The sequence below is a fragment of the Haloarchaeobius iranensis genome, assembly GCF_900103505.1.
In the GTDB taxonomy this organism is placed as follows: domain Archaea; phylum Halobacteriota; class Halobacteria; order Halobacteriales; family Natrialbaceae; genus Haloarchaeobius; species Haloarchaeobius iranensis.
Genome location: NZ_FNIA01000006.1, coordinates 55,214 through 111,003, shown reverse-complemented (window position 1 = coordinate 111,003; position 55,790 = coordinate 55,214). Strand labels below are relative to the sequence as shown.

At 68.5% G+C, this 55,790-nt stretch carries 54 protein-coding genes and 1 pseudogene (2 of these 55 running past the window's edge); 27 read left to right on the top strand and 28 right to left on the bottom strand.

The window, feature by feature from the left end; all coding sequences use genetic code 11:
- Both BLT27_RS06895 and BLT27_RS06890 read left to right on the top strand, forming a co-directional pair.
- Window positions 1-250, top strand: the end of a protein-coding gene (locus BLT27_RS06895; RefSeq protein WP_089732313.1) for a thiolase family protein. It extends 941 nt beyond the left edge of the window; 250 of the gene's 1,191 nt are visible here — the last part of the coding sequence; the start codon falls outside the window, past its left edge; it ends in the stop codon at window positions 248-250.
- A gap of 361 nt (window positions 251-611) precedes the next feature.
- Entirely contained in the window at window positions 612-1,382 is a 771-nt protein-coding gene (locus tag BLT27_RS06890) for an ABC transporter ATP-binding protein (RefSeq protein WP_089732312.1), read from the top strand.
- Window positions 1,383-1,407: 25 nt separating this feature from the next.
- Here the strand turns inward: BLT27_RS06890 and BLT27_RS06885 are convergent, their stop codons facing one another.
- From BLT27_RS06885 to BLT27_RS06860, 6 genes are all read right to left on the bottom strand, one after another.
- Window positions 1,408-1,938: a 2'-5' RNA ligase family protein gene (locus BLT27_RS06885; protein ID WP_089732311.1), complete on the bottom strand. Its 531-nt coding sequence runs from the start codon at window positions 1,936-1,938 to the stop codon at window positions 1,408-1,410.
- Window positions 1,939-2,036: 98 nt separating this feature from the next.
- Window positions 2,037-2,840, bottom strand: coding sequence for an N-acyl homoserine lactonase family protein (locus BLT27_RS06880; RefSeq protein ID WP_089732310.1), 804 nt, complete (start codon window positions 2,838-2,840; stop codon window positions 2,037-2,039).
- A gap of 58 nt (window positions 2,841-2,898) precedes the next feature.
- Window positions 2,899-4,842, bottom strand: a complete 1,944-nt coding sequence (locus tag BLT27_RS06875) for a cation:proton antiporter domain-containing protein (protein WP_089732309.1) — start codon at window positions 4,840-4,842, stop codon at window positions 2,899-2,901.
- A 122-nt stretch (window positions 4,843-4,964) separates the two neighbouring features.
- Window positions 4,965-6,947, bottom strand: a complete 1,983-nt coding sequence (locus tag BLT27_RS06870; protein ID WP_089732308.1) for an AMP-dependent synthetase/ligase — start codon at window positions 6,945-6,947, stop codon at window positions 4,965-4,967.
- Between the two features lie 137 nt (window positions 6,948-7,084).
- Window positions 7,085-9,034 (bottom strand): AMP-dependent synthetase/ligase, encoded by a 1,950-nt coding sequence (locus BLT27_RS06865; protein ID WP_089732307.1) that lies wholly within the window; start codon window positions 9,032-9,034, stop codon window positions 7,085-7,087.
- A 74-nt stretch (window positions 9,035-9,108) separates the two neighbouring features.
- Window positions 9,109-10,020, bottom strand: a complete 912-nt coding sequence (locus tag BLT27_RS06860) for an MBL fold metallo-hydrolase (RefSeq protein ID WP_089732306.1) — start codon at window positions 10,018-10,020, stop codon at window positions 9,109-9,111.
- 149 nt (window positions 10,021-10,169) lie between these two features.
- On the opposite strand from BLT27_RS06860, the gene BLT27_RS06855 reads away from it, so the two are divergent.
- The 4 genes from BLT27_RS06855 to BLT27_RS06840 all read left to right on the top strand — a co-directional run bounded on the left by BLT27_RS06855 (window position 10,170) and on the right by BLT27_RS06840 (window position 16,362).
- Window positions 10,170-11,621: an aldehyde dehydrogenase family protein gene (locus tag BLT27_RS06855; protein ID WP_089732305.1), complete on the top strand. Its 1,452-nt coding sequence runs from the start codon at window positions 10,170-10,172 to the stop codon at window positions 11,619-11,621.
- Window positions 11,622-11,991: 370 nt separating this feature from the next.
- Complete coding sequence (locus BLT27_RS06850) at window positions 11,992-13,299, top strand: O-acetylhomoserine aminocarboxypropyltransferase/cysteine synthase family protein (RefSeq protein WP_089732304.1); 1,308 nt, start codon at window positions 11,992-11,994, stop codon at window positions 13,297-13,299.
- Window positions 13,296-14,546 (top strand): homoserine O-acetyltransferase MetX, encoded by a 1,251-nt coding sequence (gene metX, locus BLT27_RS06845; RefSeq protein WP_089732303.1) that lies wholly within the window; start codon window positions 13,296-13,298, stop codon window positions 14,544-14,546. The genes BLT27_RS06850 and metX overlap by 4 nt, the downstream gene beginning before the upstream one ends.
- A 514-nt stretch (window positions 14,547-15,060) precedes the next feature.
- A complete protein-coding gene (locus BLT27_RS06840) occupies window positions 15,061-16,362 on the top strand; it encodes an O-acetylhomoserine aminocarboxypropyltransferase/cysteine synthase family protein (protein WP_089732302.1) in 1,302 nt (433 codons plus the stop codon).
- A 19-nt stretch (window positions 16,363-16,381) separates the two neighbouring features.
- Here BLT27_RS06840 and BLT27_RS06835 read toward each other — a convergent pair whose 3' ends face one another.
- Window positions 16,382-16,861, bottom strand: a complete 480-nt coding sequence (locus tag BLT27_RS06835) for a hypothetical protein (protein WP_089732301.1) — start codon at window positions 16,859-16,861, stop codon at window positions 16,382-16,384.
- 87 nt (window positions 16,862-16,948) lie between these two features.
- A complete protein-coding gene (serB, locus tag BLT27_RS06830; protein WP_089732300.1) occupies window positions 16,949-17,584 on the bottom strand; it encodes a phosphoserine phosphatase SerB in 636 nt (211 codons plus the stop codon).
- Between the two features lie 132 nt (window positions 17,585-17,716).
- Here serB and BLT27_RS06825 point away from each other — a divergent pair, with 132 nt between their 5' ends.
- Complete coding sequence (locus tag BLT27_RS06825; RefSeq protein ID WP_089732299.1) at window positions 17,717-18,106, top strand: DUF7522 family protein; 390 nt, start codon at window positions 17,717-17,719, stop codon at window positions 18,104-18,106.
- On the opposite strand, the gene BLT27_RS06820 is transcribed toward BLT27_RS06825, so the two are convergent.
- Together BLT27_RS06820 and BLT27_RS06815 are read right to left on the bottom strand one after the other, a co-directional pair.
- On the bottom strand, window positions 18,107-18,526 hold the full coding sequence (locus tag BLT27_RS06820; protein ID WP_449267428.1) for a DUF7504 family protein: 420 nt from the start codon (window positions 18,524-18,526) through the stop codon (window positions 18,107-18,109).
- Window positions 18,505-18,729 carry a hypothetical protein gene (locus tag BLT27_RS06815; protein ID WP_089732297.1) on the bottom strand — a complete coding sequence of 75 codons (225 nt, stop codon included), beginning with the start codon at window positions 18,727-18,729 and terminating at the stop codon, window positions 18,505-18,507. Before BLT27_RS06815 ends, BLT27_RS06820 begins: the two co-directional genes overlap by 22 nt.
- Before the next feature lie 174 nt (window positions 18,730-18,903).
- On the opposite strand from BLT27_RS06815, the gene BLT27_RS06810 reads away from it, so the two are divergent.
- A complete protein-coding gene (locus BLT27_RS06810; protein ID WP_089732296.1) occupies window positions 18,904-19,989 on the top strand; it encodes a DUF373 family protein in 1,086 nt (361 codons plus the stop codon).
- 29 nt (window positions 19,990-20,018) lie between these two features.
- On the opposite strand, the gene BLT27_RS06805 is transcribed toward BLT27_RS06810, so the two are convergent.
- The 6 genes from BLT27_RS06805 to BLT27_RS06780 form a co-directional block, all read right to left on the bottom strand.
- On the bottom strand, window positions 20,019-20,861 hold the full coding sequence (locus BLT27_RS06805; RefSeq protein ID WP_089732295.1) for a polyprenyl synthetase family protein: 843 nt from the start codon (window positions 20,859-20,861) through the stop codon (window positions 20,019-20,021).
- A 74-nt stretch (window positions 20,862-20,935) separates the two neighbouring features.
- Window positions 20,936-23,248: a methyl-accepting chemotaxis protein gene (locus BLT27_RS06800; RefSeq protein WP_089732294.1), complete on the bottom strand. Its 2,313-nt coding sequence runs from the start codon at window positions 23,246-23,248 to the stop codon at window positions 20,936-20,938.
- Window positions 23,245-24,396, bottom strand: a complete 1,152-nt coding sequence (locus tag BLT27_RS06795) for a BMP family lipoprotein (RefSeq protein WP_089732293.1) — start codon at window positions 24,394-24,396, stop codon at window positions 23,245-23,247. The genes BLT27_RS06800 and BLT27_RS06795 overlap by 4 nt, the downstream gene beginning before the upstream one ends.
- 256 nt (window positions 24,397-24,652) lie before the next feature.
- The gene (locus BLT27_RS06790) at window positions 24,653-25,609 is read right to left on the bottom strand and encodes an electron transfer flavoprotein subunit alpha/FixB family protein (protein ID WP_089732292.1); all 957 of its coding nucleotides are present in this window, start codon (window positions 25,607-25,609) and stop codon (window positions 24,653-24,655) included.
- Window positions 25,606-26,403, bottom strand: coding sequence for an electron transfer flavoprotein subunit beta/FixA family protein (locus BLT27_RS06785; RefSeq protein ID WP_089732291.1), 798 nt, complete (start codon window positions 26,401-26,403; stop codon window positions 25,606-25,608). The genes BLT27_RS06790 and BLT27_RS06785 overlap by 4 nt, the downstream gene beginning before the upstream one ends.
- Window positions 26,404-26,487: 84 nt before the next feature.
- Window positions 26,488-27,771: a helix-turn-helix transcriptional regulator gene (locus BLT27_RS06780; RefSeq protein WP_089732290.1), complete on the bottom strand. Its 1,284-nt coding sequence runs from the start codon at window positions 27,769-27,771 to the stop codon at window positions 26,488-26,490.
- Between the two features lie 165 nt (window positions 27,772-27,936).
- Here BLT27_RS06780 and BLT27_RS06775 point away from each other — a divergent pair, with 165 nt between their 5' ends.
- Both BLT27_RS06775 and BLT27_RS20150 read left to right on the top strand, forming a co-directional pair.
- A complete protein-coding gene (locus tag BLT27_RS06775) occupies window positions 27,937-29,175 on the top strand; it encodes a DUF7096 domain-containing protein (protein WP_089732289.1) in 1,239 nt (412 codons plus the stop codon).
- 32 nt (window positions 29,176-29,207) lie between these two features.
- Window positions 29,208-29,894, top strand: coding sequence for a type IV pilin domain-containing protein (locus tag BLT27_RS20150; protein WP_245707648.1), 687 nt, complete (start codon window positions 29,208-29,210; stop codon window positions 29,892-29,894).
- Here the strand turns inward: BLT27_RS20150 and BLT27_RS06765 are convergent.
- Window positions 29,852-30,472, bottom strand: a pseudogene (locus tag BLT27_RS06765) (methyltransferase domain-containing protein); the annotation flags it as partial. The gene BLT27_RS20150 and the pseudogene BLT27_RS06765 sit on opposite strands and share 43 nt — an antisense overlap.
- A 122-nt stretch (window positions 30,473-30,594) precedes the next feature.
- Between BLT27_RS06765 and ahaH the strand changes: the two are divergent.
- The 8 genes from ahaH to BLT27_RS06725 all read left to right on the top strand — a co-directional run bounded on the left by ahaH (window position 30,595) and on the right by BLT27_RS06725 (window position 38,745).
- Entirely contained in the window at window positions 30,595-30,927 is a 333-nt protein-coding gene (ahaH, locus tag BLT27_RS06760) for an ATP synthase archaeal subunit H (RefSeq protein ID WP_089732286.1), read from the top strand.
- On the top strand, window positions 30,914-33,103 hold the full coding sequence (locus BLT27_RS06755) for a V-type ATP synthase subunit I (RefSeq protein ID WP_089732285.1): 2,190 nt from the start codon (window positions 30,914-30,916) through the stop codon (window positions 33,101-33,103). Before ahaH ends, BLT27_RS06755 begins: the two co-directional genes overlap by 14 nt.
- Window positions 33,104-33,347: 244 nt before the next feature.
- Complete coding sequence (locus BLT27_RS06750; RefSeq protein WP_245707653.1) at window positions 33,348-33,578, top strand: F0F1 ATP synthase subunit C; 231 nt, start codon at window positions 33,348-33,350, stop codon at window positions 33,576-33,578.
- 19 nt (window positions 33,579-33,597) lie between these two features.
- Entirely contained in the window at window positions 33,598-34,182 is a 585-nt protein-coding gene (locus BLT27_RS06745) for a V-type ATP synthase subunit E (protein ID WP_089732283.1), read from the top strand.
- Window positions 34,179-35,240 carry a V-type ATP synthase subunit C gene (locus BLT27_RS06740; RefSeq protein WP_089732282.1) on the top strand — a complete coding sequence of 354 codons (1,062 nt, stop codon included), beginning with the start codon at window positions 34,179-34,181 and terminating at the stop codon, window positions 35,238-35,240. The genes BLT27_RS06745 and BLT27_RS06740 overlap by 4 nt, the downstream gene beginning before the upstream one ends.
- Window positions 35,237-35,560, top strand: a complete 324-nt coding sequence (locus BLT27_RS06735) for a V-type ATP synthase subunit F (RefSeq protein ID WP_089732281.1) — start codon at window positions 35,237-35,239, stop codon at window positions 35,558-35,560. Before BLT27_RS06740 ends, BLT27_RS06735 begins: the two co-directional genes overlap by 4 nt.
- 3 nt (window positions 35,561-35,563) lie before the next feature.
- Window positions 35,564-37,333 (top strand): ATP synthase subunit A, encoded by a 1,770-nt coding sequence (locus tag BLT27_RS06730; RefSeq protein ID WP_089732280.1) that lies wholly within the window; start codon window positions 35,564-35,566, stop codon window positions 37,331-37,333.
- Window positions 37,334-37,335: 2 nt separating this feature from the next.
- The gene (locus tag BLT27_RS06725) at window positions 37,336-38,745 is read left to right on the top strand and encodes an ATP synthase subunit B (RefSeq protein WP_089732279.1); all 1,410 of its coding nucleotides are present in this window, start codon (window positions 37,336-37,338) and stop codon (window positions 38,743-38,745) included.
- A 53-nt stretch (window positions 38,746-38,798) separates the two neighbouring features.
- On the opposite strand, the gene BLT27_RS20385 is transcribed toward BLT27_RS06725, so the two are convergent.
- A complete protein-coding gene (locus BLT27_RS20385; RefSeq protein WP_281241452.1) occupies window positions 38,799-38,924 on the bottom strand; it encodes a DUF8143 family protein in 126 nt (41 codons plus the stop codon).
- A 105-nt stretch (window positions 38,925-39,029) separates the two neighbouring features.
- Window positions 39,030-39,479 (bottom strand): RDD family protein, encoded by a 450-nt coding sequence (locus BLT27_RS06720; RefSeq protein ID WP_089732278.1) that lies wholly within the window; start codon window positions 39,477-39,479, stop codon window positions 39,030-39,032.
- Window positions 39,480-39,631: 152 nt separating this feature from the next.
- Here BLT27_RS06720 and BLT27_RS06715 point away from each other — a divergent pair, with 152 nt between their 5' ends.
- Together BLT27_RS06715 and BLT27_RS06710 are read left to right on the top strand one after the other, a co-directional pair.
- Window positions 39,632-40,315, top strand: a complete 684-nt coding sequence (locus BLT27_RS06715) for a V-type ATP synthase subunit D (RefSeq protein WP_089732277.1) — start codon at window positions 39,632-39,634, stop codon at window positions 40,313-40,315.
- A gap of 42 nt (window positions 40,316-40,357) precedes the next feature.
- Window positions 40,358-40,750, top strand: a complete 393-nt coding sequence (locus BLT27_RS06710) for a DUF6276 family protein (protein ID WP_089732276.1) — start codon at window positions 40,358-40,360, stop codon at window positions 40,748-40,750.
- Between the two features lie 124 nt (window positions 40,751-40,874).
- On the opposite strand, the gene BLT27_RS06705 is transcribed toward BLT27_RS06710, so the two are convergent.
- The 3 genes from BLT27_RS06705 to prf1 all read right to left on the bottom strand — a co-directional run bounded on the left by BLT27_RS06705 (window position 40,875) and on the right by prf1 (window position 43,601).
- Window positions 40,875-41,639, bottom strand: a complete 765-nt coding sequence (locus BLT27_RS06705) for a helix-turn-helix transcriptional regulator (protein ID WP_089732275.1) — start codon at window positions 41,637-41,639, stop codon at window positions 40,875-40,877.
- A gap of 45 nt (window positions 41,640-41,684) precedes the next feature.
- On the bottom strand, window positions 41,685-42,293 hold the full coding sequence (locus BLT27_RS06700) for a hypothetical protein (protein WP_089732274.1): 609 nt from the start codon (window positions 42,291-42,293) through the stop codon (window positions 41,685-41,687).
- 66 nt (window positions 42,294-42,359) lie between these two features.
- Window positions 42,360-43,601 carry a peptide chain release factor aRF-1 gene (gene prf1, locus BLT27_RS06695; protein ID WP_089732273.1) on the bottom strand — a complete coding sequence of 414 codons (1,242 nt, stop codon included), beginning with the start codon at window positions 43,599-43,601 and terminating at the stop codon, window positions 42,360-42,362.
- A gap of 260 nt (window positions 43,602-43,861) precedes the next feature.
- Here prf1 and minD point away from each other — a divergent pair, with 260 nt between their 5' ends.
- Together minD and BLT27_RS20380 are read left to right on the top strand one after the other, a co-directional pair.
- Window positions 43,862-44,800: a cell division ATPase MinD gene (gene minD / locus BLT27_RS06690; RefSeq protein WP_089732272.1), complete on the top strand. Its 939-nt coding sequence runs from the start codon at window positions 43,862-43,864 to the stop codon at window positions 44,798-44,800.
- 53 nt (window positions 44,801-44,853) lie between these two features.
- Window positions 44,854-44,985 (top strand): hypothetical protein, encoded by a 132-nt coding sequence (locus tag BLT27_RS20380; RefSeq protein ID WP_281241451.1) that lies wholly within the window; start codon window positions 44,854-44,856, stop codon window positions 44,983-44,985.
- 1 nt (window position 44,986) lies between these two features.
- Here BLT27_RS20380 and argS read toward each other — a convergent pair whose 3' ends face one another.
- Complete coding sequence (gene argS / locus BLT27_RS06685) at window positions 44,987-46,741, bottom strand: arginine--tRNA ligase (RefSeq protein ID WP_089732271.1); 1,755 nt, start codon at window positions 46,739-46,741, stop codon at window positions 44,987-44,989.
- Between the two features lie 47 nt (window positions 46,742-46,788).
- Window positions 46,789-47,013 (bottom strand): hypothetical protein, encoded by a 225-nt coding sequence (locus BLT27_RS06680; RefSeq protein ID WP_089732270.1) that lies wholly within the window; start codon window positions 47,011-47,013, stop codon window positions 46,789-46,791.
- A 109-nt stretch (window positions 47,014-47,122) separates the two neighbouring features.
- Between BLT27_RS06680 and twy1 the strand changes: the two genes are divergently transcribed.
- Window positions 47,123-48,100 (top strand): 4-demethylwyosine synthase TYW1, encoded by a 978-nt coding sequence (twy1, locus tag BLT27_RS06675; RefSeq protein ID WP_089732269.1) that lies wholly within the window; start codon window positions 47,123-47,125, stop codon window positions 48,098-48,100.
- Here the strand turns inward: twy1 and BLT27_RS06670 are convergent.
- Window positions 48,094-48,417 (bottom strand): ATP-binding protein, encoded by a 324-nt coding sequence (locus tag BLT27_RS06670; protein WP_175526406.1) that lies wholly within the window; start codon window positions 48,415-48,417, stop codon window positions 48,094-48,096. The two genes, twy1 and BLT27_RS06670, sit on opposite strands and share 7 nt — an antisense overlap.
- Before the next feature lie 28 nt (window positions 48,418-48,445).
- Window positions 48,446-51,028: a PAS domain S-box protein gene (locus BLT27_RS06665; protein ID WP_089732267.1), complete on the bottom strand. Its 2,583-nt coding sequence runs from the start codon at window positions 51,026-51,028 to the stop codon at window positions 48,446-48,448.
- Between the two features lie 202 nt (window positions 51,029-51,230).
- On the opposite strand from BLT27_RS06665, the gene BLT27_RS06660 reads away from it, so the two are divergent.
- The 4 genes from BLT27_RS06660 to BLT27_RS06645 are packed head-to-tail and all read left to right on the top strand — an operon-like array spanning window position 51,231 to window position 54,378.
- A complete protein-coding gene (locus tag BLT27_RS06660; protein WP_089732266.1) occupies window positions 51,231-51,935 on the top strand; it encodes a DUF120 domain-containing protein in 705 nt (234 codons plus the stop codon).
- Window positions 51,919-52,635 carry a 3,4-dihydroxy-2-butanone-4-phosphate synthase gene (gene ribB / locus BLT27_RS06655; protein ID WP_390255063.1) on the top strand — a complete coding sequence of 239 codons (717 nt, stop codon included), beginning with the start codon at window positions 51,919-51,921 and terminating at the stop codon, window positions 52,633-52,635. The genes BLT27_RS06660 and ribB overlap by 17 nt, the downstream gene beginning before the upstream one ends.
- 53 nt (window positions 52,636-52,688) lie before the next feature.
- Window positions 52,689-53,978: a hypothetical protein gene (locus BLT27_RS06650; RefSeq protein WP_089732264.1), complete on the top strand. Its 1,290-nt coding sequence runs from the start codon at window positions 52,689-52,691 to the stop codon at window positions 53,976-53,978.
- A 40-nt stretch (window positions 53,979-54,018) separates the two neighbouring features.
- Window positions 54,019-54,378 carry an HVO_A0114 family putative DNA-binding protein gene (locus tag BLT27_RS06645; RefSeq protein ID WP_089732263.1) on the top strand — a complete coding sequence of 120 codons (360 nt, stop codon included), beginning with the start codon at window positions 54,019-54,021 and terminating at the stop codon, window positions 54,376-54,378.
- 32 nt (window positions 54,379-54,410) lie between these two features.
- On the opposite strand, the gene BLT27_RS06640 is transcribed toward BLT27_RS06645, so the two are convergent.
- Together BLT27_RS06640 and BLT27_RS06635 are read right to left on the bottom strand one after the other, a co-directional pair.
- The gene (locus BLT27_RS06640) at window positions 54,411-55,433 is read right to left on the bottom strand and encodes an ABC transporter ATP-binding protein (protein ID WP_089732262.1); all 1,023 of its coding nucleotides are present in this window, start codon (window positions 55,431-55,433) and stop codon (window positions 54,411-54,413) included.
- Window positions 55,426-55,790, bottom strand: partial view of an ABC transporter permease gene (locus tag BLT27_RS06635; RefSeq protein ID WP_089732261.1) — the 3' portion only. The gene runs 1,522 nt beyond the window's last position; the window shows 365 of its 1,887 coding nt (coding positions 1,523-1,887); its start codon lies off the right edge, out of view; it ends in the stop codon at window positions 55,426-55,428. The genes BLT27_RS06640 and BLT27_RS06635 overlap by 8 nt, the downstream gene beginning before the upstream one ends.

Genomic DNA, 55,790 nt, shown 5'->3' with positions numbered 1-55,790 from the left:
CGTCGAACTGAACGAGGCGTTCGCCTCCCAGACGGTGTACGCCCGTGAAGAGCTCGGCATCGACGAGGACAGCTTCAACGTCAACGGCGGCGCAATCGCCATCGGCCACCCGCTCGGCGCGTCCGGTGCCCGCCTGCCCGTGACGCTCATCCACGAGCTCCGCAAGCGCGGCGGCGGCCTCGGCCTGGCGACGCTCTGCGTCGGCTTCGGCCAGGGCGCGGCCATCGAGTTCGAGGTCGAGGGCGAATAACCGACTGACTCTGCGGTCTTTAGTCTTTTCGAGGTGAGGAGTGGCGACGCTTCCCGACCAGCTGGGTGGCGCGCGGCTGGCGAGCGTGCCGAACGCAGTGAGGCCGCGAGACATCCGCGCGAGGGATGAGAAGCGCAGGGAGCCTGCGACCGAGCATCGCAAGAGGCTGGCGAGACGCTCGGGGCTTTCTGGCTTGTATCGGGTCCAGTGAGTCTCACACGAGTTTTCTGGCTGTTTACGGCGACCGGCCCAGTATCGCGTCCACGACCGTCGACAGACAGGCTCCCACAGAAGACTCGACTTTTCACGCCCGGAAACAGCCGCGGAGCCTTCATACCGCCGGCACCCGAAGACGCCGACAATGACCGACGCGGCCATCGTCACGGACGGCCTCACGAAGGAGTACGACGGAGAACGGGCGGTCGGCGACCTCGACCTGCGCATCGAGAGCGGCGAGGTGTTCGGCTTCCTCGGCCCGAACGGCGCGGGGAAGACGACGACGATGCGGATGCTGACGACGCTGACCCGGCCGACCTCGGGAACCGCACACGTCGCGGGCCACTCCATCACGGACCGCGAGACGGTCACGCCGCACATCGGCTACCTGCCGGAGGAGCCGCCCCTGTACGAGGAGCTCACGGGACGCGAGCAGCTGGAGTACGTCGCCGGCCTGCGGGACATCCCGGACGACGAGGCCGAAGAGCGCATCGAGTCGCTGCTCGCCCGGTTCGACCTGCTCGACGACGCCGACAAGCGCGTCGACGCCTACTCGAAGGGGATGCGCCAGAAGACGGGCGTCATCCAGGCGGTGCTGCACGAGCCCGACGTGGCGTTCCTCGACGAACCCACGTCGGGGCTGGACCCGCGTGCGGCGCGCACGATGCGGGACACCATCGCGGACCTCGCGGACCAGGAGATGACGGTGTTCCTCTCGACGCATATCCTGCCGGTCGTCGACGAGCTCGCGGACCGCATCGGCGTGCTCCACGACGGCCGGCTCGTCGCGCAGGGGGAACCCGAGGAGCTCAAACGGCGCGCCGAGACGGGCGAGGCGGCCAGCCTGGAGGACGCCTTCCTCGCGGTGACGACGGAGGAGGCGGCGGCCGCGACGCCGGATTCGCCGGCGGAGTAGACGCAGTGGCCGGCCGCACGCGGCCTCACAGCTCCACGCGCGAGCAGATTCGCGTCTCGGTGCCGTTGGACTCCAGGTGCGCGAGGTCGCGGATCTCCATCTCCCAGTCGAACTCGCGGTCCGAGAGGAACGTCACCATCTCGCCCGCGAGCTCGGCGTCGAGGCTGTGGTAGGCCAGCGTCACGTGCGGGAACCACCGCTCGGGGTGGTAGTAGTCGTCGGCGCGGTCGGCGAAGTCGGTGAGCCGCGACCAGAGGCTGTCGTGGAGGTCGGCCAGCTCCGGCGAGCGCGCGACGGGCAGGTAGACGACGGGTGCGGCGGTAAAGACGCCCAGCCCGCCGGTCCGGACGGTGAACGGCTCGACCTCCGGGCGGACGGAGTGGAGCCGCGACTCCACGGTCGAGGCGTCGTAGGTGTCGGCGACGTGGTAGGAGACGTGCGGCGGCGGCAGCTCGGAGGCCGGGTCGATGCCGAACTCCGCCTCCAGGTCGTCCCAGATGTCGAGCACTCGCTGGTGGTGTTCGTCGGGCAACGTCGAGATGACTGCCGAATGCATCGTGGGTCACGCAGCCGCCGACGAGTCACTCGCCCGCCGCGTCGGACATGCGTCAGACGCTTCGGGTGTCCCCGAAATAACGCTGTCGGCGAACCTACCTATTCGAGCGCCGCGGGCGGCTCGGGCAGCGAGCCGATGTCGTCGGGGTCGTGGTGGACGTACACGTCGGCGTCCGTCCGGGCGGCCCGCCGCTTGATGGCCTGGATGGACTCGACCGAGTCCTCGAGCGAGTGCGCGAACGACGCCGCGAGCTCGCCCTCGTACCCCTCGCGGTGGTTCGCCGCGTCGACGGCGAGGATGACGGTCCCTGCGTCGGGCAGTTCGACCTGTACCGACTGGTGGCCGGGCGAGTGCCCGGGCGTCGGGAACGCCACGACGCTCCCGTCGCCGAACACGTCGTACTCGCCGTGGACGGCGGTCACGTCGTAGTCCATCCGGCGCAGGTGGTGGAAGTCGCCGGTGACGTAGAACAGCCGCTGGACCCCGTCCGGGTAGAACGCGTAGCGGAGCTCCTGCTTCTGGACGACGAACTCGGCGTCGGGGAACAGGTCGATGTTCCCCGCGTGGTCGGTGTGCAGGTGGCTCATGACGACGATGTCGATGTCCTCGGGTGCGTAGCCGATGCCGTCGAGCAGGTTCACGAGGTGCTGGTCCTCGCTCTGTTCCAGCGTCTCCAGTAGCGGGGCCATGTGCGCCGCGCCGGCCGGACCGTACGACGCCGGGTCGGCGACCAGGTCCGGGCTGACGCCGGTGTCGACCAGCACCGTCCCCTCCGGGTGCTCGACGAGGTAGGCGGGGCAGGTGCCGCGGTACGGCTCGCCCGGGTTCTGCATCTGCACCGCTGCGGAGAAGTCGAACGTCCAGTGGGCCGTGTTCAGCGTGTAGAGTGCCGTCGCTGACATGTGAACGTCTTGGGAGTGGACCTGCATAAAAGGGCGCTCGGTCCCGGGTGGGACGCCGTCAGTCCTCGGGATGGCAGAACGACATCGCCTCGCGGACGCTGTCGCGCTCGCCCAGCAGCGTGAGGTTGTCACCCTCCTGCAACGTGAAGTCCGCACCGGGGACCTCGACCTCGCCATCGCGGGAGACGAGGGCGATGAGACAGCCCGGCGGCAGCTCCGGTCCGATCTCGGACAGCGTCCGTCCGATGAGCTCGTCCGAGGTGACCGTTATCTCCTGGATATCACCCTCTTCACCGAAGTGGGTGATCCAGTCCGAGAGCGCGGGCCGTTCTATCTCGTTGTCGATGGCCCACGCGGTCGCCATCGCCGAGGAGATGGTCCGGACACCGAGATCCTCGAACGCCTCGACGTTGTCCGAGTTGTTCGCCCGTGCGAGGACGGTATCGACGGAGAACTTGCTGTTCGCGAGCTGTGCCACGAGGAGGTTCGCGTCGTCGTCACCGGTGGCGGCGACCACGATCTTCGCGTTGTCGGCACCGGCGGCACGCAACACGTCCGTGTCGGTGCCGTCACCCTTGTGGACGGTGAAGCCCGCCTCGCGGGCGACCTCCACTATCTCCGGGTTCTGTTCGATGATGACGACGTTCTCTCCTCGGTCGTCGAGGCGGTCGGCCAGCGAGCGGCCAACCTGTCCGCCTCCGATGATGAGTACACGCATTGGTATGACGTCGAGTAGCTCCGCTATCTGTCTGGCGAGTCCGGCCTCGAAGACGACGGTGACGAGGATGACGAGGAACACCGCCCCGACGAGGATGTCCGCGCCGGCCTCGTTGAACGGCACCGTGTTCGGGTTCTGGAGTTCGAGTGCGAACAACGTCGCGACGGACGCCGGAATGATGCCGCGTGGTCCGACGAAGCTGATGAACCAGCGCTCGGAGGTCGTGAACTGCCCGCCGGTCGTACTGGCGAACACCAGCAGCGGCCGGAGCACCAGCGCGACGACGAGTACCACGGCGATGCCCTGCCAGCCGAGCCCGAACAGCTTCTCGAACTCCAGCAGCGCCGCCAGCGCGATGAAGACGAACGAGAGGACGATGAGCGTCACGTCGCCCTTGAAATCCTCGATCTGCTCCTCGTACGGCAGGTCGGCGTTGCCGAGGACGATGCCGGCCGTGGCGACGGCGGCGACGCCGGCCTCGGAGAAGATCTCGTTGGCCACCGCGAACGCGACGACCGCGCCCGCAAGCGTCAGCAGCCGGGCGTTCTGCGGCGCGTTGTCCGGCGAGAGGTCGAGGTGACGAAGCACGTACCAGACGATTCCGGCGACCATGAGCCCGATGAGCAGCCCGGTGCCGAGGCGCTCGGCGAACCGCTGGACGTAGATCTCGAGACTCGACTGCTCGACCGAGAGCACCTCGAAGATGACGACCGCGAGGATGGCCGCGGTCACGTCGTTGACGATGCCTTCGGTCTCGAGTGCCGCCTCGACGCGGTCGCGCACCGCGACCACCTCGAGGATCGGCGTGATGACCGTCGGCCCGGTCGCGATCAGGAGCGCACCGACGAGTCCGGCGATGGCCCACTGGGTGCCGAGCAGGTACCGGACGGCGACGGTGGTCCCGACGAACGAGATGGCTGCGCCGAGCGTGACGAGCTTGACGTTCGCGGAGGGGGCCTCCCTGAGCTTGGATATCTTCAGGTGGAACGCCCCTTCGAAGACGATGACGGCGACCGAGAGGCCGACGATTGTCGACAGCGCGCCGCCGAACGTGTCCTCGGTGACGATGGGGTCGATGAACGTGACCCAGTTGCCGATGCCCTCGGGCCCGACGAGGATGCCGGCGATGATGAGGAACAGCACGCTCGGCGTGCGGAACCGGTCGCCGAGGATCTGCGAGCCGACGCCGAGGGCGACGATGAGCGCGACGATGAGCGCGAGGTGGCCACCGCTCTCGCCCGCGAGCACTACCCCTCCGAACACGTCGGTCACGGGGACACCCATGTACCCGGGTTGTTGGCCCCTTGGTGTATAAACAACCCGTTTGCGGCCAGAGGATTTCTGGACGACGTCCAATCGCGGCGTGAGCCGGGAACGAGGGTCGCTGTCGGCGTTCGAGCCCCGGATCAGTCGTCGGCTTCGGCTGCCTCGGCGCGCTCGTCGTCGCCGTAGATCTCCTCGACGAGCCGGTCGTAGCGGTCCTTGATGTTCCGGCGCTTCTTCTTCATCGTCGGCGTCAGCAGGTCGTTTTCCTCGGTGAACTCCTCCTCGACCAGCCGGAACTGCTTGATCTGTTCGTGCTTCTCGAAGCGCTCGTTGACCGAGGCGACCTCCGCCTCGATGGTCTCGTGCGCCCAATCGTCGTCACAGGCCGCGTAGTCGTCGTCGGGCAGGTCGACGCCCTCCGCCGCCGCTCTCTCGTGGAGGGCCTCGAAGTTCGGGACGACGAGCGCGGAGATGAACTTCTCCCCGTCGCCCATCACCATCACCTGCTCGACGAGATGGTTGGAGGCGAAGGCGTCCTCGATGGGTGCTGGCGCGACGTTCTTCCCGGTCGAGAGCACGAGGATCTGCTTCGAGCGCTCGCGGAACACGAGGTAGTCGTCCGGCCGCTTGTGGACGATGTCGCCGGTCTTGAAGAACCCGTCCTCGGTGAACGTGGCGTCGGTCTCCTCGGGCTTGTTCCAGTAGCCGTCGGTCACGTTCGGACCCTTGATGAGCAGCTCGCCGAGCTTGCCCATCGTGTCCGCGGTCTCGCCCTCGGGGACGACCGAGGTGTCGATGCGCGCGTCGATATCGTGGAACGCCGGGCCGATGGTGCCGATCTTGACGTCCTCCGGCGGGTTCGTCGACACGACGGGCGCGGCCTCGGTCAGCCCGTAGCCCTCGTAGATGGGCAGCCCCATCCCGTGATAGAGGGTGCAGAGCTCGTCGGAGAGCGTGCCGCCACCGCTGATGAGGAAGTCGAGGTCCCCGCCGAGTGCCTGGCGGACGTCGCTGAATACCAGCTTGTCGGCCAGCCAGTACCGCGTCTTCAGCAGCGCGCCCGGGCGGTCGGAGCGGTAGTACTCGCGGCTGACGCCGGTCGCCCAGTTGAAGATACGCTCCTTGAAGCCGCTCTCGGACGCCTGCTCGCGGATGGCGTCGTATATCTTCTCGTACACCCGCGGGACGCTCGTGGCCGTGGTCGGCTCGACGGCCTGGAAGTCATCCTTCAGCGTGTCGACGCTCTCGGCGTAGCCCACACAGCCGCCGGCGGCGAAGATGAGGAAGTGGCCAGCGAGCCGTTCGAACACGTGTGCCAGCGGCAGGTACGACACCGTCTGCGTGGTCTCGTCGACCGTCGGGAACCCGCTCTGCTTGTCCGGACGTGGCCCGTACCGCCGGTACGTCTGGTTGACGTTCGACCGGAAGTTGCGGTGGGTCAGTCGCACCCCCTTCGGCTGGCCAGTCGTCCCGGACGTGTAGACGAGGCTCGCGAGGTCGTCGACGTCGGTCTCGTCCAGCCACGACTCGAAGGTGTCGGGGTCGAACCGCTTCCTGCCCTGCTCGTACACCTCGCCGAGCGTGTAGACGCCCTCCTCGTCGTCGTACTCGGGCGGGAGGTCGTCGATACAGACGATGAAGCGTATCGAGAGCGAGTCGGACACCTCGAGCACCCGGTCGAGCAGCTCCTGGTTCTCGACGACGACGCCCGTCGCGCCGGGGTCGTCGAGCAGGTAGCGGACCTGTGCCGGGGAGGACGACTCGTACACGGTGGTGACGACCGCGCCGGCCGAGAGCAGGCCGAAGTCGCACTGTGCCCACTCCATCCGCGTGTCCGAGAACAGGCCCACCCGGTCGCCCGTGTCGACGCCCAGGGCCCGGAAGCCCGTCGCGAGGCTCTGGACGACCTCCCGCATCTCGGCGTAGCTGAGCGTCGCGTAGCCGTCGGTCGGTGCCTCGTCAACGCCACCCACCGAGGCGAGGCTGCGGTCGTAGACACCCCCCTTGTACTTCTGGGCCGGTCGGTCCGGGTGTCGGTCCGCGCTGTCGTGGAACATCCGTGCCAGGCTGTTCATGCCTGTCACGTCGTCGGAGAACTGTTGTTCTGCCTCCCGCCAATCCATGACTGGACACTAACACGGACGGTGCATGATAAAAGGTTATGGCAGTTTCGCCCGTTGCCGGCAGTTCAAGCGCCGCCGTCACCCTGTTCGCCGATGGTCGAGGGGGTTGTCGTCGCCCCGCGACGCGCTCGCCGGCGTCACTCCGCGTAGATGTCGTCGATGAGCTCGTCGTGGACGTCGATGATGTTCCGGCGCTTCTTCTTCATCGTCGGCGTCAGCAGGTCGTTCTCCTCGGTGAACTCCTCGGTGACCAGCCGGAACTGCTTGATCTGTTCGTGCGTCTCGAACTGCGGGTTGATGCGGTCGACCTCCTCCCGGACGCGGTTCTGGACGTACTCGTGGTCGACGGCCGCCTCGTCGTCGTCGGGGAGGTCGGTGCCGTCCTCGGCAGCTTCGTCGCGGAGCCGCTCGAGGTTCGGCACCATGAGCGCGCCGACGAACTTCTCGCCGTCGCCGACGACCATGCACTGCTCGACGACCGGCGAGGCGGCGAAGGCGTCCTCGATGGGTGCGGGCGCGACGTTCTTCCCGGTCGAGAGCACGAGGATCTGCTTCGAGCGCTCGCGGAACTCGATGTAGCCGTCGGGTCGGCGGTGGACCACGTCGCCGGTGCGGAACCACTGCTTGCCGTCAATCTCGGTGAACGCCTGTGTCGTCTCCCCGGGCTTCTCCCAGTAGCCCTCGGTGACGTTCGGGCCGTGGACGAGCAGCTCGCCGACCTGCCCGGGGTCGTCGGCGAACGTCGCCTGCTCGACGACCTCCTCGTCGATGTAGACATCCACGTCGACCACCGGCGGGCCGATGGTACCGATCTTCGGCTCCTCCGGCGGGTTGACCGCGACGACGGGTGCGGTCTCCGTGAGGCCGTAGCCCTCCATGATGGGCAGCCCCATCGCGTGGTACAGCGCACAGAGCTCCGCCGAGAGCGAGCCGCCGCCGCTGATGAGGAAGTCGACGTTCCCGCCCAGCGCCTCGCGAACCTTCTGGAACACCAGCTTGTCCGCGAGTTTGGCCTTCGCCCGGAGCGCGACCCCCGGGTCCTCGGTCTCGTGGTACTCCACGCCGACGTCGGTCGCCCAATCGAAGATGCGCGAGCGCAGGCCGGAGGTCTCGGCCTGCTCGCGGATGGCGTCGTAGATCTTCTCGTACACCCGGGGGACGCTCGTTGCCGCGTTGGGCTGCACCGCCGCGAAGTCCTCCTGCAGCGTGTCGGGGCTCTCGGCGTAGCCGACGCAGGCGCCGGAGGCGAACATCTCGAAGTGCCCGGCGAGCCGCTCGAACACGTGCGCCAGCGGCAGGTACGACACCGTCCGGGTGTTGTCGTCGATGACCGGGAGGTCACCTTTGTCCGGTCGCGGGCCGTACCGCTTCCTGATCTGGTTCACGTTCGCGCGGAAGTTCCCGTGGGTGAGCTGGACACCCTTCGGCTGGCCCGTCGTTCCGGAGGTGTAGATGAGGCTCGCGAGGTCGTCCAGCCCGCGCGAGTCCACCCAGGACTCGTACTCGTCGCGGTCGAACCGCTCCGCGCCCCGGTCGTGAACATCGGCGAGCGTGAGGATGTCGTCGCGCTCGTTGTGGCCGTCGAGGCGGTCCATCGAGACGATGAACTCGAGGTCGAGGTCCTCCTCCACTTCGAGGACGTGCGACAGCGCGTCCGCGTTCTCGACGACGACACCCGACGCGTTCGGGTCGTCGAGCAGGTAGCGCACCTGCCGGGACGACGAGCCCGAGTACACCGTCGTCACGACCGCGCCGGCCGAGAGCAGGCCGAAGTCGCACTGGGCCCACTCCATCCGCGTGTTCGAGAAGATACCGACGCGGTCGCCCGCGCCGACGCCGAGGTCCCGGAACCCGGCGGCGAGGTGCCGGACGATGGTCCGCATGTCGTCGTAGCTGATGGCGCGAAACTCGCCCTCCGGCGCCGCCGGGACGACGGAGTCCGTCAGCGAACGGTCGTACACCCCGCCCTTGAACATCTGTGCCGGCCGGCCCGCGTGTCGCTCGGCGCTGTCCTCGAACATCCGGGCGAGGTTCGTCTCACCTGTCACCTCGTCGGTGTACTCTCGCTCCGCCTCCTGCCAGTTCATACCACACCCCTGTACTGCAGAGGGGATAAAAACACCTGAACTTTCGGTCAGTTTCTCCCCGACGGCAACACCGGCTACTCCTCCCGGCTGTCGAGGTACCGGAGCACACCCCGGACGTTCATCCCCGTCTCGCCTCGGGCCTTGCGTTCGCCCCAGAGCTCGGCCATCTCCGTCGTCTCCGCGAAGTGCTCGACGACGGCCTCGTCGTCGGCCAGCTCGTCGCGCTTCTCCGCCACGGCCGCGACCCAGGACTCCAGCCGGGCCTCGTACTCGGTGAGCCGGTCGTCCGTCTCGGCGGGCCCGAAGTGCGGGTACAGCAGCGTCGACGGCTCGAACGACCGGATGGTCTCCACGTCGGCGAGCGCCCGCTCCAGGTCGAACTGCGGCGGCGGCGTCGTCTCGCGCACCACGTCGAGGCTCGGCACGTAGATGCCCGCCGCGTCCGCCGTGAACACCGCGTCGTTCGCGGGGTCGTGGAACACGTGCTGGTGGGGTGCGTGTCCGGGGGCGTGCGCTGCCTGCAGTTCCCTGTCCCCGAGGTCGATGGCGTCGCCGTCGGCCAGCGTCTCGATGCGGTCCTCCGGCACCGGCTCCGGCTCGGTGTACCACTCTATCTGGTCGCCGACCGCGGCCTTCGTCCCCTCCCAGAGCCGCGACGGGTCGGCGAGGTGGCGCGCGCCCTGCTCGTGCACCCAGACCGTCGCGTTCTCGCACGTGTCGGCGAGGAAGCCCGCCCCGCCCGCGTGGTCGAGGTGGACGTGCGTGACCACCAGGTGTTCGACCGCATCGGCTGCGATGTCGAGCTCGTCCAGCGCGTCGAGGATGCGGTCGTGGTGGGTGCCGATACCGGTGTCGACGAGCGCCACCTCGTCGGCGTCGAGGACGTAGACCGCGCCGTACTCGGCGGTGCCGTACATCCCGGTGTCGACGTAGTACAGGTCGGAGCACTGGCCCGTCGTGACTTCGTTCACGTCGCCTGCTGTCATACGTGGAGGCGCGTGCCCCCGGGTGAAAAGCCTGTCTCGTGGGTGCCCCGCGCCGGGCCGATTCCGGGGTCCGCCTGGCGCGCCGGGAGACCCGGCGCGCCTTGCCACGCTCCGGTACTACTAATCCGCCTGACGCCGAACCACCGTCTATGGCATACGATGGCCCAACACAGCTGTACATCGACGGCGAATGGACGGACGCGGCGTCCGGCGAGAGTATCGAGACCTACGACCCGGCGACCGAGGAGCTGTACGCCGAGGTGGCCGCGGCGGGCGCCGAGGACGTCGACCGCGCGGTCGAGGCGGCCGAGGCGGCGTCGGCCCACGACAGCGAGTGGAGTCGCATGGGGCCGGGCGAGCGCGGCCAGCACCTGCACGCGATGGCCGACGCCATCGAGGCGATGGACGAGGAGATCGGTCTCGTCGAATCTCACGACAACGGCAAGACGCCGTTCGAGGCCTCCATCGACGTCGGCATGGTCGTCGACACGTTCCGCTACTACGCCGGCTGGACCGACAAGATACAGGGCGACACCATCCCCGTGGACGGCCCGCGCCTGAACTACACCCGCCGGGAGCCGCTCGGCGTCACCGCCCACATCAGCCCGTGGAACTACCCGTTCCAGCTCGCCGGCCGCTCGCTCGCGCCCGCGCTGGCCGCCGGCAACACGGCCATCCTGAAGCCCTCGAGCGAGACGCCGCTGTCGGCACTGTACTACGCGAAGGCCGCCGAGGAGGCCGGCCTGCCCGACGGCGTGTTCAACGTCCTGCCCGGCCGCGGGAGCACGGCGGGTGACGCGCTCGCCAGCCACGAGGGCGTCGAGCACGTCGCGTTCACCGGCTCGACCGCCATCGGCAAGCACGTCATGGAGACCGCGAGCGAGCACGTCACCGGCGTCACGCTCGAACTCGGCGGCAAGGGCCCGCACGTCGTCTTCCCGGACGCCGACCTCGACGCCACGTCGAAGGGCGTCCGCAACGGTATCTTCATGAACTGCGGCCAGATGTGCTGGGCCGGCTCGCGCCTGGTCGTCCACGAGGACGTCCACGACGAGCTGGTCGAGATGGTCTGCGAGATGGCCGAGGGGACGCCGCTCGGCTCCGGCATCGACGACGACGGCCGGATGGGTCCGCAGGTCTCCGCCAGCCAGCAGGACGAGGTCCTCTCGTACATCGAGCAGGGCGTCGAGGAGGGCGCGACCGTCGCCGCCGGCGGTGGCGTCCCCGACGACAAGGACGTCGGTCACTTCGTCGAGCCGACCGTGCTGACCGACGTGACCAACGACATGACCGTCGCCCGCGAGGAGATCTTCGGGCCGGTGCTCTCGGTCATCGAGTTCAGCGACGAGGAGGAGGGCATCGAGATCGCCAACGACTCGCCGTACGGCCTGATGTCGGGCATCTGGACGAACGACATCAAGCGCGCACACCGCGTCGCCGAGCGCCTGGAGTACGGCATGGTCTCCATCAACGAGTACCCGGTCACCTTCCCGCAGACGCCGTTCGGCGGCTACAAGGAGTCCGGCTACGGCCGCGAGCAGGGCGAGGAAGCCATCGAGGAGTACACGCAGGTCAAGAACGTCAACGTCAACCTGTACTGAGTCGCCCGGATTGGACCGGGACTACTGAAGCGCCCCGCCGATTCTCAGTCGCTTGGAATCGGCCGCCCCCTCTTTTCGCTCCGCACCTCAAGCCACGACCGGGCCGAGCCATCTGCGCCTATCTGCATGTTCGTTGGACCGGACTGACTCGGCCCCTGCACCCACCCGGGTCGGACTCCCGACCGACCCGGACTGCCTGCTGAATCCACCACCATTCGACTCTCTTTCCCGTGCCTCTTCGACGACGGACGCCCCGGCAGCCGCTGGCGTCTCGGACACCTGGTGTGGGCCACGTCGGCACACCGCCGGTCCCATCGAATATTGCCGTAACTGAGAGTTATACGGGCTTGCAGCAATATGCACCACATACATGAACGACGACGCCAGCTTCGACACCCGCGCCCTCCACGCGGGCGGGGAGCCGGACCCAGCGACAGGGGCCCGCGCGCCCCCCATCTACCAGACCACCTCGTACACGTTCCCGAACGCCGACGACGCCGCCGCCCGGTACGCGCTCGACCGCGACGACCACGTCTACTCCCGCATCTCCAACCCGACGGTCGACCGCCTCCAGGAACGGCTCGCAGCGCTCCACGACGCGGCAGGCGCGACCGCCACCGCCAGCGGGATGGCGGCCCTGGACGCCCTCACGCTCGTCCTCGCCGAGGCGGGGGACAACGTCGTCTGCTCGACCGACACCTACGGCGGCACGACCTCGTACCTCTCGAACATCGCCCCGCGACGCGGCATCGAGACCACGTTCGTCGAGACGCTCGATTACGACGCCTACGCCGACGCAATCGACGGGGACACCGCGTACGTCCACGTCGAGACGGTCGGCAACCCCTCGCTGGTGACGCCGGACTTCGAGCGCGTCGCCGAACTCGCACACGCCCACGACGTGCCCCTCGTCGTCGACAACACGTTCGCCACCTCGCACCTCTGTCGGCCCCTCGAACACGGGGCCGACGTGGTCTGGGAGTCGACGACGAAGTGGCTCCACGGCTCGGGCACCACCGTCGGCGGGGTCGTCGTCGACGGCGGGACGTTCGACTGGGCGGCCGGCGGCTACGACGAGCTCGCGGGCGAGAGTCCGGGCTACGACGGCGTCGACTTCTCCGAGCGGTTCGACGCGCCGCTGGCGAAGGCCGTCCAGTACCGGTCGCTCCGCGCGCTCGGCAACCAGCAGTCGCCGTTCGACGCCTGGCAGACCCTGCAGGGCATCGAGACCCTCCCGCTCCGGATGGACCGGCACTGCGAGAACGCCATCATCCTCGCGGAGTACCTCGACGACCACGCGGACGTGGCCTGGGTCTCCCACCCGGGCCTCGACTCGCACCCGACTCACGGGAACGCCAGCCGGTACCTCGCCGACTACGGCGGGATGCTCACGTTCGGGCTGGAGAACGGCTACGCCGGCGGCAAGCGCTTCTGCGAGGCCGTCGATGTCACGTCGTTCCTCGCGAACGTCGGCGACGCGAAGTCGCTCGTCATCCACCCGGCGAGCACGACCCACGCCCAGCTCACCGAGGCGGAGCAGCGCGACGCCGGCGTCACGCCGGACCTGCTCCGGTTCTCCGTCGGCATCGAGGACCCGACGGACCTGCTGGCCGACGTCGAGCAGGCCATCGCGGCGGCGACCGGCTCCCAGCAGGCAGCCGGGGAGGAGTCCCGATGAACGAGCGCGGCGTCGCCGACCTCGGCGAGTTCACGTTCGAGTGCGGCGAGTCCATCGAGCACCTCGAGATCGCCTACGAGACCTACGGCGAGTACGAGCCCGCCGACGGCGACCGCCACGCGGGCAACGCGGTGCTCGTCTGCCACGCGCTCACCGGCAGCCAGCACGTCGCCCGGCGGCCGGAGCGCGGGGACGGCGGGAACGACGACGGCAGCAGCGACACCGCCGGGCAGGCCCGCGCCTGGTGGGGTGACGTGGTCGGGCCCGGGAAGGCGATCGACACCGGCGAGCAGTTCGTCGTCTGCGCGAACGTCCCGGGCTCCTGTTACGGCTCCTCCGGGCCGCCGACCGAGGGGCCAGACGGCGAGCCCTGGGGGACCGACTTCCCGCCGGTCACCGTCGCCGACTGGACCCGCGCACAGCGCCGCCTCCTCGACCACCTCGGCGTCGGTCGCCTCCGGGCGGTCGTCGGCGGGAGCGTCGGCGGCATGAACGCCCTCGACTGGGCGGTGCAGTACCCCGACGACGTGGACCACGTCGCGGTCGTCGCCGCCGCGCCGCGGCTCGACGCGCAGTGCCTCGGCCTCGACACGGTCGCGCGCCGCGCCATCACCACCGACCCGAACTGGAACGGCGGCGACTACTACGGCGACGACCGCCCGGACCCCGACGACGGCCTCGCGCAGGCCCGCCGCATCGGCCACATCATGTACCTCTCGAAGGCCTCCATGGACGGCAAGTTCGGCCGCCGCTCGGCCGGCCGCGGCCACGGGCGCGAGTCGCCCGACCCCGCCGCCTCGTTCTTCCCGTACCGCGACGTCGAGTCCTACCTCGACTACAACGCCGAACGGTTCGTCGAGCGCTTCGACGCCAACGCGTACCTCTACCTCCTCCGCGCGATGGACGAGTACGACGCCGCCGCCGGCTACGAGTCCGACGCGGCCGCCCTCGGCGCGTTCGACGGCGAGCTGCTCTGCCTCTCCTTTACCGGCGACTGGCACTTCACCGTCGGCCAGTCCGAGGAACTCGCAGAGGCCGCCCGCGAGGCCGACGTGCCCGTCGCCCACCACGTCGTCGACTCCGACCACGGCCACGACGCCTTCCTCGTCGAACCCGAGCGCGTCGGGCCGCCGCTGGCCGATTTCGTCGCCGACGGCGTCGCCGGCCAGGCCGTCACCGACACCGCCGAATCGAGCGACGACGGCGACGAGTTCGCGCCCGTGCACACGAGCCTGTTCGGTGACTGAGGGTCGGTATCTTCACAGCCGCTGGCGCGCGCTGGCGAGCGTGCCGAAGGCCGCTCGCCATGTACGTGCGAGGGACGAGAAGCGCAACGAAGTGAGCATCGCAGGAGGCTGGGGAGGTATGAGGTGCGGTGCTGTGCGGTCGGGTGGGACTGAAAGGGGCGGCAGTCTCGACGAAGGCAGGCGACGTTCCCGCGAGGGAGCCTGCGACCGAGTGGGAAGCAGCGAGACGACGGAGGAGTCTCGCCAGCCAAGCACCGCACGCACGAGGAGCGCAGCGAGCCTCCCGAGTCGAGACTGCCGGGGCTTTCTGGCTGTTTGCGGTGGAGTCCGTTCCCACGACGGTCGGGGCTTTCTGGCTGTTGTCGTCACCAACGAGTCCCCCGGCTGACCGAACGTTCTGACGGTTCGCAGTTACTACAGGGAATCTCGCGGCTCCCCAAACGACCGTCACTCATAGCGTCAAATCCGGCCGCTACCACCGCGTTACTACCCCCACCGGCCCTACTTGACAGGCATGACAGACGAGGATTCCGACGAGCGGCAGTTCGCGACGCACTCGCTGCACGCTGGACAGGAGCCGGACCCGGCGACTGGCGCACGTGCACCGCCGCTGTACCAGACGACCTCTTACGTGTTCGACGACGCGGAGGATGCCGCCGCCCAGTTCGCCCTGGAGAAGCCGGGGCACATCTACTCGCGGCTGATGAACCCGACCGTCTCCACGCTCCAGGAGCGCATCGCCGCGCTCGAGGGCGGCGTCGGCGCGGTCGCCACCGCGTCGGGGATGGGCGCGCTGAACCTCGCGACCTTCCTGCTGGCCGACGCGGGCGACAACGTCGTCACCGCGTCGTCGCTGTACGGCGGGACGTACACGTACTTCACGCACACCGCGCCGCGCAACGGCGTCGAAGCCAGGTTCGTGGACACGCTGGACTACGACGCCTACGCCGAGGCCATCGACGACGACACGGCGTACGTCCACTTCGAGACCATCGGGAACCCGGCGCTCGTGACGCCGGACATCGAGCGCCTCGCCGATATCGCGCACGACCACGGCGTCCCGTTGTTCGTGGACAACACGTTCGCGACGCCGTACCTCTGCCGCCCGCTGGAGCACGGCGCGGACCTCGTCTGGGAGTCGACGACGAAGTGGCTCCACGGCTCCGGCACCACCGTCGGCGGGGTGCTCGTCGACGGCGGCTCGTTCCCGTGGGAGGAGTACGCCGAGGACTACCCGGAGATCGCCCAGGACAACCCGGCGTACCACGGCGTCAACTTCGCCGAGCGCTTCGGCGAGGCCGCGTTCACCTACGCCGCCATCGCCCGCGGGCTGCGTGACCTCGGCAACCAGCAGTCGCCGTTCGACGCCTGGCAGACTATCCAGGGGCTGGAGTCGCTGCCCATGCGGATGGACCGCCACTGCGAGAACGCCCAGGTCGTCGCCGAGCACCTCGCCGCCCACCCCGAAGTGTCGTGGGTGAACTACCCCGGACTGGAGGACCACGAGACCCACGACGCCGCCAGCGAGTACCTCGACGGCGGCTACGGCGGCATGATCACGTTCGGGCTGGCACAGGGCTACGACGCCGCGCGGACGACCGTCGAGTCGACCGAACTCGCGAGCCTGCTCGCGAACGTCGGCGACGCGAAGACGCTCGTCATCCATCCGGCGAGCACCACGCACCAGCAGCTCACCGAGGAGGAACAGCTCGCGGCGGGCGTCACGCCCGACATGGTCCGCCTCTCCGTCGGCGTCGAGGACGTCGGCGACATCGTCGCGGACCTCGACCAGGCAATCGGGCAGGCGACGAACTGACCGGCCACACGGGCGGCCCTCAGAGCGCGGTCAGCAGTTCGGTGGTCGCCCACACCAGCGGGACGAGCACGACGAGGTAGGTCGCCGCGGAGATGGCCCAGTCGCGCCCCGTCTGGCGCACCCGCTGGCGAGCGAACCCACCGACTCGGGGCAGCACCACGGCGACGAAGAAGCCGACCATCAGCACGAACAGCACGAGCGTCGCGGCCGCGAGCGCGACCGGACCGGTCCCGAGGACACCTTCTGCGAGCAGTAGCAGCGTCACGAACAGCGGACCGGTCAGCCAGCCCGCGACGTGGTGGACGACCGCAGCCAGGCGGCCGGGCGCAGCGTCGGGCGACCGCTCGGTGAGGACGCCGGCGGCGACCAAGGGCGGGGTCCCGCCCTCCGGCAGTCTCGCCATCACCACGTCCATCCCGCGGGTCGCCACCACCCCCGCGACGACGCCGAGGAGAATCCTGAGCGGCGGGACGACGGATGTGACGGGTTCGAGGCTCATGCGGGTGGTTGGTGTCGGACCTACTTCGAGGCTGGCCTCGCGACAATCCGGGTGGACGCCCGGACCCGTCCTCGCTCCGACCCCGGCTCAGAGCACGCCGCGTGCGTCCAGCAGCTCGCGCAGCTCGGCCATCGCCGTCACCGTCTCGTCGCACGCGGGCGCGACAGCTGGCTTCGGGTCGAAGCCGACTGCGAGCCCCGCCACCTCCAGCATGGGCAGGTCGTTCGCCCCGTCGCCGACCGCGACGGTGTCCGCCACGTCGATGTCGAGCTCGGTCGCGTGGGACTCGAGCGCGTCGTCCTTCGTCCCCTCGACGAGCGGTCCCTCGACCTCGCCCGTCAGCGCGTCGTCGGCGACGGGCAGCCGGTTGGAGACGATGGCGTCGACGGTGACGCCTTCGCGTTCGAGGGCGGCCTCGACGCCGCGCTGGAACCCGCCCGTGAACACCGCCGTCGTCACGCCCGCCTCGTTCAGTTCGCTGATGAGGTCGGCCGCACCGGGGCGCAAACGCACCTCGTCGAACGCCGCCTGGGCGTCGTCGTTCGGGAGTGCCTCGAGCAGCGCCGCGCGCTGGCGCAGGCTCTCGGCGTACCCGAGCTCGTCGTTCATCGCCCGCGCGGTGATTGCCTCCATCTGCTCGGCCACGTCGTAGCGGCGGCCGAGCAGCACCGTCATCTCGGAGTCCGAGAGCGTCCCGTCGAAGTCGAACGCGACCAGCGTCATTGGCTCCTCGTTCGACACCGGCCGGTAAAGGGGTTCAGGTTCCCGCAGGGCTGGCCCCCCTGCCGCCCACGGCCCGGCATCGGGGTGTGGTCGCGCACATCATTTATGTGTCGACCCGGCGAACAACCGTCCATGACCGACGACTTCGACGGCGTCGAGGACCCCCAGCTCCGGGCCCTCCTCTCCGAGTTCGACCTCGGGGACGACGTCCGTCTCGCCTTCCGCTTCGAGGGCGAGTCGTACGAGACCCTGCACGTCCGCGACGACGTCAGCGCGCAGTTCACCGACGAGGAGTTCGAGCACCGCATCCAGACGCTGATGATGAAGGGCCTCGGCGACCCACCGAGCGACGATTCGCTGTTCGACTTCGGCCACCTCGACGCGACGCTCCGCTTCTACGACGAGGTCGTCGTCGCCTCGTTCCCCGACGAGGACTGGTCCGGCGTCGTCGTCGTCGCCGACCGGGCGGGGAGCGAGACCATCGAGCGGACCCTCGAGAAACTGGAGAACGAGGAGCTGTAGTCACCGCGGCAGCGGTGTCCACGCCCGCGGGCCGATGTCCAGCCCGCGGGTCCGTACTTCCCGCGCCTCGTCCCCGTCGCGCACCTCGACCAGCCCGTCGAACGGCTGCCTGAGCACCGAGTACGACCGGGCGTCGCCGACGTCGTCGAGGACGAACCCGCCCCGGAAGTCGCCACTCCCCACCCGTCCCGTCAGCACGTGCAGGAACTGGTACACGGACCGGAGGTCCGCGTACATCAGCGTCGTCGACAGGGTGTGCATCCCCAGTCCGACCGTGTCACACGACGCCTGCAGCTGGCGCATGAACTCCGACGTCCGGATCCCGATTCCGGTCAGGTCGCCGGCGTCGGAGACGAACCGGTGGTGGCCATCGCCGCGGTGCGACCCGAGCTGGCGACTCACGCAGTCGACCACCCGCAGCGCCGGCTCCGGTGCGTGTGCCGGTACTCCCGCTCGATGACGGACGCGCGCTTGCGGGTCGAGACGAACACCGTCCCGTCGCTGGTGTCGCCACCCAACAGCTCGTACAGCAGTGCTCGCTTCCCCGTCAGTGGCGGCCCCGCGACGAGCACGTTCGTCCCGTCCGGAATGGTATCGAGGACCGACCCGACCGTCGCGTGCATCTCTTGCTGGCCGTACGAGTGGGGTGCCCTTGTATGCTCGGCCGACGGTCGGGTCGGCCGCGACGGGTGGTGCGGCCGGCCGCGCCCGCACCGACGGCCCGCCCGCCGCCGACATAGACGTACACTGACACGGAACCAAAAGCACTTGACCGGTACCGGCCAACGGAGACGTGAATGCTGCTCGTGTTGTGCGTCGACCTCGACGACGACGTGGGTCGCAAGACCGACGTGCGAACGCCGGTCGTCGGCCGTGACGCCGTCGAAGCGGCGGCGGTGAAGCTCGCCACGGCGGACCCCGAGGACAGCGACGTCAACGTCCTGTTCCAGGGTGTCCACCTCGTCGACGAGTTCGCCACCGAATCCGTCGAGGTCGCGGCGGTCGCGGGCAACGAGCGCGGCGACGTCAGCGCGAACCGACAGGTCGGCGAGGAGGTCGACGAGGTGCTCGCCGGGCTGTCGACCAGCGAGGAGGTCACGGCGCTCATCGTCACCGACGGCGCACAGGACGAGTCCGTCATCCCGGTCATCCGCTCGCGGGTGAAGGTCGACGGTGTACGCCGGGTGGTCGTCCGGCAGGCGCAGGACCTCGAGTCCATGTACTACACCATCAAGCAGGTGCTGAACGACCCCGAGACGCGGGGGACCATCCTCGTCCCCATCGGCATCCTCGTGCTCATCTACCCGCTCGCGCTGCTGGGCGACCTGCTGAACCTCCCCGGCTCGATGCTGGGGCTCTCCTCGGCGCTGCTCGGCCTCTACCTCATCTCGCGCGGGCTCGGCCTCGGCGAACGCATCGACGCGGCCGTCGACCGCGCCCGGCGCGGGCTGTACGCGGGCCGGATGACGCTCATCTCGTACGTCGTCGCCGCGGCGCTGCTCGTCGTCGGCGGCGTCTCCGGCGTCGAACAGCTCGAGGCGGTCCAGGCCGCGAGCGAGAGCAGCCTCACGGCGACCGAGGTGCTCGCCGCGCTCACCTTCGGGGCCGTGCGCTGGTTCGCCGCCGCGGGCGTCACCACCAGCCTCGGCCAGATCACGGACGAGTACATCGCCGGCACGCTGGAGTGGCGCTACCTGAACGCGCCGTTCTACGTGGTGGCGATGGCTGTCGTGCTCCACGCCGTCGCCGCCTACTTCCTCCAGTTCATGGTGCTGTCGAGCATGGCGGCGGTGCTGCTGGGCGGCACGCTGCTGGGGCTGGCGAGCACGCTCGCCTTCGCCATCGCGGAGACGCACTTCTCGGAGCGCGTCGAGGCGGGATAAGAGTCAGCTCGCGGGCGACGACGGCTCGACTATCGTTCCCGAACCACGACGAACCGCGCGAGGTCCTCCAGGTACTCCCGCGCGTCGGTGTTGCCCGCGTCGACCGTCGAGAGCGCGTCGAGCGCGGCGTTCGCCTCGGACTTCGCGCGCTCGTTCGCCTCCGTGGGTGTGAGGTCCGTCACCTGCACGACCGAGGGCCGGTCCATCTCGGCGTCCTGTCCGGTGGGCTTGCCGAGGTCGTCGGCGTCCGCGGTCGCGTCGAGCACGTCGTCGCGGATCTGGAACGCGACCCCGACCCGCTCGGCGTACTCGCCCAACGCCTCGACCGTGTAGGCGTCGGCGTCGGCCGCGACCGCGCCGAGTTCGGCGGCGGCGCGGAACAGCGCGCCGGTCTTCCGCCGGGCCAGCTCCATGTACTCGCGTTCGTTCGTCGGCTGTGCGGCGAGCTCCGTCGCCTCCCCCTCGCCGAGTTCGACCATCGCCTCGGAGACGATCTGCATCGCCTGCGGGTCCGACGAGAACAGCGCGAACGCCTCCCCGAGCAGCCCGTCGGAGGCGATGATCGCCGGGCCGTAGCCGTACTCGGCCCACGCCGCGGCCGTGCCGCGACGGACCTCGGACTGGTCGATGATGTCGTCGACGACGAGCGACGCGTTGTGGACCAGTTCGATACCGACCCCGAAGTCGACGGCGTCCTCAGGCTCGCCGCCAGCGGTCTCACAGGCCAGCACGGTCACCGTCGGACGCACCCGTTTGCCCCCCGAGAGCGAGACGTGTCGCAGCTCGTCGGCGAGCTCCGGCTGCTCGACGGCGTCCAACACCTCGACGAGCCGGTCGTCCACCAGCTCGCGCCGACGCTTCAGGAACTCCATCGCGAGAGCGTTAGGAACGCCCCGAAAAGTAGGTGACGGAACACGCCGGCCTGCGGCGGCGGCCCGGACCGTCCTCAGTTCCCGAACTCGAACGACGAGTCGGTCGCGCTCGCGGGCGCCTCGACGAGGTCCGAGTCGGTCTCCTCGTCGGGGTCGGTCTCGAACCGGCCGAGCACCTCGCTGAGCTGTGCCGCCTGGTCAGAGAGGTCGCTCGCGCTGTCGGACACTTCGGTGAGCGCGGTGGTCTGCTCCTCCGCGGCGGCGGCGACGTTCTCGGCCTCGCTGGTGGTCTCCTCGGAGATGGTCGCCGCGTCGTCGACCATCGCCACGACCTCCTCCGTCGACGCTGCCTGCTGTTCGGTCGCCGCCGATATCTCCTGGACGCCCGTGTTCGTCTCCTGGGCGTACTCGGCGATCTCGTCCAGCGCGTCGGCCGCCCGTTCGACCGAGCTGGCCTGCTCAGCGATGCGGTCGGCGGTGCCCTCGACCTCCTCGGCGGTCGCGTCGGTCTGGGCCTTGATTCCCTCGAGGCGCCCCTCGATGTCCTCGGCGGCCTCCTTCGTGTCCTGTGCGAGCTCCTTGACCTGCTGGGCGACGACCGCGAAGCCCTGGCCATCCCCGTCGCCGTCGGTGCCGCCGCGGGAGGCCTCGATGTTCGCGTTCAGCGCCAGCATGTTCGTCTCGTTCGCCAGGTCGGTGATGAACTCGATGAGCTCGTCGATCTGGGCCATCTCGGCCTCCAGCTGGGCGATTGCGTCGACGGCGTCCTCGGCCTCGGACTCGACGGCGTCCATCCCCTCGATGGCCGCCTGTGCGGCGTCGCGCCCCTCCCGACCGGTGCGGGCGGTGCGCTCGGCGAGGTCGGCGACCTCGTTCGAGGAGGCCGCGATCTCCTCGGTCGTCGTCGCCAGCTGGTCCATCTCGTCGTCGACCGACCGGAGCGACTGGTTCTGTCGCTCGGCCCCGTCCGAGATCTGCTGCACCGACTCGGTGACCTGCTCGGACGCCGAGCGAACCTCCTCGCTGGACGCGGTGACCTGCTCGGACGCCGCCGCCACGTCGCCGGCGAACGCCTTCACGCGGTCCGTCGTCGCCTCCAGCTCGGCGACCATCTCGTTGAACTCCTCGGCGATGTCGGTCATCGCCTCGGACTTCGATTCGGGGTCCATCCGGACCGTGAGGTCGCCGCTGCCGGCCGCCTGCATCACCTCGCTGTAGCGGTCGGCCTTGCGTTCGAGGTGCTGGTTGAGCTCCTCGGCCTCCGCGCGGGCGAGTTCGGCCCGCTCGCGTGCCTCGTTGGCGTTCCGTATCTGCTGCCGGAGCGAGTCACGCATGCTGCCGAACGCGCCGTACAGCCGGCCGATCTCGTCGACCCGCGCGGTCTCGAAGTCGACGTCGAGGTCGCCGTCCTCCATGCGGCCCGCCTTGTCCCGCAGGTCGGCGAGCGGCGTCACCGTCTGTCGTGCGAGGACGACGCCGACCAGCGTGAGCGAGAGCAGGCTGGCGACGACGATGCCGCCGACGTTCGTCGCGACCGTGTCGCGCACGGCGAACGCGGTCGACTTCTCGACGGTCGTGATGGCGACCCAGTCCGTACCGGGCACCGCCGCGTAGGCGTGGACCTGGCCGCCGGACTCGTCGAACACCGCGTCGCCGTCGCTGCGGACGCTCGCGAGCCCCGACTCGTGGACGGAGGCGTCGATGCCGGTGTCCGGGCGCAGCACGGCCTCGCCGTCGGCGTTGACGATCTGCGTCGTCCCGTCGGACTCGCCCTCGACGATGGTGTCGAGGTGCGTCTGGATGCGGCTGACCACGACGACGTAGCGGTCGTCGTGTGCCGGCACCGCGCTGGCGAACGCGACGACCGGTTCGCTGTCGTGGACCGGGGACTCGTAGGAGCGACTCGACACCCAGACCTGGTCGCTCGCGCCCGCGGAGCCGCTCGCGACGTCGGCCTCGGTCCAGGGTGCCTCGACCTCGTCGAGCCCGCGGCCCTCGAGCGGTGTCACCGTGCTCGCCTCGATGGTCCCCGTCGAGGCGTTGACGTAGTGCATCGAGAGGATGTCGGACGAGAGCCGTCTCCGTTCACTCCGCAGGTACGCCCTCGCGCCGGCGCCCTGTCTGAGCTCGGTGCCCGCGGAGACGCTCCGCGTCTGTATCTTCATGCTCTCGACCCAGTTCCCCAGCGAGTCGCCGCGGAGGGAGCTGGTCTCGGTGAGCTGGTCCTCGGTGCTCTGCTCGACAGTGTCGGCGGCCTGTGTGTAGCCCACGACGCCAACGCCCGCGATGACCAGCACGACGACGAGGATGGAGACGGTGAACTTCACCGCGTATCGTCTCCGGACGACCCCCGGGACGAGCCGCGCGAGCAGCGACGCGTCGCTCATCGGTCACTCACCTCCTGGCGCTGGTCGCCGCTCCGCTCGGTCGGCACCGATATCTCGCCGTCGACGATGCCACGGCGCGTCACCGCCAGTTCGTCCTTCAGTTCGGACGGGACGCTGTCCCCGAGCTGATCGCCGTAGACCAGCTCGACCCCGCCCTCGCCGAGGCCGAGGGACTGGATGCTCCCGCCGTCGAACGTCTCCGTGATGAGGGACTCGACTGCGGTGTACACCGCGCTGTCGACCCGCTTGACGACGCTCGCGAGGATGACATCGGCGTACCGGGGGTCGCTCACGGACTGGTCGCTGTCGGCGCCGATGGCGAACCGGCCTGCGGACTGGGCCGCGTCGAAGACGCCGATGCCGCTGCCGCCGGCGGCGTGGTAGACCACGTCCGCCCCCTGCTCGTACATCTCCGCGGCGGCCGCGCGGCCGCCCTCGGGGTCGTCGAACGCCCCGACGTAGTCCGTGAGCACCTCGATGGAGGCGTCGGCGTGCTCGACGCCGGCGACGTAGCCGGCCTCGAACTTCTCGACGATCGGGACGTCCACCCCGCCGACGAACCCGACGACGGATGCATCCGGTGCGGTCGACCCCGCGCCCGCGGACAGGTCGCGGCTGGTCAGGCGGCCGGCGAGGTGGCCCGCCTGGAAGGAGCCCTCCTCCTCGCGGAAGACGTAGCTCGCGACGTTCGGCGCGTCGACCACCGAGTCGACGATCATGAACCGCTCGTCGGGGTAGTCCCCGGCCGTCCCGCCGAGTGCCTCGGCCTGCGAGAACCCGATGCAGCAGGTGAGGTCGTAGTCGGGGTCGTCCGACCCGGCGAGCGCCTGCTGGAGCGGCCCGAACTCGTCCGAGCCCTGCGGGAGCTTGTTCGTGTACTCGACGTCGTAGTCGAGTCGTGCCTCCTGGATGCCCCGGTTGGCCATGTCGTTGAACGATCTGTCGCCGAGTCCACCCAGCGAGTAGACGATGCCGACGTGCGTCGCGTCGTCGGCCGCCGTCGTCGCCGGCGCGTCCGTCTCGTCGCCGTCCGATTCATCGTCACCGGCGGCGTCACCCGTGCCGAGGACGCCGGTACAGCCAGCGAGCAGCCCACTGCCCGCTGTCCCTGCGACCGTCAGGAACCGCCTTCGTGTGTTCGAACCCATCGTATTGAGTAGCCGGCAGGACACGTTTAGTAGTTGCTTTCACGTCCGCCGAACTATTCGATTCAGAGAATGTACTCCTCACCGGACGTGGAACTACACGTCGGACAATTGTCGAGTAGAGACGATATAAGTTCGAGAGACACGCTCCGGACGCAAGGTCGGTGCCGCGCCGCAGCGCTCGGGGGTCCGTGCGGTCGGCTGGGGACGGAAACCGGTGCTCGGGCGCGAGGGGGCGGCCCGACGCCGACGGCGTCCCTTACTGGAACTCCTCGATGAGCGCGGGGACGACGTCGAACAGGTCCTCGACGATACCGTAGTCCGCGATGTCGTAGATGGGCGCGTTCGGGTCCGTGTTGATGGCGACGATGGTGTCGCTGCCCTTCATGCCGGCGACGTGCTGCACCGCACCGGAGATGCCGATGGCGATGTAGACGTCCGGCGTGACGACCTTCCCGGACTGTCCGACCTGCCGGTTCTTCGGCAGCCAGCCGGCGTCGACGATGGGACGCGACGACGACAGCGTCGCGTCGAGCGCGTCCGCGAGGTCGCGCACGAGGTCGAGGTTCTCCTCCTCCTCGATACCGCGACCGACCGAGACGAGCACGTCCGCCTCGCTGATGTCGACGTCGCCGCCGCCGACCTCCTCGAAGCCGGTGACCGTCGAGCGCACGGCGGACTCGTCGACGTCGGCCTCGAACGCCTCGACGGTCGCGTCGCCGGTGTCCTCGGTCGCGGGCCACTCGGCACCGCGGATGGAGACGGCGACCTGGTCGGCCTCGACCGCGGTCGTCGTCTCGACCTTCCCGCCGTACATCTCGCGGGTCGCCGTCAGCGTCGACCCGTCGACTCCGATGTCGACCACGTCGCTGACGTAGGTGAGGTCCAGCCGGTTCGCGACGGCCGGCGCGTAGTCCAGACCGTTGACCGAGTTGGGCATGAGCAGGAACTGCGGCGCAACGGCGTCGAACAGCTGCGTGACGGTCTGTGCGTACACGCCGTGGTTGAACTCCTCGCCGTGGTTCACGGTGTGGACCGTGTCGACGCCGTCGAGCTTGAGCTGCTCACCGAAGCGCTCGGTGTCGCCGGAGATGACGGCGACGTGGAGGTCACCGCCCGTCTCGTTGGCCAGCTCGCGGCCCGCGGTCACGAGTTCGAACGAGATGTCACGGAGCTCGCCGCGCCGGTGGTCGGCGATGGCCAGGACATCACTCATTGTGCGCCCACCCCCTTCTCGCGGAGCAGGTCAGCAAGTTGTCCCGCAGCCTCGTCGGGGCCGCCCTCGAAGTACGTCGCGTCGCTCTCCGTCTCGGGTTCGTACATGTCGGTGAGTTCGAGTTCGTTCTCGACGGCCGCGGCGTCGAGGCCGAGGTCGCCGAGCGTCTTCGGTGCGATTTCCTTGCGCTGTGCCTGCCGGATGCCGCGGAGGCTCGCGTAGCGCGGCTCGTTGATACCCGTCTGGATGGTCAGGACCGCGGGGAGCTCCACGTCGGTGAGCTCCTCGACGCCACCCTCAAGCTCGCGGCGGACCGACGCGGTGCCGGACTCGACGGAGTCCTGGTCGAGGTGGTTCACGACGGCCGCCCACTCGTAACCGAGCGCGTCGGCCAGCGAGACACCGGTCGCGCCGAAGCCGTCGTCGTCGGCCTGCACGCCGGAGAGGACGATGTCTGGGTCCTCCTCCTCGACGACCTTCTCGAGGATGGCGGTCTTCGCGCCCACGTCGAGCAGGTCCGCGCCCTCCAGGGCGTCGTCCCAGATACGGACCGCCCGGTCCGCACCCTTCGCGAGCGCCATCCGGATGGTCTCCTCGCTGCGCTCCGGGCCGATGGTCACGGCGACCACTTCGTCCGCGATGCCGGCCTCCTGAAGCTGGACGGCCTCCTCGACGGCGTAGTCGTCCCACTCGTTGAGGTCGTATTCGAGGTACGTCTCGTCGATGGACGTGCCCGCGATCTGGAACTCGTCCTCGACGGCGGCTACCTCCTTGACGGTAACGAGAACTTTCATCGTCGAAAGCTAACGCTGCCCCCTACGTAAATGGTTACGAAACCGGGCGTCCACCGAGAACCGTTTCTGCGGCCGTCTGCGGCGTCACTGCTCGTCGTCGAACTCACCGAGGCTCTCGTCGGGGAGCGTGATGAGGTTCTCCCGGCCGATGCGGAGCTTCCGTATCTCCTCGTCGTCGGCCATGCCCGACAGCAGCTGTGACACCTTCGCGTTCGACCAGCCCGTCTCCTTGACGATGTTCGCCTGCTTCATCCGCCCGCCGTTGTCGTCGAGCAGTCTGAGCACGCGCTCCTCGTCGGAGAGCAGCTCCTCGTCGACGTCGTCGTCTCCGTCCGGCTCGGTCTCGGCCGTCTCGGCCGCCGCACCGCCGGACGGGCCGTCGGTGGGGTCGGCGCCGTCGTCGGCGTCGAGGGTCCCGTCCTGTCCGCCGTTCGGCGTCGGTGCCGGGCCGCCGCCGGCCGGCGTCTCGGACTGGCGTTTCGCGAACATGTACGCGCCACCGGCCGCCGCGACGACGAGGATGCCGACGAGCCCGACGAGCAGGAACGGCGACAGCCTCTCGTCTTCCGGGCCGGGCCCGGGCCCGGTCGGCGTGGTCGTGTTCGGGGAGGCGAGTTCGAAGTACGTCGCCTCCAGATACCCCGGCTCGAACGTCGCTGGCCCGTCCCACACCAGCGTCCCGTTGTCCGGCCCCTTGTCGTCGGGAGAGTCGCGGATACCGTAGTTCGTCGGGCTGTTCAGGACGAACCGCTGGTCCTCGTACAGCTGGTTGAACCAGGTCTCGTTCTCCGTCCCGAACACGTCACCGACGACGACCGTGTTTTCCTCGACGGCCGCGAAGTTCGTCCAGACGAACGAGTACGTCAGCTCGCCGATGTAGGTCGTGGTCCCGTTCTCCGTGCCGGTCGCCGTCGTGCCGGTCGCCGTCGTGGTGGTCGTGTCCGCGGGTTCCGGCCGTTCCCGAACCCGGACCTCCTCCCAGCCGGCCGCCTCGATCGTCATCTCCCGGTCGGTCCAGGCCTGCGCTCGCTCGGCGAACCGCTGGAACATCTGCGGCGAGAACCCGACGTCGGTGGTGCCGGTCGCGACGTCCTCGCCGAAGCGCTCGAACGCCTCGGTCTCGTTCGACGAGTTCAGCACGTACCGGTAGGTGATCGACCACCGGGCGTCCCCGGACGCAGTCACGTTCACCTCGAAGACGGTGGCGGGGCTCGCTTCCTCGAACGAGTGCGAGTCGACGGCCTGAACGCCCGGCCGGTCACCCTGTTCGGCGGCAGTACCGGCCCCGCCGCTGGGCACGCCGACCACGGGAGCGGCGACGAGGGAGAGTGCGAGGAGGGCGACGGCGAACGCGGAGAGTGACCGCATACGCCTGGACGTGGAGCCTCATAGGAAAAAACGCTTTCCATCCTGATAAAACGTCAGACGGCGTTATGAACGGTCTCACCCGTTCTCCCGTCTCGCTGTCACCCGAGTGTCCCCTGAGCGGCCAGTTCGACCGCTTTTTGTATCCCCACCGTGTACGTGCCTGCGATGACGCGTCTCACGCTCGCCCTCCTCCTCACCCTCCTCGCCATCGCGCCGGTCGCGTCGGTGGCTGGCGTCGGCGGCACCGCCACCCCGCTCGCGGCCGGCCAGGGCGGGGACGCGCCCGCAGCGACCACCGAGCGAAGCGGCACGGTCGTCACGATACAGGCGAACAACACGACACGACGACTCGACATCACGGCGGCTGGCCGCTCGAACTACTCGACTCCGGGCATGGACCTCGCGAGCACCGTCGCCGTGACCGGACAGCGTATCGACCAGGGACTCCGCTTCGAGTACCTCTCGGTCCGCGTCGAACGGGCCGGGTCGGCCGCCCGGCGACGGGCCATCGCGGACGCCGAGGTCGAGCGACTCAACCAGGCCATCTCCGAGCTCCGGGACCGTGAGTGGGCGGTGCTCCTGGCGTACGGTAACGGGGAGATATCGGAGCGCGAGCTACTGCACCGCCTCGCGGTGATCCACTCGAGCGCGTCGACCATCGGGGCGGCCGCGACCCAGCTCGAGGAAGACGGGGCCGACTTCAACGCGGACGACCTCCGGCGTCGGGCTGGCGAACTCCAGACACCGATCCGTGCCCAGGTCAGCGAGGCGCTGAGCGGACAGGCGGACACGCCGGTTCGTGTCCACGTCCGCGGGTCCGAGGCGGGACTCGTGCTGCAGGCGCTGTCGGAGTCCCGCTTCAGCCGCGACTACTACCGGGAGGCGATCCGGTTCGACAACTACGAGGAGGGGGCGAACACGTACAGCCTGAACGAGTTCCTCGACCTGCTCAACAGTCGGTATCCGTACGCCACTACCTTCGACGCTGACCTCGACGAGACGACGGACGGCACGAACGTCTACGTGAACTCCCACGACCAGGGGGACATCCGGCTCTACAACGACGGCCGCACCGAAGCGATCTACCGCGAGTACCAGTCGCTCAGGCTGAGCGACCTGCCACGCGGTGGCGTCGAGACCGTGACGGAGAACGGGACGACGGTCTCCATGCAGTTGACGCCGAACGGCGGCCCGGCGAAGCTGGTCGCGACGAACGCACTGACCGGGGACGCAGTCCCCGCCGAGGTGTACGTCGACGGTGAGCTGGTCGGGCAGACCGGCGGCGGCGGCAGTATCTGGATACTCCAGCCGTCCGACGAGTACACCGTCACCGTCGAGACGCCCGACGGGACGGTCGTCCTCCAGCGACCAGCCAGCACGACGAACGCCACCGTCGCGGCCTGACCTTCTTGTCGGATGACGCGCCCAGACCGGGTGTGCTCGCCGCTCGCGCCGTCAGCCCGGTCGTCGGAATCGCCCTCCTGCTCGCGCTCACAGTCGTCACGTCGAGCGTCGTCGCCGTCGGTGCGCTCGACCTCGCGGCCGAGCAGACGGCACCCCCGCAGGCGACGGTGGACGTGAGGGCGGATGGTTCGACGGGCCGAATCATCGTCACCCACCGAGGGGGCGAGGCCATCGACGTGGACGAGCTGGAGCTCGTCGTCACGGTCGACGGCGAGAAACTACGGCGGCAGCCCCCCGTCCCGTTCTTCTCCGCGCGGGGGTTCGTCTCCGGCCCGACCGGCCCGTTCAACGCGGCGGCCGATCAGCGCTGGACGGCGGGCGAATCGGCGAGCTTCGTGATCGCGGGGACGAACGCGCCGACGCTCTCTCCTCGGGATGTCGTCGTCGTGACGCTCGTGGTCGAGGGGCGGGTCGTCGCCAGCGTCCGGTCGGTTGCGACCGGTCAGTCGGTTGCCTCGTCGGGTTCGACGTTGTCGCTGCCGGCACCGCGGTCGCCGGCCATGTCGGGTTCGGGCTCCTCGTCGGGTTCGACGTTGTCGCTACCGGCACCGCGGTCGCCGGCCATGTCGGGTTCGGGCTCCTCGGCCGGGGTACTTGCGACCTCGTCCTCTCCGCCGGGCACGCGTGCGACTGTCGTGATGGCGACATCCGGGTCGTAGCTCGGCCCCATCAGCCGGTGGCGCACGTCCTCGAGGCCGGCCTCGTTGAACATCCGGTCGGCCTCCGCCTCGTCGTAGAACAGCATGATGGCGTCGGCGACCTTCTGCATGATGGTCGTCTTCGGGTAGTTCGGGCCGACGACGAGTATCTGCCCGCCGGGCTTGACGACGCGCCGGAACTCCCGGAGCGCCCGGACCGGGTTGGGCCAGTACTCGATGGAGCCCGAGGACCAGATGATGTCGAAGCTGTCCGTCGCGAACGGGAGCCGTTCGGCGTCGCCCATGTTGAAGTGGACGGGACCGGTGCGGCCGAACTTGGCGAACGCCTTCTCGAGCTGGTGTGGCGACTGGTCGAGGCCCCAGACCTCGTCGACGTTCTCGTGGCCGAGCAGCCCCTCGGTCGCGAAGCCGGTGCCACAGCCGACGTCGAGGATACGGTCGTCCGCCTGGATGTCGAGCATCCCGATAGCCTCGGTCCGCATCTCCTCGTTCCAGATGAACGGGTTGATCTTGTCGTACACCTGCGAGAGATACTTGTAGAACAGGCGCGCCCGCGCTTTGTTTTCGAGGATACCCATTGGCGGGGCTTGGGAACGTCGGCACAAAGTTCTGTCGTGACGACGCGAATCGGCCGTCCACGCGGCAGACACCTTTCGCAACTACCTTATAGGCGCTGTGTAAACTCTCGACTGTTCAATCCATGCCGAGGCCAGAGGTTCTCGAAGAAATAAAGGAGGCCGAGACAGCGGCCGACGAGATCGTCGCCGAGGCGGAGGCCGACCGCGACGACCGTATCGCCGAGGCTCGAAAGCGCGCCGACGAGATCCGTCAGGAGGCGGAGGAGGAGGCACGCGAGCTCGAAGAGCAGCGGCTCGAAGAGGCCAGAGAAGAAATCGAGGCGGAACGCGACCGCATCCTCGAGGAGGGCGAAGCCGAGCGCGAGGAGCTTCGCGAACGCGCCGACGGTCGCGTCGACGACGTCGTCGCGTACGTCCTCGAGACCTTCCAGGAGGAGGTACATGCTCAGACCTGAGCAGATGAGCAAGGTCTCGGTGACGGGGTCCAAGGCGGTCATGGACCCGGTCATCGAGACGGTACACGACCTCAACCGGGTCCACCTGAGCGACTACGACGGTTCCTGGGAGGGGTTCGACAACGGGACGCCCCGTTCGGACGCGGACGACGCGTCCGAGAAGCTCGTGACGGTCCGCTCCCTCGAGAGCATCCTCGACGTCGACCGGGACGAAGCCGGACCGAGCCGCATCGTCACCGACGAGGCGCTCGACGAGGAGCTCGAGGAGATCCGGACCGAGGCCAACGACCTCGACGACCGCCGGAACGAGGTCGAGAGCGAGCTCCGCGAGGTCGAGGAGGAGATCGACGAGGTCGAGCCGTTCACGGCGCTCGGCGTTCCCCTGGACCTGCTCTCGGGCTACGACTCGCTGGAGGTCGCCGTCGGTCAGGGCGACCCGGCGGCAGTGCGCCGCGTGCTCGCTGACTCGAAGGCGATCCGCTCGTTCGACATCGAGACCGGAGACCAGCTCGTCGCCGTCTTCGCCTACCCCGAGTCCAACGCACGTGAGAGCATCCTCGACGACCTGCTCGTGCAGGCGAGCTTCACGCGGACGGAGGTTCCGGACGCGGAGGGCAACGCTGCGGAGTACATCGAGCAGCTCCGCCACCGCAAGCAGCAGCTCGAGTCGAAGCTCTCGACCATCGAGGACGAGATCGGCGACCTGCGACTCGACGCCGCGGGCTTCCTGCTGGCCGCCGAGGAGCGTCTCACCATCGACGTCCAGAAGTCCGAAGCGCCGCTCCAGTTCGCGACGACCGAGAGCGCGTTCGTCGCCGAGGGCTGGATTCCGACCGAGGAGGTCGACCACCTGAAGGCCGAGCTCGCCGACGTGGTCGGGGACCGCGTCGACGTCGACGAGATCGAGCGCGCCAAGTACCGCGACGGCCAGGCGACGAGCACCGAGCACGTCGCGCCTGAGGGCGAGAGCTCCGGGAAGACGGCCGCGACCGACGGCGGCGTCGTCACGATGAACGACTCGCCGCCGACGATGCAGGAGAACGTCGGCCCCGCGGAGCCGTTCGAGCTGCTGACGAAGATGGTCGGGCTCCCGAGCTACGACGAGCTGGACCCGACGTTCTTCATCATGCTCACGTTCCCGGCGTTCTTCGGGTTCATGATCGGGGACCTCGGCTACGGGATTCTCTACGCAGCGGCCGGCTTCTTCATGTACAGCCGGTTCGACAGCGACGCCATCCGCGCGCTCGGTGGCATCGGCATCTGGGCCGGTGCGTTCACGATGCTGTTCGGCGTGCTGTACGGCGAGATATTCGGACTACACGTCCTCGGCGAGGTGCTGTTCAACGGCAAGCCACCGATGCACAAGGGACTGCAGCCGACCTACTCGCGGTACGCCCAGACGTGGCTGTTCGTCAGCGTGCTCGCCGGGCTGGCACACATGACGCTCGGGTACTTCTCGGGCGTGGTCAACAACCTCAGCCACGGCATCGAGGAGGTCCTCTACGAGGACCTCTCGTGGCTGACGATGATGCTCGGGCTCTGGCTGGCCATCCTCAGCACGGCCGCCGAGGGAATCAAGCCGTCGTTCCTGTTCAACACGCTCGGTGGTGAGGGCGCCGCCTACAACCTCGGCTACACCGGACTGCCCGAATCCGCCGCGTTCCTCGGCCTCGGGATGTTCGCGCTCGGCCTCGTCGTGATGACCTACGGCGAGTTCCAGCACATGGGCGTGCCCGGGCTGGTCGTCGGCCCGCTCGAGAGCGTCAACGTGCTCGTCAACGTGCTCTCGTACTTCCGGCTCGCCGCGGTGCTGCTGGCGAAGGCGGGGATGGCGTTCGTCGTCAACCTCCTGTTCTTCGGCGCCTGGGAGGACTCCCACGGTGCCTGGCACTTCGGGACCGGCGGCATGCCGAGCCAGACGGGTATCGAGTACCACCACTACGAGGTCGCCGACATCATGTTCGGCGGGCTGCTCCACGGCGGCATCGCGATGGCGCTCATCGGCGTCGTCATCCTCGTCGTGGGTCACTTCGCCGTGCTCCTGCTCGGCATCACCAGCGCCGGCCTGCAGGGAATCCGTCTCGAGTACGTCGAGTTCTTCGACAAGTTCTACGACGGCGATGGTCGGACGTTCGACCCGTTCGGCTACGAGCGGGAGTTCACGACCGAGGACTGAGCCGCGGCCTTTCCTCACGATTCTTCCTGTTCGCTTGCGCCGATAGCCACCGCCAATCGAAACTATAATCCCCCTGGAACCCGCCAATTAGCGTTTAGAGCGGCGATTTCGGCGGTTTCTTTTGGGAAGTTTTATGAAGGCCGTAGGGTGAAGTACCACCTGTTCGGAGGTACACGAAATCATGTTCGAAGCTCTCGCCGACGCCGGTATGCTCACAATGGACAGTGTCGCAAACTTCCTGCCGATGCAGGAGGAGGTACTCAACGGGAACGCCCAGCCCGCGCTCACCCAGAAGGGTGCCGCCGCGATCGGTATCGGCCTCGCAGCGATCGGCGCAGGGTACGCCGAGCGTGGTATCGGTGCAGCCGCCGTCGGCGCACTCGCCGAGGACTCCATCAGTACGGGTATCGCCGTCTTCCTGACGGTCCTGCCGGAGACCCTGGCGATCTTCGCGCTCGTCGCGCTCTTCGTCTAAACCGTTCCCCCTTCTTACAATGACCTTGGAAACAGTCGTTGAGGACATACGAGAGGAAGCCCGCGCGCGTGCGGAGGAAATCCGCGGAGAGGGCGAAGCGGAGGCCGAGTCGCTCGTCGAGGCGGCGGAGGCGGACGCCGAGGAGACCCTCGAAGCGGCCGAGCGCCGGGCGGAACGGAACGTCGAACAGGAACGCGAACGCGAACTGTCGAGCGCGAAGCTCGAGGCCAAGCAGATGCGCCTCGAGGCGCGCCGGGACGTGCTCGAATCGGTCCGTGACTCCGTCGAGGAGGCCATCGTCGACCTCGAGGGCGAGGACCGCGAGGAGCTGACCCGTGCGCTGCTCGACGACGCCGCGACGGAGTTCGAGGACGCCGACGGCGTCCTCGTCCACGGCCGCGCCGACGACCAGGCGCTCGTCGAGGAGATACTCGCCGACTACGACGGCTACGAGTGGGCCGGCGAGTACGACTGCCTCGGCGGCGTGGTCGTCGAGAGTGATGAGAGCCGCCTCCGAGTCAACAACACGTTCGACTCGGTGGTCGAGGACGTCTGGGAGGACGAACTCAAGGAAATCAGCACCCGACTGTTCGACGAGCAATGAGCAAGAGCGACAGCGGTTCCAATCCGGAGTACGTCAACGCCCGGGTCAGAGCGCGTCGTGCGAAGCTCTACGACGACGAGGACTACCGCAAGCTCGTCCGCATGGGGACCGGTGAGATCGCCCGCTACATGGAGGAGTCCGAGTACGAGACCGAGATGAACGCACTCGGCTCCCGCTACAGCGGCGTCGACCTCATCGAGTACGCGCTGAACCGCAACCTCGCGAAGCACTTCGAGGACATCCTCGACTGGTCGGGTGGGCAGCTGTACGACCAGCTCGCGGCGTACCTGCGCAAGTTCGACGCGTGGAACCTGAAGACGATTCTGCGCGGCGTGTACGCCGACTCGGCGAGCGAGGAGATCGAGGCCGACCTCATCCGGGCCGGCGAGTTCGACGACGCGTTCCTCGCACGGCTCCTCGAGGTGCAGGACATCGAGGGCATCGTCGAGCTCTGCTCGGGCACCATCTTCGGGCCCGGGCTGGACGAGGCACTGGAGCAGTACCAGGAGACGCAGGCACTCGTCCCGCTCGAGAACGCCGTCGACCGCGCGTTCTACGAGCACCTGCTCGACGACGCCGGGCGGGTGACGGACGTCGACAGTCCGGCAGCGCTCTACCTGGAGTTCCTCCAGGCGGAGATCGACTTCCGGAACGTCCGGAACGCGCTCCGGCTCTCGCGCAGCGGGGCCGACATCGACCCCGCGGAGTACTTCATCGAGGGCGGTCGGCTGTTCGACGCGGACGAGCTGACCCAGCTGGTGACGAACACCGACGAACTCGTCGCCCGAATCCGCGACAGTGCGTACGGAGACGACCTGTCCGCGGCGCTCAACGAGCTGGAGGAGGCCGAGAGCCTCATCGGGTTCGAGAACGCGCTCGACGCGGCGCTACAGGAGTACGCGGACCACTTCTCGAACTCGTTCCCGATATCGGTAACCCCGGTTCTCGCGTACATCATCGCGAAGGAGCGGGAGACCGACAACATCCGCGCCATCGCACGCGGCAAGGAGGCGGGACTGAACGAGGACGAGATCGAAGCGGAGCTGGTCACGATATGAGCCAGGAGATAGCCGTCATCGGCAGTCCGGAGTTCACCACCGGATTCCGGCTGGCTGGTGTTCGGAAGTTCGAGAACATCACGCCGGAGGAGAAGTCGGACGAGCTGGACGACGCCGTCCGGTCGGTCGCGCGGGACCAGGAGGTCGGCATCGTCGTGATGCACGCGGAGGACCTCGACTACCTCTCGCGCGAACCACGCAGCATCGTCGACACGAGCGTCGAGCCGACGTTCGTGACCGTCGGCGGTGACGCCGGGAGCAGCGGACTGCGCGAACAGATCAAACGAGCCATCGGCATCGACCTGATGGAGGAAGACTGATACATGAGCCAAGCAACAGATTCGGAGGCCGTTCGCGAGGACGGCGTCATCGAGAGCGTGAGCGGTCCGGTCGTGACCGCCACGGACCTCGGGGCCAAGATGAACGACGTCGTCTACGTCGGTGACGAGGGCCTGATGGGCGAGGTCATCGAAATCGAAGGGAACCTGTCCACGATTCAGGTGTACGAGGAGACCTCGGCGGTCGCGCCGGGCGAACCCGTCGAGAACACGGGCGAGCCGCTCTCCGTGGACCTCGGGCCGGGCATGCTGGACACAATCTACGACGGCGTTCAGCGCCCGCTCGACGTCCTGCAGGAGAAGATGGACTCGGCGTTCCTCGACCGCGGTGTCGACGCGCCGGGTATCGACCTGGAGAAGACCTGGGAGTTCCAGCCGGAAGTCGAGGTCGGTGACGAGGTCGAACCCGGCGACGTTGTCGGTGTCGTCGAGGAGACCGTCACCATCGATCACAAGGTCATGGTGCCGCCGGGCTACGACGGCGGCGAGGTCACGGCCATCGAGGCCGGCAACTTCACCGTCGAGGAGCCGGTCGCCGAGTTGGACAGCGGCGAGGAGATCCAGATGCGCCAGGAGTGGCCCGTCCGGCGGCCGCGACCGAGCGCCGACAAGCAGACCCCGACGACGCCGCTGGTCTCCGGCCAGCGCATCCTCGACGGCCTGTTCCCGCTCGCGAAGGGTGGGACGGCCGCGATTCCGGGCCCGTTCGGCTCCGGGAAGACAGTCACGCAGCAGAGTCTGGCGAAGTTCTCGGACGCGGACATCGTCGTCTACATCGGCTGCGGCGAGCGCGGCAACGAGATGACGGAGGTCATCGACGACTTCCCCGAGCTGCCGGACCCGCAGACGGGGAACGCGCTGATGGCACGGACTTGCCTCATCGCCAACACGTCGAACATGCCGGTGGCGGCGCGTGAGTCCTGTGTGTACACGGGCATCACCATCGCCGAGTTCTACCGCGACATGGGTTACGACGTCGCGCTGATGGCCGACTCCACCTCGCGGTGGGCCGAGGCCATGCGCGAGATCTCCTCCCGGCTGGAGGAGATGCCCGGCGAGGAGGGCTACCCCGCGTACCTCGCCGCGCGCCTCTCGCAGTTCTACGAGCGGGCCGGCTACTTCGAGAACATCAACGGCACGGAGGGCTCCATCTCGGTCATCGGGGCAGTCTCGCCGCCGGGCGGTGACTTCTCCGAGCCGGTCACCCAGAACACGCTGCGTATCGTCAAGACGTTCTGGGCGCTGGACGCCGACCTCGCGGAGCGTCGGCACTTCCCGGCCATCAACTGGAACGAGTCGTACTCGCTGTACCAGGATCAGCTGGATCCCTGGTACCGAGAGAACGTCGCGGAGGACTACCCCGAGGTTCGGCAGTGGGCCGTCGACACCCTCGACGAGGAGGGCGAGCTCCAGGAGATCGTCCAGCTCGTCGGCAAGGACGCGCTGCCGCCGGACCAGCAGCTGACGCTCGAGGTCGCGCGCTACCTGCGTGAGGCGTGGCTCCAGCAGAACGCGTTCATCGAGGTCGACCAGTACTGCCCGCCGGAGAAGACCTACGGTATCCTCACGGCGATCAAGCACTTCAACGACGAGGCGTTCGAGGCGCTCGACGCCGGCGTGCCGGTCGAGGAGATCCAGAACATCGACGCGGCACCGCAGCTGAACCGCATCGCGACGACTGAGGACGAGGAGGCCGAGGAGTTCACCGACGAGCTCGAGGCCGACATCACGGAGCAGCTCCGGGAGCTGTACTAACAATGAAGGAGTATCAGACAATCACGGAGATCAGCGGTCCGCTGGTGTTCGCCGAGGTCGACGAGGATATCGGCTACGACGAGATCGTCGAGATCGAGACCCCGAGCGGCGACATCAAGCGCGGTCAGATCCTCGAATCCAGCAGTGGCCTCGTGGCCATCCAGGTGTTCGAGGGAACCGAGGGTATCGACACGAACTCGTCCGTCCGCTTCATGGGCGAGACGATGAAGATGCCCGTCACCGAGGACCTCCTCGGGCGGGTGCTCGACGGCTCCGGCAACCCCATCGACGGTGGGCCGGACATCGTCCCCGACGAGCGTCGGGACATCGTCGGCGCGGCGATCAACCCGTACGCTCGCGAGTACCCCGAGGAGTTCATCCAGACGGGTATCTCCGGCATCGACGGCATGAACACGCTGGTGCGCGGCCAGAAGCTGCCGATCTTCTCGGCGTCCGGGCTGCCGCACAACGACCTCGCACTCCAGATCGCCCGGCAGGCGACCGTGCCGGAGGAGGACGAGGGCGAGGACGAGGACGGCGGCTCCGAGTTCGCAGTCGTCTTCGGCGCGATGGGTATCACCGCCGAGGAGGCGAACGAGTTCATGGACGACTTCGAGCGCACCGGTGCGCTGGAGCGCTCGGTCGTCTTCATGAACCTCGCGGACGACCCCGCAGTCGAGCGGACGGTCACGCCGCGACTGGCGCTGACGACCGCCGAGTACCTCGCCTTCGACAAGGGGTACCACGTGCTCGTCATCCTGACGGACATGACCAACTACTGTGAGGCACTGCGCGAGATCGGTGCCGCACGCGAGGAGGTCCCGGGTCGCCGTGGCTACCCCGGATACATGTACACCGACCTGGCGCAGCTGTACGAGCGCGCCGGTCGCCTGAAGGGCGTCGAGGGCTCCATCACGCAGATCCCCATCCTCACGATGCCGGGTGACGACGACACGCACCCGATTCCGGACCTGACCGGCTACATCACCGAGGGACAGATCATGATGGACCGCGACCTGGAGAGCCAGGGCCTGAAGCCGCCGATCAACGTCCTGCCCAGCCTCTCCCGGCTGATGGACGACGGTATCGGCGAGGGGCTCACCCGTGCGGACCACGGTGGCGTCTCCGACCAGCTCTACGCCGCGTACGCGGAGGGCCAGGACCTGCGCGACCTCGTGAACATCGTCGGTCGCGAGGCACTGTCCGAGCGTGACAACAAGTACCTCGACTTCGCGGACCAGTTCGAGTCCGAGTTCATCGACCAGGGCTTCGACACGAACCGCGACATCGACGAGACGCTGAACATCGGCTGGGACCTCCTCTCGACGCTCCCGAAGACGGAGCTCAACCGCGTCGACGAGGAGCTCATCGAGAAGTACTACCAGGAAGACGCAGAGGCCGTCGAGGCCTGAACTCGGGATTCTACTCTCTCTCCGTTTCGACGGCCGACCAGCGGTGGGTCCGGTCACCGCCGGCTGTCGCCGTCGTCGGTGTCGTTTCTGACCTGCCGTTCCGCGTCGGCGCGGTCCAGCACCTCGCTCTCGCTCGTTTCGGACTGGATGAGCGCGTAGAGCACAGGCGGGCCGACCACGCCGAGCTGTACGAGGGGGTCTCCGACGGCGACCTGGCCGACCTGTTCCTGGGATAGGTCCGTCCGGACGGCATCCGAACTGATTGACCGGTGCGTCTTGGAGGGTTACGTGGCCTGACGGACGACGACGGTGTCCGCAGCGATGTCGCCGACCCGTTGGCCCGTCTCAGACCGCCGTGCGACGTACCAGCCGAGCAGGTACATGGTCGGGGCGAAGTCGACGACGAGCAGGACGTTCCTGACGACGGCTCCCCGCCAGGTACACGGGGACCCATCCGAACTCCGGACGGTTATCCCGCGAGCAGCTTTCCCGAGGGTCCGTCCGTAGATCGCCTCCATCCCGGTCTTGTAGAGGAAGAAGACGGGCACGTACAGCACGCCTGAAAGGAAGAGGATGCCCGTGAGTGCTGTCGGGTCCGGGACGAGGAATACGCCGACGAAAGCGACTGCGACGATGAGAGCCCACGCGATGGCGTGGTCCACGAGGACCCCCTGCAATCGCGGTCCCGTCACACTGGGGACCGTGTCCATCTCCGGAGACGGATGTTGTTCCATCAATGCGTGGTGCTGTGGGGTGGAAGCATACCTCTTCTGCTTCACCGGTCCGACCGAGGTCGAACCGCGTCCCGAACACCTCCACACACGGTACGCACGCGTACGGGGACAATCGTAAAGGGTTAACAGGCTGGCCGCGCAAGCCTCACCTAATGGCCAAGGACGTCAAGCCCACTCGCAAGAACTTGATGGCGATAGAGGACCGCATCGAGTTGTCCGAGCGGGGCCACGACACGCTGGAGCAGAAGCGCGACGGCCTCATCATGGAGTTCATGGACATCCTCGACGAGGCACAGGACGTCCGTTCGAACCTGGAGTCGGACTACGACACCGCCCAGAAGAAGATCAACATGGCGCGGGCCATGGAGGGCGACGTCGCGGTCCGTGGGGCTGCGGCCGCGCTGAAGGAGCACCCGGAGATCACGACCGAGTCGAACAACATCATGGGCGTCGTCGTCCCGCAGATCGAGTCCTCGAAGGTGAAGAAGTCGCTGGGCGAGCGTGGCTACGGCGTCCTGGGCACGTCCGCCCGCATCGACGAGGCCGCCGAGGCCTACGAGGAACTGCTGGAGAGCATCATCCTCGCCGCGGAGGTCGAGACGGCGATGAAGAAGATGCTCACCGAGATCGAGACGACCAAGCGCCGTGTCAACGCGCTGGAGTTCAAGCTCCTCCCCGAGCTCAAGGAGAACCAGGAGTTCATCGAGCAGAAGCTCGAGGAGCAAGAGCGCGAGGAGATCTTCCGCATGAAGAAGATCAAGGACAAGAAGGAGGCCGAGGAGGACGAACTCGAGGCCGAGGCGGAGCGCGAGCGAGAGGCCGTCAGCGCGGACTGACGCCGGCCTAGATTTTAGAGGTATCCCCGCCTTGTGGGGCGTATGCAATGTTCGAACTGTCGCTCCGACACCGTCGCGTTCGCCGTCCCCGACGACGTCTCGGAGTTCGCGCCCGGGAACGGTTCTGCGGCGGCCATCTGTACGTCCTGTCTGAACGTGTTCGCCGTCGAGTCACCCGACGATGACGCCGACCTGTCGGCGGTCAGCGAGGCGTTCGCGGTCGACGAGGAGGCGGCCGTGGAGATGGCGCTCGTGGTCGGCCTGCTCTCCTCGCTCGCGCTGAACCGGTCGAAGATCGAGACGCTGCTCGAGCACGTCGAGGACCGCGGAGTGGACCCGATGCTCGTCCTCGAGGAGCTGCAGGCGGACACGAGCCTGCAGCCGGCGGTCGCCATCGGCCGTCGCCGCAGTCAACTCGAGCAGCTCATGGGTTGACAAAGTTTTTTGTACCAGAACTCGGCCGGTGAGCGTCCTCGTCGGAAGGTAAGGCTACTTCGACACTCGTCATAGCGACCAGTGCCGCGCGATGCGGCGGCAGACAGGGCGGGTCGTCGACGGACTACGGGGGAACAGTCTCGGCACGCGCGCTGTACCTGTCGAACAGCCCGGTCGCCCACTCGACGGCGGCCCGGTTCTCGTTGAACAGGATGCCGGCGAGTCTGGACGAGGGGCCGTAGACGAGCACCACGGCCACGGCCCAGTCGTCGGCGAAGCCCACGCCGAGGCCGAATGGGAGGTGGTCGACCACGCCCATCTCGAAGCCGGCCTGTTTCATCGGGGGAATTTTGTCGCCGAGGTTCGACTCCAGATGACCGGCCATCTCGCGGGTGAACACGAACGAGAGGTCCAGTCCCTCCTCGACAACCTGGTCGTGGAAGAACTGGCCGAACCCCGTCCCGGTGTCCATCGCGGACATCCCCAGATACCGGTCCGACCGACGTATGACGTCCTTCAACCGGTCCAGCGGCGCGGCCGGCGACGGCGGTTCGGCTCGCTCGACCTCGACACCGGCGAGCATCTCGCGGCCGAGGTCGCCGTCGTCCGCCAGCAGGTCGAGCAGCGGCCCGGCACGGTCCACGCCGTCGAGCTCCGCCACGTGTGCGGCCCGCGACTCGGCGGCGAGCCGCCCCGAGACCGTCGCCGCGTAGCCGCCGTTCGTCCGCTCGACCAGCCCGACCGCCTCGAGGTCGCGGATACCACGGTCGACGGTCGAGCGCGAGGCGTCGACGCGCTCCTCGAGGGCCCGCTTGTCCAGCGGTTCTTCGACCAGCAACGCGAGCAGGTCGCTGCGCCAGTGCAACGTCCGTGCCAGCTCGTCGACCATTCAGTCAACAGGGTTGGTGTGGACCGACTTACAGTTGGTGGGTGGTCACTCGCCGGAGTCGTACTGGTAGTCCAACTCGTAGTATTCACTGTCAATCCGGATATATATCGGATGAAATCCCCTATCGACGGTGAGACCGGAGACGAATCGGTACGTCTCAGCTGCTGACTCGTTAATCGGCGCGGCTTCGAACTGGCCGTTCGCGGCCGCCTGACGGAGCACTTCTCGGACGGTCTGGTTCGTAGTCGACTGGTCGATTTGTGCAACGAGATCGTCGAGGACGATTTCACATATCGCTTCCCGCGTGTCGACGCTCGCTACCAGCGAGAGCTGGTAGTCGTCAGCACCGTCTCGATGTCGAATCTCGACGTGGTGGTACCGGTCCTGACCCTCCAGATATAGTTCCTTCCGCCCGGTAAAATCGACGATTGCGCTGTCCTCTCCTGCGATGACCCGCTTCGCTGCATCTTCCTCGGGTGGTCCAAGTACTTCCAGTCGCTCTGTCGCCTGTTCGCAGATTTCCGACTCGGTCACCGGCTCGGCTTCGAGGTGGAACTCCGAAGAGTCTGGGCCGAGCCCGAGGAATTGACAGCCGGCCAGTCCGACCGAAGCGAGAAGCGACCAACCGGCGGCAATCACCGTTCTCCGTCGCATTGATTCAGGACTCCCGAGAACCTGTAAAAGTCTTGTGTGGTCCGTCTCCGGACCGGAGAATCAGCTTTAGACGCCAGTAGAGTACCGCAGCAGACCCGCGATACCGCCGAAGGCGTTGTAGAGCTGGTCGCCCTTCTCGAAGTCGGTGGAGATGAACTTCGTGTCGGTGCCGCGCTGCTCGGCGATGTTGATGAGGAACTCGATGGCGTCCTCGCGCTCCTCGGCCTCGACCTCGGTGCCGTCGTCGCAGGTGTGGGTGGGCGTGTTCTTGCGCGAGTCGATGAGCTCGTACTCCTCGGTGCCGTCGGGGCAGTCGTAGGTGACGACGTCCTTGCGGAGGTCCTCGGAGATGAGCAGCGTCTCGACGGAGCCCATGACGAGGTTCTCGCGGGTCGGCTCGAAGCCGTAGGTGGCCTTGTTGCCGTCGTGGAGCTGCTTGAAGAAGTCCTGCATGAGCTCCTTGTCCTCCATGATCTCGGCGTCGGCGAGCACGTCCTCGGCGGCGTCGACGAGGTCGTAGAGGCCGGACTCGTCGGTGTAGGCCACGTCGAACTTGCCGAGCACCTTGTCCTGGAGCTCGTGGTGGAGGTAGTCGCCGTCGAGGAACTCGTCCTTCGTCGGGGAGGGGCCGCCGACGAGGACGCCCTGCAGGTCGTGGCGCTCGGGGACGAACAGGTCGTTGGCCATCTCTGCGACCTCCTGGTAGAAGTTGTCGATGGCCTCGAGGCGCAGGCGGGCGAACCGCTGTGCTGACTGGCCACCCTTGCGCTGCTTGCCCGGAACCAGCGAGGAGGCTGACTTCACGGGCTCGACGCGCTTGCCCCGGAGCCAGCCGACGTTGGCCTCGCGCCGGTCGAGCACGATGAGGCCGTAGAGGCCCTTGTCCGCGAGCATGTGCTCCAGCGGCTCGGTGAGGAACGCCGAGTCGCAGTGGTAGCGGAACGACTCGACGGACTGGGGCGGGCCCTCCAGGACCTTCGTGACCATCTCGGTCTGGCCACCGCCGGAGTTCACCGCACCGGAGAACAGCACCATCCCGTTCTCCGGTGGGTTGTCGTAGTACCGGAGCCGGTCCTTGATGCTGGTGAGCGCGTCCTGGACGTTCGTCCGGGTCTGCTTGGACTTGATGTTCGACGCCTCGCTGTGCTCCTGGGTGACGTGGGCGACCACGTCACTGATCCGTCTGTCCTCGGGGACGTAGATGGTGACGAGCTGCGTGCCCGACCCCTCGTACTCGTCGAGTTCCTCGATCACCTTCCGGAACTCGTACTTCTTGCGGTCGGACTCCTCGCCCTCCTGCTGACTCATTGGAGGTTCTAGGCCCCGCTGGCGGTAAGTAACTGTTCCTTGCCCGGCAGACCCTCGCATGCGGGTGATTCTCGGCGTGGCCTCGTCGCACGGTTTTTACATGAAGCCGGGGCCAGACGCGGTGTGACCTGACGACGGTCCCCCGGTGGCCGAGGCGGGTGCGCGGCGACCCCCGGGGGCGTGCGCTGATCGCCGCCTGCTCGCGACGCCGGAGCCGTGGCTTCATGTTTTATTAGTCGTCCGTGACTCTGTTCAGACACATGAACACGCAGGAGACGGTGTACGCCATCGCCAGCGGCAAAGGCGGCGTGGGCAAGACCACGACGACGGTGAATCTGGGCACCGCCCTCGCGGGGGCAGGCAACCGCGTCGTGATCGTCGACGTCGACCTGGGCATGGCGAACCTGGCCGGATTCGTGAGCCTCTCGCCCGAGGACACGACACTCCATCAGGTCCTCGCTGGCGAGGCCGACGTGACGGAGGCAACGTACGAGCTCGCGGACGGGATCTGGGCGGTCCCGAGCGGCATCGGGCTCGACAGCTACGCGTCCGTCGAGACGGAGAACCTCCGCGAGGTCGTGGCGGAGCTCCGCGACCAGTTCGACTACGTGCTCCTCGACGTCGGCGCGGGCGTCAGCCACGAGACGGTGCTCCCGCTCGGGCTGGCGGACGCCGTCTTGCTCGTCTCGACGCCCGAGCCGGCGTCGGTGCAGGACGCACAGAAGACCTGCGACCTGGCGGACCGGGCCGGTGGCACCATCGCCGGGGTCGTTCTCACCCGGACGCATCCGTCGGGCGACATCGACCACGAGGGCATCGCCGAGAAGCTCGACCTCCCCCTCCTGGTGACCATCCCCGAGGACCCCACCGTACGCGAGAGCGTCTATGCGGGGACGCCGCTGGTTGTCCACGACCCCAAGAGCCCCGCCTCCCGGGCGTACCGCTACCTCGCGGCTCGGCTCGTCGGCGAGGCGGACCCCGAGGACAGGCCGACGTTCGAGGGGGCGTCGGAGTCGCCCGCGCGGTCCGAGTCACAGCCACCCCAGCGCGATGCTGACGGCGACGACACCGAGCAGGGCGGCGCCAGCGCCGCGAGCGAGGACGACGTCTCCGCGGCCATCTCCGAGATCGACGCGGACTCCGAGACTGACGGTGGGCAGCCGCGTATCGACATCCCGGACGCCGAGTCGGACACGTAGGCTGACGGCGGCGACTGGAAACCGTTATGGGTCACCACGTCGGAGTATCGGCCATGGCAAACGACGATAACTCGGTTCCGCTCTCCTGGATACTGTTGTTCGTCGCACTGGCACTGGGCGCCGGCGTCGCTGCGGTCATCTTCGCCGGCGGAAGTCTGATGGCGTGGACCGCACCCCTGTTCTAACTCACATCGAGCGCGGCGCAGCTACGCCCAGCGTCGAGAGCGCGTTCGCGATGGTGTGCCGTGCCGCTGCGACCAGCGCGATGCGGGCGTCGCGGACGGCCTCGTCGTCCGCACCGAGCACCTGACACTCCCGGTAGAAGGCGTTGAACGTCTCCGCGAACTCGCGAGTGTAGGTCGCGACGGTGTGGGGCTCGAGGTCGTCCGCGGCCTCGTCGATGATGCCGGGGAACCGCGCGATGACACGGAGCAGGTCACGTGACTCCTCGCGTTCGAGGACGCCGGCGTCGACCGCCTCCGGCACGGAGTCGACCTCGTCGAGGATACCACAGCAGCGCGCGTGGACGTACTGGACGTACGGCGCGGACTGGGCCTCGAAGTCGAGCGCCTGGTCCCACTCGAACGTGATGGCCTTCGTCGGCTGCTTGGAGACGATGTCGTAGCGCACGGCCCCGATGCCGACCTGGTGAGCGATGCGCTCGACGTCCGCTTCGGTGAGGTCGTCGTCGCGGATGCGTTCCTCCATGCGGGTCTCGACCTCGTCACGGGCGCGGTCGATGGCCTCGTCGAGCAGGTCGTCGAGGTCGACGCCGGTGCCCGCGCGGGTGGACATCCCGAGCCCGCCGGGGAGGTTGACCCACGAGAAGATGACGTTCTCCAGCTGGTCGACGTCGTTGCCGAGCAGGGAGAGCGCCTGCTGGAGCTGGTCGGCCTGGAGCTTGTGATCTTCGCCGAGGACGGTGACCGCGCGGTCGTAGTTCTCGAACTTCCACTCGTGGTGGGCGAGGTCCCGGGTCGTGTAGAGGCTGGTGCCGTCCGAGCGCAGGAACACCAGCTGCTTGTCGATGCCGTACTCGCTCAGGTCGAGCTGCCAGGCGTCCTCCTCGTAGACCGCCTCGTCGAGCTCCTTGAGCCGGTCGACCAGGTCGTCGGTTGAGCCGTCGAACATGAACTGGCTCTCCTTGACGAACCGGTCGAACTCGGCGGGGAGGCGTGCGAGGCACTCCTGCATCCCCGAGAGCACCTGGTCGACGACCTCGCTGACGCGTTCGAAGGTATCCTCGTCGCCGGCTTCGAGGCCCTGCATGATGCCCTGTATCGCGGCCTCGGCTGCCTCGACCTCCTCGTCGGGGCCATCTTCGAGGAACGCGTTGCCCTTGCGGTAGTAGCGCACGAGGTCGTACTCGATGCGGTCGCGTGCAGGCTCCGAGCCGAGGTCCGCTTCGTCGAACGTCTCGTAGGCCCACGTGAACACGGCCATCTGGCGGCCGGCGTCGTTGACGTAGTAGTGGCGTTCGACGTCGTAGCCGGCGAAGTCGAGCACGTTCGCGACAGCGTCGCCGACGATGGGGTTGCGGGCACGGCCGACGTGGACGGGTCCCGTCGGGTTCGCGGAGGTGTGCTCGACGACGACCGACTCGTCGCGGTCGGGGAGGTGGCCGTAGTCCTCGTCCTGTGCGGCCGACAGCGTCGCGTCGAAGTACGCCTCGCTCGGCAGGAAGTTGACGTAGGGGCCCTGCGTGGTGACCGCGCCGACGTACTCGAACGTGTCGGGGTCGATCCCGTCGGCGATGTCGGCGGCCACCTTCGGCGGCGGTGCGCCGACCTCGCCGGCCAGCCGGAAGGCGACGCTCGACGCCAGCACGGCGTCGACGTCTTCCGGCGGCTCTTCGATGCCGAGGTCGTCTGTCGGAAGGTCGAGCGCGTCGAGGGCGTCCTCGATGGCGGCCGCGACCTCCTCGCGGACGGCGATGAACATACCGCCACGTACCGCTGGCGACTGTAAAGGGGTTTCTGAATGCGATATCAGGTCTCGGCCGTGACGGCGACGGCCTCGCCGGAGTCGTCGTCGCCGCGGGTCAGCAGCCAGAGCAGGATGGCCAGCCCCTCCAGCCGCGCGGCAGTGTACACCCAGCGTCGGAGCTCGACGTCCTCTGACGTCGTCGCGAGCCGCATCCAGAAGTCGACGAACCGACGTGGCGCGAGCAGTTCCGCCAGCCCGAGCAGTCCGAGGAGCGTTCGAACGAGCATACGTCGACGTACGTCACGCCGTCACATGAACTCTCCCTCCGACCGGTCCGAGGCCCCCGGCGTGCCGAGGGAACGGATTCTTTAGGACTGGAACCCGTCGACCCGTGCAATGAGCGAGTCCGACGGCCCGATGCAGGTTGACGACCCGGACTACCACAGCGTCAACCACACCGCGGCCCAGACCTGCGGCTGGACGAAGAACGCGCTGACGGGCGACGGGAAGTGCTACAAGTACGCCTTCTACGGCATCGAGTCCCACCGCTGCATGCAGATGACGCCGGTCGTCAAGTGCAACGAGCGCTGCGTGTTCTGCTGGCGCGACCACGCGGGTCACGCCTACGAGCTGGGCGACGTGGAGTGGGACGACCCGGCGGCGGTCGCCGACGCCACGCTCGAGCTCCAGCGCGAACTGCTCGCGGGGTACGGCGGGAACGACGAGGTCCCCCGCGAGGTGTTCGAGCAGGCGATGGAGCCGCGACACGTCGCCATCAGCCTGGACGGCGAGCCCACCCTCTATCCCTACCTGCCCGAGCTCATCGACGAGTTCCACGCACGCGACATCACGACCTTCCTCGTCTCGAACGGCACCGCTCCCGAGATGCTGGCGCGCTGTGACCCGACCCAGCTCTACGTCTCCGTCGACGCGCCCGACCGGCACACGTTCGACAACGTGGTCAAGGCCGTCGAGGACGACGCTTGGGAGCGCCTCGTCGACACCATGGACGTACTCGCGGCGAAGGACGAGACCCGCACCGTCCTGCGGACGACGCTGGTGAACGGCGAGAACATGCGCGACCCGGACTGGTACGCCGCGTTCTACCGGCGCGCCAGGCCGGACTTCGTGGAGCTGAAGGCGTACATGCACGTCGGTCACTCGCGCGGCCGGCTCGACCGGTCAGCGATGCCCGACCACGAGGACGTGCTCGCGTTCGCCGAGGACGTCGCCGCCCACATGCCCGAGCACGACGAGATAAAGGACGTGCCGAGCTCCCGGGTCGCCCTGCTGGCTCGGGACGCGGACACCTGGGTGCCGAAGCTGCGGAAGGACAGCGAGTTCTGGGCGCAGGACCCGCTCGTCGACTACTGAGGGCGGAGCCACAGCACGACGCCACTGCCCCGTTCCGGCGTCTCGAACGCGAGATTCCCGCCGAAGCTCTCGACGACCCAGTTGACTGCCCAGAGCCCCAGGCCGCTGCCGTGCTGGGGCTGGGTGATGTCGCGCTCCTGCTCCGGGATGCCCGGCCCGTCGTCGGCGACGCGGATCTCGACGGCCGTGTCGGTCGTCTCGACGGACATCTCGACCGACGGCTGGTCGTTGTGGTCGACCGCGTTCTCGATGGCGTTCGACAGCGCGAACACGAGCCGGCGGTCGGCGACCGCAGTCGCCGAGTCGGGTGCCGACACCCTGATCACCGGAAGTAACGCTCCTGGCCTACGCGGGGTGCAGCCTGAGCTCGACCGCAGCGCCGGCCGCGTCGTCGGTGAACGTCAGCTCACCCCCGAGCGAGCGGATCGCCGTCGCGACGATCCAGAGCCCGAGCCCGCTGCCGTGTTCGAGCTGGGTGATGTCGCGCTCGCCGGCGACCAGCGCGCGTTCGTGCGACGGGATGCCCGGGCCGTCGTCGCGCACGGTGACGAGGACGGCGGTCGACTCGTTTCGCACGTCGACGACGATCTCGGGCTCGCCGTCAGACGCGTGGTCGACCGAGTTCTCGACCAGGTTCTCGATGGCGAGCTCGAGCCGGTAGTCGGCGACCGCGTCCGCGCGCTCGGGGAGGTCGACCCGGATGGTCGCCGCGGGATAGCGCGTCCGACACCGGTCGACGACGGACCGCACACGCGAGACGATGTCGGTCGTATCGACCGCGGGGTAGGTCTCGTCGGCGACGACACGTTCGAGCGTTCGGGCCTTCGCGCTCAGGTTCTCGATCTCGGTGATGGCGTTCTGGAGGTCGGCCACGGCCTGGCTCCCGGTCTCGTCGGCCAGCCGGTCGGCGTGCCCGCGTGCCAGGGTGAGCTCCGTGCGAAGGTTGTGCCGCAGGACCGTGTGCAGGACCTGGAGGCGGCGCTGCCGGTCCTTCTGGGCGCTGATGTCGGTGTAGATGGCGTAGCCGGCCCGCGTCCCGTTCTCGCGCTCGTAGCTCACCCCGCGGAAGAGGAAGTCACGCTTGCCCGTCGCGGTGAGACGAGTGACCTCCTCGGTCACGACCGGCTCCCGGGTCGAGCGCTGGTCCAGTCGGCGCGCCCGGTCGCGCTCCCCGTCGGGGACGATGAGGTCGTTGAGCGAGCCACCGACGACCACGTCGCTGTCGTAGCCGAAGACGCGCTCGAACGCCTGGTTGACCCGGGTGACGATTGGTTCGCCGTCCTCGAAGCGGGCCTCCGAGACGGGGTCGGGGATGTGGTCGAACAGGTTCCGGAACCGCGCGTTCTCGGCCTCGAGCTCCTCCCGTGTGCGCTTGAGGTCGGAGATGTCGCGGACGACGCCGACGGTGCCGGCGAAGCGCCGGTCGTCGCCGTCGGTCAGCACCGCGGAGTCGATCTGTACCGGGACGAGCTCGCTCCCGGCGGTCTCGAGGCGGACCTCGAAGGTCTCGTCGTCGCTCTCGGTGCCCGCGACGAGCCGCTCGATGCGGTTCTGGACGTAGCTCCTGTCGGCTGGTGCGATGAACCGGGTCGGGTGCTCGTCGAGTATCGTCTCGCGCTCGTAGCCGAGGAACTCGGCCAGCGGCCGGGTGAGGTAGTCGAGCCGGCCGTGTTCGTCGAGGACGTACACCATGTCGTTGACCGTCTCGAGGACGCGCTCGTACTGCTGGAGCGTCGTCTCGCGGTCGGCCCGCTCGAGCCCGGCGGTCGCGTTGGCGGCCAGCACTTCGAGGACGCCCCGACGGAGGTCGTCGAACTGCGCGGGGTCGCTCGCACCGACGGAGATGACGCCGAACCCGCCGAGGGGCAGGTAGCGCGCCGCCGACACCGAGCCGAGGTCGACCGCGGTCTCGACCGTCTGGTTCCGGCTGAACGCGCGCCCGACGTTGCCCTCGTCGGCGTCGTAGGTCGGCCGCGTCGGCATCTCCTCGACGACCGTGGCCGTCCGGCTGACCAGTTCGAGGGTCTCCGTCTCCTCGTCGTACAGCCTGACGGCGACGTAGTCGAAGCCGAGGACGTCACGCGCCGCCTCGACGGCGATGTCGGCGACGGCGGTGCTCCCGTCGGCGGCCATGAGCCGACGGGTCGTGTCGAGGAGTCCGTCGAGCATCCGTTCCCGCTGTTTCTGCTCGGTGATGTCGCTGAAGAAGACCGACAGCCCCGCCTCGTCGGGGTAGGCCGACACCTCGAACCACGCGTCGAGCGGCTCGAAGTACTGCTCGAACGTGGCGGTCTCCTGTCGGTCCATCGCCTGCTCGTACCGGTCGAGGAACGGCTCCGCGTGGGGGGTGTCGTACACGTCGGCGACCGGCTGTCCGATGAGGTCGTCCGGGTCGGCGGCGAGGAGGGCGGCCGCCCGGCTGTTGACGTAGCTGAAGCGGCCGTCGTCGTCGATGGCGAAGAAGCCGTCGTCGATGCGCTCGAGCAGGTTCTCGCCCGCGCTTGAGGTTGATGCCGCCCCCGCGTCGCTCGCTCGACCGCCCTCGGCGTCGGCTGTCGCCCCGTGTTGGTCGGTCGTGGCCGCGACGACGGCGTCCGTGAGCCGGTCGCCGTACGCGTAGGTGTCGGCACCGAGGAGGGTCGCGTCGCTCGCGACCGCGCCGTCCGGTTCGGGCGTCCAGAGGATCACCGTGACCGACGGTGCGGCCCGGCGGAGCGCTCGCAGGACCGCGAGGCCGTCCAGACCGGCGTGGTGGTCGCAGACGACGCAGGACGGGTCGTCGGCGAGGGCACGCTCCGCGACCTCGGCCGGGTCGTCGTCGGCGTGTGCCGGCACAGACCTGACGGACCGGCCGCCGAGGGAGCGCGCTCGTCGGTCGCCGTCCGCTGGCGTCACCCGGACGATGGGTGACGTCGTCGCTTTACTCACTTATCGGACACGAGTGTGGATTCGAGTTAACGGTTCTGGCCTGTGCCGCGCCGTGACCGACGCGCTTTAGTGATATCGCGACAACTTTCCACACGAGTCTTGTTTCTACGCGACCGTCACGACTGCGTGACGGTGCTATAACGAAGATGTTACGCATACCGTATTCGGTATGCTTATCCGGTGCGAGTTCCAAGCCCAGCCTATGTCAGAGACAGCGTCGTACGCGGTCGGTCACGACGAACTCGCCGTCGCGAAGCTCCTCGCGCTCGACGGCGCCATCGACGGCGAGGTGAAGGTGTCCTGTTCCGGGCTCGCCGGACGGCTCGACGCCTCCACGCAGACCGCCTCCCGACGCCTCCAGCGACTCGAGGACGCCGGCTACATCACCCGCGAGACCGTCAGCGACGGCCAGTGGGTCCAGCTCACCGACGAGGGCGAGCGCGCCCTCCGCGCCGAGTACGAGGACTACCGCCGCGTCTTCGAGGGCGAGACGAGCGTCGAACTCGCCGGCGTCGTCACCAGCGGGATGGGCGAGGGACGCCACTACATCTCCCTGCCCGGCTACATGCGCCAGTTCGAGGAGAAGCTGGGCTACGAGCCGTTCCTCGGCACGCTCAACGTCGACCTCGACGACGAGAGCGTCCGCCGGCGCACCGCGATGTCCGCCATCGAGCCGGCCCACATCGACGGCTGGGAGGACGACGAGCGCACGTACGGCCCCGCGGTCTGCTACCCCGCCACCGTCGAGACCGCCGACGGGACCACCTACGAGAACGCACACACCATCGCCCCCGAGCGCACCCACCACGACGAGGACCAGCTGGAGGTCATCGCGCCCGACAAGCTCCGGGACGCGCTCGACCTGGGAGACGAGGCCGAGGTGACCATCCATGTCAGGGAGCAGTGAGATGACCCGGTCACAGCACCACGACGGCGACGTCGACGCCGACGTTCCCGTCGACGCCGACGACGTGGACCGCGCGGTCGCGGCCTTCCGCGCCGGCGAGCCCGTCGCCATCCACGACGCCGCCGACCGCGAGGGCGAGACCGACCTCGTCTACCCCGCCCACGGCGTCACGCCCGCCGCCGTCCGCCGGATGCGCAACGACGCCGGCGGCCTCGTCTGCGTCGCGCTGCCCGACGCCGTCGCCGACGCCTTCGACCTCCCGTTCGTGCAGGAGACGCTCGACCACCCCCTCGCCGCCGACCACGAGCTCGACTACGACGAGCGCTCCTCGTTCTCGCTGACGGTGAACCACCGCGACACCTTCACCGGCATCCCCGACGAGGACCGCGCGCTCACCATCACGAAGCTCGCGGAGGCCGCGGCCGACCCCGACGGCTTCCCGTTCGTCGAGGAGTTCCGCGCCCCCGGCCACGTCCACCTCCTCCGGGCCGCCCCCGGCCTGCTCGACCACCGCCTCGGCCACACCGAACTCGGCGTCGCGCTCGCCGAGGCGGCCGGCGTCGCCCCCGCCGTCGTCGTCTGCGAGATGCTCGACGACGAGACCGGCGGCGCGCTCACCCCTGCCGACGCCCGCGCCTACGCCGACCGCGAGGGCATCCCCTACGTCGAAGGGGCCGACCTCGTGGCGCGGCTGGGCTGACTGCGGACCCTGTTTTCGTAAGCCATTTCCGACGGTTAGGGCCATGGGGTGCCATGCGGAGCCCTCCACTCCGACGGCTCGCCTGCTGTCTCCTCCTCGTCCTCGCCGGCTGTGGCGCACCCGTCGCCGACCAGCCGACCGGGACGACCGACGAAGGGGACGCGACGGCCGTCGCACCGACGACGACCGAGCCGACCGCCGTCGAGCGAACCACCGCCACCACAACCGCAGCCGACGGCGACACCGGGGGCGACGAACTGCTCCCGGTGACCCAGTCGCACACCTTCGAGCGGCTCGAAGTCCTGCTCGACGTCGACGCAGAGCGACCGCGGACCCGGGTCGACGACGGCTCCGTACGCCGGAACGTACCCGAACCGTCGCCCGGGTTCGCTCGGAAACTCGGCGTCCCGAACGGGTCGTGGACGAACGAGTGGGGTGTCACGGGAATCGCATCGACCGGTGACGAGGTCCGGCTGGGTCTCTCCGACCGCGCGACGGCACCGACCGTCCGCTCGGTGCTCGTCCACGAGTACGCTCACGCCGTCCAGTACCAGCGTGGCTGGCACGAGGCTGTACAACGGCTCTCCCTGCAGTCTCCCGCGGCGGCACACGCACTCAGCGAGGGCGGTGCGAGCTACGTCGCGACGGCGTACGTCGAGCGCTACGGCGAGACGGCGTCGGACCGACAGCGCGTCTGCGAGCGGTACGAGTCGGGCGACGCGGCGACGAAGCTGACCTTCGCCCCGTACTGCGTCGGCGCGCGCTACATCGCCGCCCGTATCGACGACCCGGCGACCCTCGGGACCGTCTACGAGAACCCGCCGAACACCACCGAACAGCTCCGGCACAACTACTCGCCAACCGAGGAGCCACCCGCGGCGCTCTCGGTGACCCCGACCGGGACCGAGAACTGGAGCGTCGTCCGCGAGCCCGGACCCGGTGGCCCGAATCGCCGCGGGGAGCTCTGGACCTACGCGGTGCTGACGGCCCACCTCTCCGACTCGCGCGCCGACACCGCCGCGACGGGCTGGGGCAACGACACCAGGGTCACGTTCGGCTCGCTCGACGGCACCGGCGACGCCTGGGTCACGCGCTGGGACACCGAGCGCGACGCCGACGAGTTCGAGCAGGCCATCGCGGACCACGTTTCGAACACCACCGCCGGGAACGTCACCGAGGCGAGCTTCCGCGTCGTCCGCGTCGACTCGGCGACCGTCGTGCTGTTCGTCGGTCCCGAGGTGTTCGTCGAGGGCGCGAGCGCCACGGCGACCGACGGGGGTGGCGTCCGTATCCACCCGCCGAACGCGACGGCGGACACGGCCAGTACGGCGGCATCTAGTTAGGGCAAGGTTTAAATCACCATGCGCGAGTTCCTCTGAGGATATGGCCAGTCAGCGTGACGCGGACGGGGAGCCCTTCCGGGTTCGGCTCGAGTCCGCGGACGAGTTCTACCAGCGCATCGACGGAGGGACCGCCGACGCGCTCAGCGTCCGGAGCGAGGCCGAACTCGCACGGCTGTTCGCCCCGGCGAACGTCCGACTCCTCCGGGAGCTCGGGAGTGACGAACCGACCACGGTTGCGGACCTCGCTGGCGTGCTCGACCGCGACGAGGACGAGATCGCCGACGCGCTGAACGTGCTCGAGCGGTTCGGGCTCGTGCGGGTCGACCCGGACGAGAACGGGCGCGTCGAGCGGGCGGCGGTGCGGTACGACAGCGTCGAGATCTCGATTCCGCTGGAGTGAGCACCGGTCGGGTGCCGGTTCGTCGAGCCCTCCTACAGCAGTCGACCGTGTTCGGGCGCGAACCCGAGCGTCACCGCCGCACCGCGCTCGGGCACCCTGCGGTCGGTGCGCCAGACGACCGTCCGGCCGTCCCAGTCGCAGTGGACGCGGGTCGCCTCGCCGAGGAACTCGGACTGCTCGACGGTGAGGGCGAAGCGGTTCTCGGCGGCGTCCCGCCGGAGGTGTTCCGGACGCACGCAGAGGGTGGCGTGGCCGCCGGTGTCCCGACCGGCGGCGTCGAGGCCGTCGACGGTGAACGTGGTGCCGTCGACGCGGACGCCGCCGTCGACGCGCTCGCCGTCGAACAGGTTGTTCTCGCCGACGAACGACGCGACGAACCGGCTCGCCGGCTCGTGGTACACCTCGCGGGGGGTGCCGACCTGCTCGACGCGGCCGTCGTGCATGACGGCGACGCGGTCGGAGACGGCGAGCGCCTCCTCCTGGTCGTGGGTGACGTAGACGGTGGTGATGCCGAGGTCCGTCTGGATGCGTCTCACCTCGCGCCGGAGCTCCTCGCGGAGGCGGGCGTCGAGCGCGCTCATCGGCTCGTCGAGGAGGAGCACGTCTGGTTCGGGGGCGAGTGCACGCGCGAGCGAGACACGCTGTTGCTGGCCGCCAGAGAGTTCGGTCGGGTCGCGGTCGCCGAAGCCGTCGAGGTCGACGAGGGAGAGGAGTTCGGCGACGCGGGCCTCGGGGTCGTCGACGGGGTGGAAGCGCAACCCGTAGCCGATGTTCTCGGCGACGCTCATGTGCGGGAACAGCGCGTAGTTCTGGAAGACGACGCCCACGTCGCGCTCCTCCGGCGGGACGCCGGTCATCTCCCGGCCGCCGAAGCGGAGCTCGCCGGTGTCGGGCGTCTCGAAGCCCGCGATGCTCCGCAGGGTCGTGGTCTTGCCGCAGCCGGAGGGACCGACGAGGGTGAAGAACTCGCCGTCGGCTACGTCGAGGTGTACGTCCGAGAGCGCGACCGCGTCGCCGTAGCTGACTGAGACGCCCTCGAGGGTGAGCTCAGCCACGCTCGACCCTCCCACCGAGGCGGTCGACCACGACGAAGCTGACGGCGGTGACGACGAGCAGCACCGTGCCCATGGCCATCGCGGGCCCGAAGCGACGGCCGAGGTAGCGCTCGACGGCGACCGGCATCGTGTAGGTCACTGTGTCGCCAGCGACGTCGCTCGCCAAAATCACCGTCGAATCGAACTCGCCGATGCTGATGGCGAACGCGAACGCGGCCCCGGCAACGAGGCCGGTCGCGGCCAGCCGGAGCTCGACGTCGAGGAACGCCCGCACCCGGCTCGCGCCGAGGCTCCGAGCGGACTCCACGAGGCGGGGGTCGACGCCCGCGAGCTGTGGCGCGACGTTGCGCACGACGA

Coding starts and splice junctions, on each gene's coding strand:
- BLT27_RS06870 (WP_089732308.1), bottom strand. CDS start 6,947: ATGGATTGGCGGGAGGCAGAACAACAGTTCTCCGACGACGTGACAGGC.
- BLT27_RS20380 (WP_281241451.1), top strand. CDS start 44,854: ATGGCAAACGACGATAACTCGGTTCCGCTCTCCTGGATACTGTTGTTC.
- BLT27_RS06850 (WP_089732304.1), top strand. CDS start 11,992: ATGAACGACGACGCCAGCTTCGACACCCGCGCCCTCCACGCGGGCGGG.
- ahaH (WP_089732286.1), top strand. CDS start 30,595: ATGCCGAGGCCAGAGGTTCTCGAAGAAATAAAGGAGGCCGAGACAGCG.
- BLT27_RS06840 (WP_089732302.1), top strand. CDS start 15,061: ATGACAGACGAGGATTCCGACGAGCGGCAGTTCGCGACGCACTCGCTG.
- BLT27_RS06795 (WP_089732293.1), bottom strand. CDS start 24,396: ATGGGTTCGAACACACGAAGGCGGTTCCTGACGGTCGCAGGGACAGCG.
- BLT27_RS06715 (WP_089732277.1), top strand. CDS start 39,632: ATGGCCAAGGACGTCAAGCCCACTCGCAAGAACTTGATGGCGATAGAG.
- BLT27_RS06835 (WP_089732301.1), bottom strand. CDS start 16,861: ATGAGCCTCGAACCCGTCACATCCGTCGTCCCGCCGCTCAGGATTCTC.
- BLT27_RS06650 (WP_089732264.1), top strand. CDS start 52,689: ATGCGGAGCCCTCCACTCCGACGGCTCGCCTGCTGTCTCCTCCTCGTC.
- minD (WP_089732272.1), top strand. CDS start 43,862: ATGAACACGCAGGAGACGGTGTACGCCATCGCCAGCGGCAAAGGCGGC.
- BLT27_RS06645 (WP_089732263.1), top strand. CDS start 54,019: ATGGCCAGTCAGCGTGACGCGGACGGGGAGCCCTTCCGGGTTCGGCTC.
- BLT27_RS06885 (WP_089732311.1), bottom strand. CDS start 1,938: ATGCATTCGGCAGTCATCTCGACGTTGCCCGACGAACACCACCAGCGA.
- BLT27_RS06720 (WP_089732278.1), bottom strand. CDS start 39,479: ATGGAACAACATCCGTCTCCGGAGATGGACACGGTCCCCAGTGTGACG.
- BLT27_RS06680 (WP_089732270.1), bottom strand. CDS start 47,013: ATGCTCGTTCGAACGCTCCTCGGACTGCTCGGGCTGGCGGAACTGCTC.
- BLT27_RS06775 (WP_089732289.1), top strand. CDS start 27,937: ATGACGCGTCTCACGCTCGCCCTCCTCCTCACCCTCCTCGCCATCGCG.
- BLT27_RS06810 (WP_089732296.1), top strand. CDS start 18,904: ATGCTGCTCGTGTTGTGCGTCGACCTCGACGACGACGTGGGTCGCAAG.
- BLT27_RS06875 (WP_089732309.1), bottom strand. CDS start 4,842: ATGGGTGTCCCCGTGACCGACGTGTTCGGAGGGGTAGTGCTCGCGGGC.
- BLT27_RS06730 (WP_089732280.1), top strand. CDS start 35,564: ATGAGCCAAGCAACAGATTCGGAGGCCGTTCGCGAGGACGGCGTCATC.
- BLT27_RS06740 (WP_089732282.1), top strand. CDS start 34,179: ATGAGCAAGAGCGACAGCGGTTCCAATCCGGAGTACGTCAACGCCCGG.
- serB (WP_089732300.1), bottom strand. CDS start 17,584: ATGACGCTGGTCGCGTTCGACTTCGACGGGACGCTCTCGGACTCCGAG.
- BLT27_RS06890 (WP_089732312.1), top strand. CDS start 612: ATGACCGACGCGGCCATCGTCACGGACGGCCTCACGAAGGAGTACGAC.
- BLT27_RS06725 (WP_089732279.1), top strand. CDS start 37,336: ATGAAGGAGTATCAGACAATCACGGAGATCAGCGGTCCGCTGGTGTTC.
- BLT27_RS06825 (WP_089732299.1), top strand. CDS start 17,717: ATGACCGACGACTTCGACGGCGTCGAGGACCCCCAGCTCCGGGCCCTC.
- BLT27_RS06710 (WP_089732276.1), top strand. CDS start 40,358: ATGCAATGTTCGAACTGTCGCTCCGACACCGTCGCGTTCGCCGTCCCC.
- BLT27_RS06880 (WP_089732310.1), bottom strand. CDS start 2,840: ATGTCAGCGACGGCACTCTACACGCTGAACACGGCCCACTGGACGTTC.
- BLT27_RS06780 (WP_089732290.1), bottom strand. CDS start 27,771: ATGCGGTCACTCTCCGCGTTCGCCGTCGCCCTCCTCGCACTCTCCCTC.
- BLT27_RS06855 (WP_089732305.1), top strand. CDS start 10,170: ATGGCATACGATGGCCCAACACAGCTGTACATCGACGGCGAATGGACG.
- prf1 (WP_089732273.1), bottom strand. CDS start 43,601: ATGAGTCAGCAGGAGGGCGAGGAGTCCGACCGCAAGAAGTACGAGTTC.
- BLT27_RS06705 (WP_089732275.1), bottom strand. CDS start 41,639: ATGGTCGACGAGCTGGCACGGACGTTGCACTGGCGCAGCGACCTGCTC.
- BLT27_RS06790 (WP_089732292.1), bottom strand. CDS start 25,609: ATGAGTGATGTCCTGGCCATCGCCGACCACCGGCGCGGCGAGCTCCGT.
- BLT27_RS06800 (WP_089732294.1), bottom strand. CDS start 23,248: ATGAGCGACGCGTCGCTGCTCGCGCGGCTCGTCCCGGGGGTCGTCCGG.
- ribB (WP_390255063.1), top strand. CDS start 51,919: ATGTCAGGGAGCAGTGAGATGACCCGGTCACAGCACCACGACGGCGAC.
- BLT27_RS06750 (WP_245707653.1), top strand. CDS start 33,348: ATGCAGGAGGAGGTACTCAACGGGAACGCCCAGCCCGCGCTCACCCAG.
- argS (WP_089732271.1), bottom strand. CDS start 46,741: ATGTTCATCGCCGTCCGCGAGGAGGTCGCGGCCGCCATCGAGGACGCC.
- BLT27_RS06745 (WP_089732283.1), top strand. CDS start 33,598: ATGACCTTGGAAACAGTCGTTGAGGACATACGAGAGGAAGCCCGCGCG.
- BLT27_RS06755 (WP_089732285.1), top strand. CDS start 30,914: ATGCTCAGACCTGAGCAGATGAGCAAGGTCTCGGTGACGGGGTCCAAG.
- BLT27_RS06700 (WP_089732274.1), bottom strand. CDS start 42,293: ATGCGACGGAGAACGGTGATTGCCGCCGGTTGGTCGCTTCTCGCTTCG.
- twy1 (WP_089732269.1), top strand. CDS start 47,123: ATGAGCGAGTCCGACGGCCCGATGCAGGTTGACGACCCGGACTACCAC.
- BLT27_RS06735 (WP_089732281.1), top strand. CDS start 35,237: ATGAGCCAGGAGATAGCCGTCATCGGCAGTCCGGAGTTCACCACCGGA.
- BLT27_RS06660 (WP_089732266.1), top strand. CDS start 51,231: ATGTCAGAGACAGCGTCGTACGCGGTCGGTCACGACGAACTCGCCGTC.
- metX (WP_089732303.1), top strand. CDS start 13,296: ATGAACGAGCGCGGCGTCGCCGACCTCGGCGAGTTCACGTTCGAGTGC.
- BLT27_RS06805 (WP_089732295.1), bottom strand. CDS start 20,861: ATGGAGTTCCTGAAGCGTCGGCGCGAGCTGGTGGACGACCGGCTCGTC.
- BLT27_RS06865 (WP_089732307.1), bottom strand. CDS start 9,034: ATGAACTGGCAGGAGGCGGAGCGAGAGTACACCGACGAGGTGACAGGT.
- BLT27_RS06785 (WP_089732291.1), bottom strand. CDS start 26,403: ATGAAAGTTCTCGTTACCGTCAAGGAGGTAGCCGCCGTCGAGGACGAG.
- BLT27_RS06815 (WP_089732297.1), bottom strand. CDS start 18,729: ATGCACGCGACGGTCGGGTCGGTCCTCGATACCATTCCGGACGGGACG.
- BLT27_RS06860 (WP_089732306.1), bottom strand. CDS start 10,020: ATGACAGCAGGCGACGTGAACGAAGTCACGACGGGCCAGTGCTCCGAC.